Origin of the sequence: Thermococcus sp. GR5, assembly GCF_012027535.1 — an archaeon.
GTDB classification, from domain to species: Archaea; Methanobacteriota_B; Thermococci; order Thermococcales; family Thermococcaceae; genus Thermococcus; species Thermococcus onnurineus.
Map to the genome: position 1 here is coordinate 109,166 of NZ_SNUN01000004.1, position 55,947 is coordinate 165,112.

Consider the following 55,947-nt stretch of genomic DNA (forward strand, 5'->3'; position numbering starts at 1 on the left):
GAGGCAGGACCCACGAGAACCTCAAGTTCAAACGGCGCCTTTATTCCCTTGGCCGACTTCTCGAGGTTCTTCTTGGCAACATCTATGTTGTGTTCGAGCTCTTCGACCTTACCGTAATCAACGGAGTGAAGGAGTATACCCTTATCCACGAGTTCCTCGAACCCCTTGACGATCTTTATTATCCTTATTGAGCACTTGGAGAAGTCCAGCGAAACGAGAGGACGCTTAAAGATTTCGGTACAGTCGACGGACAGCTCGAATTTATCGTCGCTCTTCAGGTACTTAAGGAGGAGAACCGGTCTTTTGGTGGCTCTGGCGAGGTTCGATGCAGTGCTGCCAACGAACATTGTTCTCCAGATATTCTCGCCCATGCTCGGAATAACTACGAGATCAATATCGTTCTCCTCGGCCACCTCCGCGATCTCTATCGAGGGAATACTTATCCTCACAATTGGATTTACCTTCACCCCTTTCGTCTCCAGCTCTCTAGCGAGCCCCTCCAGCTTTTCGCGGTAAATGTCTTCCAGCTCGAAGGCCTCAAACTCGGCAACAGTTATGTCAACGACATGAATTAAGTGGAGCTCCCTGACTCCCAAAGGGAGCAGCCTGGGAATACAGTTCCGCAGAGCGTGGAGCGAAACGTCGGAAAAATCCGTTGGGTACAGAATCTTCTCAAACATTTAGGTCACCTTAGTATCATATTGTTCATCAATGTTTATTACAGTTGCTCATGGATTGGAAAGGATTATAACGCTCAGAGCGAATTTTGAGCGGTGATACTCATGGCCAAGAGAGTCCACATCTTTGACTGGCATAAGAAAAATGCTAAGAAGGTTGAGGAATTCGCCGGATGGGAGATGCCTATCTGGTACTCGAGCATAAAGGATGAACACCTCGCCGTCAGAAATGGCGTTGCCATCTTCGATGTCTCGCACATGGGGGAGTTCATTTTCAAGGGTAAGGACGCGCTGGAGTTCCTCCAGTACGTTACTACCAATGACATAAGCAAGCCCCCCGCGATAAGTGGAACCTACACCCTCGTCCTTAACGAGCGCGGAGCTGTGAAAGACGAGACCCTTGTCTTCAACATGGGGAATGACACCTATATGATGGTCTGTGACAGCGATGCATTCGAGAAGCTCGAAGCCTGGTTCAACGCGATAAAGCGCGGAATAGAGAAGTTCGGGGAGCTCGACCTTGAGATTGAGAACAAGACCTACGACATGGCAATGTTCTCCATTCAGGGACCAAAGGCAAGGGATCTGGCAAAGGATCTCTTCGACATCGACATCAACGACCTCTGGTGGTTCCAGGCCAAGGAAGTCGAACTCGACGGCATAAAGATGCTCCTCTCAAGGAGTGGCTACACCGGCGAAAACGGCTTTGAAGTCTACTTCGAGGACGCCAATCCATACCACCCCGATCCAGAGAAGAGAGGCGAGCCCGAGAAGGCCCTCCACGTCTGGAAGACAATACTCGAAGCCGGCGAGAAGTACGGCATTAAGCCTGCCGGACTCGGCGCCCGTGACACCCTCAGGCTTGAGGCTGGCTACACACTGTACGGCAACGAGACCAAGGAGCTTCAGCTCCTCAGTACCGACATCGACGAAGTTACCCCACTCCAAGCAAACCTTGACTTCGCCATATTCTGGGACAAGGAGTTCATCGGAAAGGAGGCTCTGCTCAAGCAGAGGGAGCGCGGCATTCCGAGGAAGCTCGTCCACTTCAAGATGATCGACAAGGGCATCCCAAGGGAGGGCTACAAGGTCTACGCCAACGGCGAGCTTATCGGCGAGGTCACGAGCGGAACCAGCTCACCTCTCCTCGGCATTGGAATAGGCATTGCCTTCGTTAAGACGGAGTATGCCAAACCTGGCGTCGAAATAGAGGTTGAGATAAGGGGCAAGCCCAAGAAAGCCGTAACCGTTGCTCCCCCGTTCTATGACCCCAAGAAGTACGGCGCCTTCAGGGAGGAGTGAGGTTTTTATTCCCTTTTCCCACATCTTTCCCCATGTCTAAAAAGCACGCGATCGGAGCCGTTCTCCTCTGGTCAACGGTTGCATCTGCCTTCAAGCTCTCGCTCGGGTATCTAACTCCACTTCAGCTGGTCTTCTACGCCTCGCTAACTTCATTGTTCGTCTTTGGCGTTCTCTATGCCAAAAATTTCTCACCGAGGAGGGAGAACCTTCGTTCGGCCTATCTCGGGCTGATTAATCCACTTATTTACTACACGGTACTCTTCTCGGCCTACGACCGCCTGTCGGCCCAGGAGGCACAGGCCCTTAACTACACGTGGCCGCTGATGCTGGTTGTCCTCTCTATCCCCATCCTCGGAAAGAGGCCCAGTGCCAGGACAATAGCTGGCTTGTTCCTCGGCTTCCTCGGGGTCCTCGTCGTTGCAACTAAAGGGAACCTGGCCGAACTGAACTTCACAGACCCGGTAGGTGTTGCATTGGGCCTCGGGAGCGCTGTGATATGGGCATCTTACTGGATACTGAACCTCCGCGACGAGAGGTCCCCAGTTGAGAAGATGTTCTGGAACTTCCTTTTCGGCTTCATCTATGTAGCGACAGCAACTTTCCTCACCGGAAGCCTCGCCCTCCCAGAACCAGAGGCTCTGGCTGGAGCTATTTACGTCGGCCTCTTCGAGATGGGTCTGACCTTCCTGCTCTGGTACAGAGCCGTGGAGAACGATATTGCCTTTGCCTCAAACCTGGCCTATATTGTCCCCTTCCTCTCGTTAGTCTTCATATCGGTGGTCGTGGGCGAGAGCATAGCTCCATCAACGGTTATGGGACTGGCGATGATAGTTGGCGGAATCGTTATTGGAAGAGAATAGCACAAAACTTATAAACCTCCCTTAGCTAAGGTTAAGCCGGATGGGGGCGTGGTGTAGCCTGGTCCATCATCGCGGGCTCCAGAGGTATGAGGACTTGCGGGTTTGCTGATTGGGGATGAGCCTTTGGAGCTCTGACCCGGAGAAACCCGCGGACCGGGGTTCAAATCCCCGCGCCCCCACCATTTCTGGAAAACTTCTTCCGAGAGTCTAACGCACACTGTCTCTTTTGATAAATCCTTGCGTTTGTGAGCCCTTGCCTTTTTTATAGACATAGCACGGAGAAGTGACTGATGAAGATGCTCTGAAGCAGCTAGTAACCCCGACAGCTAGCTAGTACCAACGGAAGTTTTATTAACTTTGACTTACAAAAACATGATTAAGGTGATGCTATGGAGGAATCGATTCTCATCGGAAAGGACAAGTTCAAGATAAGCGAAGACGAGACTGCCAGGAGAGAACTCAGGGTTGTTAAGGTTCACGACGATGCCATCCAGATCCAGGAGGAAGTCCATGGCATCATAGCCCTCGTTGGCGCGAGCTCCAGCGTCAACATCAAGAAGGAAGAGCTCAAAAACCTCATCAAAGTCGCCAAAGAGAAGTTTGGCTGGACCGACATCTGCGAATGAAAGCTCTTCTTTTTTCATTACCCTTTTGCCGAGTTCTTGTGTATCATCGACGGTGATATTAACGTTTTATAAGCATAAAAGTGATTAAAGCCATCGAGGTGATTGCCATGGCCATTGGAGAGAAAATAACGATCAGTGTTATAAAGGCCGACATAGGTGGATGGCCTGGACATTCCAGGGTTCATCCTCAGCTTATTGAAGCGGCTGAAGAAGTTCTGGCGAAGGCAAAAGAAGAAGGCACTATAATCGACTTCTACGTGGCTTACGCTGGTGATGATCTCCAGCTCATCATGACTCACAAGAAGGGTGTCGACAGCCCGGATATACACGGGCTCGCATGGAAGGCTTTCGAGGAGGCCACCGAGATCGCCAAAGAGTTCGGCCTTTACGGTGCCGGCCAAGACCTTCTCAAGGACGCTTTCAGCGGCAACATCAGAGGAATGGGTCCTGGCATTGCCGAGATGGAGATTACGCTTAGGAAGAGCGAGCCGATAGTTACATTCCACATGGACAAAACCGAGCCCGGTGCGTTTAACCTGCCGATATTCAGGATGTTTGCAGATCCGTTCAACACCGCGGGCCTTGTCATAGACCCCAACATGCACATGGGCTTCAGGTTTGAAGTTTGGGACATTAAGGAGCACAAGCGTGTTATCCTTAACACTCCAGAGGAAATTTACGACCTCTTAGCTCTCATCGGCGCCAAGAGCCGCTACGTCATCAAGAGGGTCTACCCGAAAGAGGGCCACAAGATAAGCAAGGACGAACCGGTAGCTGTTATCAGCACGGAGAAGCTCTACGAGATAGCCGGCGAGTACGTCGGCAAGGATGACCCAGTTGCCATTGTCAGGGCCCAGAGCGGACTTCCGGCCCTTGGAGAGGTCCTCGAGCCCTTTGCCTTCCCGCACCTCGTCAGCGGCTGGATGCGCGGAAGCCACAACGGACCGATAATGCCAGTCCCAATGCATCAGGCCAATCCGACTAGGTTTGACGGTCCACCAAGGGTTGTTGCCCTTGGCTGGCAGATAAGCCCAGAAGGAAAGCTCGTCGGCCCGGTTGACCTCTTCGACGACCCGGCCTTTGACTACGCCAGGCAGAAGGCTCTCGAGATAACCGAGTACATACGCAGGCACGGGCCTTTCGAGCCCCACAGGCTGCCGCTCGAAGATATGGAGTATACTACTCTTCCGGGAGTCCTCAAGAAGCTTGAGGAGCGCTTTGAGGACATTGAGTGAGCTTTTCTTCTATTATCTCTTCTAAATTTACTACAAAAACCCCCAGCGAACAGTTTTTATACCCCAAACATTCTACTTTCTTGATAGGGTTGGCGGAAGCCTTAAATATTCCCCATATCAAAACTAACACTCAGAGTGATACAAAGAGGTGAGAGTATGAAGTTCACGGTTCTCAGGCTTAACCTGAGTGAAAATAAAGTGGAGAGCGAGGAGCTGGAAAAAGAAGGAATCTATGGAGTTATCGACTATGGACTCGAGCTCCACGAGAGCCTTAGAACTTATGGGCTCAAGCCATATGACCCAGAAAATGTTGTCGTGATGGGAATGGGACCCTTTGCAGGCTCGACACTTCCCGGGTCTCACAGGCTAATGTTCTTCTTCCGTTCACCGCTCTATGGAACACTCTTTCCTTCGGCCATGGGTGGAGCGGCCTACGCCTTCAAGAACGTTGGGGTCGACTTCGTCACCTTCGAAGGCAAAGCAGAGAAGCCCGTTGTGGTACTCCTCTACAACGACGGCAAAAACGTCAAAGTCGAGCTTCACGAGATCGAGATTGATAAGGTCATCGAAATCTGGCGCGGCTACAATGAAGAAGAGGGTGTCTATGCTCTCACCCAGTATCTCATTGACACCTTCGGAGAGAGGTTTCAGGACATGGAGTACAGAATAGCAGTCGTCGGTCCAGCAGCCCTGAACACCAACTACGGCGCTATATTCTCTCAAGCGTTGAGAAACGGTAAGAGACTCGTTGGAAGCGAGGACTGGGCCGCTCGCGGTGGTTCTGGAAGCGTTCTCCTCAGGGCACACAACGTGGTCGGCATAATCTTCGGAGGAAAGCCAAAGAAGAAGGCCTTCCCAGAAGAAGACATCTCCAACTTCAAGACCGCCAAGACCATCGTTGAGGGCGTCCACAAGAAGCCATACAACGAGATTATCAGCGAGAAAACAACGAAATACCGCTTTAATCCGAAGCTCAACACCGGTGGAACCTTCGGTGGAAACTATCCCGCGGAAGGCGACTTCGTCCCGATACTCAACTGGCAGATGCCGTACATACCGAAAGAGGAGCGCATAAGGATCCATGAAAACATCATGAAGCACTACTGGGAGCCCTTTAACGAGGAAGCCATCAAGCCTAAGAACTGGACGACCTGTGGTGAACCGTGCCCGGTGGTCTGTAAGAAGCACAGAAGGGGCCACCACGTCGAATACGAGCCCTACGAAGCCAACGGCCCGCTCAGCGGAAGCATAAGCCTTAGGGCAAGCGACATAAGCGTCCACGCCGTTGATGCCATGGGCTTCGACGCGATTGAGTTCGGCGGGACAGCAGCGTGGGTACTTGAACTGGTCCACCGCGGTCTGCTAAAGCCGGAGGAGGTTGGCATCAGTGGAAAGCCCGAGTTCACCAAGGAGGCCCTCCTTGAGCGCCCGATCGAGGCGAGTGAGGTCAATGCTAAGCTCGTAGCCGAGTTAGCGCACCGCGTTGCCTTTGCCGAAAATGAGCTAGCGAGGATAATTGGCTTCGGCAAGAGAAAGGCAAGCAAGATACTCGACGAAAAGTTCAAGGACAGGCTCAAGTACGGTGAGAGCTTCAGGGACTACGCGGTCTTCACACCGCTCGGCGAGGACGGCGAGATAACGCCAACGATGTACTGGGCCATAGGCAACTACATCCCGATGCCTATTCAGGGAAGGTACTGGACGTTCTACCAGTTCGGCGTCTTCCTAGAGCCGGACGAGCTGGCGGGCAAGATAATAGCGAGCGCACTCTGGGAGTTCTGGTACGACAACGTTGGCTGGTGCCGCTTCCACAGGGGATGGATGAAGCCTGTCCTTAAGGCGCTCTTCATGGACGCCTACGGAGAGAACGTCGACATGGAGGAGCACGCGAAGAAGCAGATAAAGCGCCTCATTGAGTTCGCAAAGAAGGCAGGATATATTCCAGTATTCTGGGACAGCATGCGCGTCATCGACCTCGTCGCTGCCGGCAGCGAGGAGTTCGGCAACGAACACTGGGCCGAGAAGTTCAAGATAGACAAAGTCGGAACGGCGAAAGAATACCTCGAAAAGGTGCTCAATGCGTACAGCGAGATGCTTGGTGTGGAGTGGAGGCTCTGACCTTTCATTTTCATCTATTTGTGAAGAAAGACGATTGTCAGCCTTCTATCCCTGTAAACAGGTTTAAATCCAAAAATGTTGGAAAAACAAAAACGTGGGTGGCTAACTATAACCGAGAAGCCTAAGGATATCGAGCGCTAAAAACGTTGCTATCGGATCCCCCTGCTTGGGATTCTCGTAGGGAGCGTAGGAGAAAAAACCGTAGGGACACTTTCTCCGCTCAAGGGCCTTTACTATCTCTTCTTTGCCTTCAACTTTGGTCCCCATTAAATTTAGAGCCAGCAGCGCGTATCTAGTTATTGGCAGGGACCACCACAAGGCGCCGTTTCTGTTGGATTCAATAAACTTCACTGTCTTTCCATCCCTGTAACCGTACCCAAGCTCGTTGAGGATTAAAACTGAGTAAAGCGTTGTTTCGAGCCTAACAATTTTTATTTTGGATATTTTGCTGCCAAATCCACCATCATCATCCCTCAAGTCCAAAACGAAGGAGGTTACAGTTTCTTTCCATGATTCGTCGATTTCAATGCCCAGTTCCCTACTCGTTACAAGCAGATAGTATACATCCTTGAGGAGATAGTGGTTGTGATAAACAGCGGACAGATTCAGGTTGGTGATGAAGTTCTGCAAGCGGGGCTTTACAATCTTCTTAAGATTCTCATTGGGGACACCTAATACCCGTAAGGCTCTGTACTCTGCCCATATTGCACTCGGTTTGTCTTCGTCTGAAAGCTCTGAGAGCAGGTAGTCCTTGACTTTCTCCTCTCTTGGCACTGTAGAGTTCAGAAGTCCAAGGGTCATCACCGAGAAAGCTGTGTCCAACGGGTTCGGTATTATACTGTACGGAATCTCTATGAAACCTCCCAAGGGACTCTCCAAAGACCGCAAGTAACGCACCGTGTCTGTCCCGACTTCTCCCCCAAGATATGTTATCGCTTCCACTGCCCAGTGGGTAGTGTCGATGTACCCCCTTTTGGCCCCATTCGTATCGGAGTACGAACCATCTGAGCACTTGTATTTGGAAATATCGGCCAATATTTCTCTCCTGAGTGTCTCGTTTTTGATGTTTTCTTCCTTCATAAAGCGCGCAAGAGTGTGAAGATCATAAAAGCCAAGGTTATTTACCTCACGGGATGCATCATCAAACACTGTTCTCGCCAGCTCATGCATTCTGGTGTAATTTGGTATCTCCGCAGGGGAATAGCCGGACATCACGAGAAGCTCCCTGAGCTGAAGAAAGTTCCACACAAAATTTAAGGAGTGCTCCTGCTTCAGGGAGAGCCAGAGGGACATGGAAACGTTCTTCGCAAGGGGGGAGTTCAGTAAAATAAGGCTTTTTGCATGCAAGAAAGTCTCGTTTGACTTCTTCATATCTTCAAGGATGAAGTTTTCAATGGTTTCCCTGCTTCCCAGACTCAAATTAAACTCCTTGAGGAGCGTTAACAGGTAATAGACATCAACAACGGAAAAATAATCCTGCCTGTTGTAGATCTCCCCCTCGTAGTCCTTCAAAAATTCCCGGGTTTTCTGGGGATGCGCAGGGCTCAGGTTCAGTAGAGCCAACGTCAGAACCCCGTGGTACGTCGCGTACAGGGTGGGGAGTATCGTAAAAGACACGTCACCATCCCAGCCACCCGTAACCGGATCCTGGGCAAGTTCAAGGCGTCTTACCGTCCAGTTCCCCCAGGAAGGGCTTATCACTCCCTGAGCGGTCGGTTTTTCAGTGTGGGGGACTTTTGTTAAGGCCACAATAGCCGCGACGCTCAATAAAATCAAGAGAGAGGAGAGAATTTTTTTTCTCATTGTCTCACCTCAAAACGCAGAGGAGTCTACTGCCACGGATGTACTCGTATCGAGACTTCTAAATACACCCTTTTTGACCTCAAATGTTGCTATAGGCTTAGAGCTTACCCTATAAATCCGCACCTTGAAATAATCATAAACCGTTAGTGTCCCGTCGTATGGATGGGATATTGAGTCGTAATTACTGACACTGTCTTCTCCAAAAGAACCATCTATTGAAACCCATGAACTACCGCCGGACACTTGAATCGATAGTCCCGGTGGAAGCGAGATAGTAACCCCTATGCTCCAACCGTCAGTGTATGTTTCTCCGTAGAACGACAATTTGTTGATCAACTTGATGCTCTTACAGTTGTATTGGTAGGTAATGTAAGGTGGATATTCCATGATTGCTATACTATAGGCATAGTGATACACGCTAAAGTCTACAGTTTCCACTGGATCGTAATAGTCTATTCTAAATCTAGCAGAGAGTGCTGCACCTACCGATAGTTTTATTTTCTTGTTATCGTTTAGTTTAAGAGTTGTAACCCTGTAATTATAGTCAGATTTAGTTATGACATTTCCATAGTTACTCTCTATTGTCACGTCATTCCATTTGTTCAAAACGCGCTTTACCATCAGTTGATTGACTTTTTCTAATATATCACCCCTACCCACTTCCGAAGTTTGCCCTATAATTATCATTCCGTTGCTCATCTTTCTCAGTGGAACATTCACTCCATCAACCGTAATTTTCTCGTTGGTACTAATCTTTTCTGAAGCCTCTGGCGCTGGATACTGCTCTGCGTATACTGCCCTTCCTAAGGTTCCAACCATCAGCAGTCCAATTAGGACTGCCAGTAATGGCTTCCATCGCAAGTTGCTCACCTCCTATAAGTTTCTGCATTACCACTTAAACAACTTGTCTTTATAAGTTTTTCCTTTTACTATAAGTAAATTTTCTTTGTTTTTTTTCGAGTACAAATTTTTTCAGACTCAATTTTTACTCTTAGAATGAACGAAAAGAAAGCAGAGTAAAGGGGTTGCATAGTCATGCAATAGCTAAACCCTTATATTCTCCCTCTTCCTCAGCTTTTCAGGTGAGATAGAATGAGGGCAGTGGTTATAGGCTCCGGAATCGGCGGACTGCTAACCGCATCATTCCTGGCTAAAAACGGTTACGAAGTTACCCTTCTTGAAAAAGCACCCTACATCGGGGGGAGATGTACAAACCTAAACTACAAAGGCTTCGGTCTCTCAACCGGAGCGTTCCACATGATACCCCACGGCGAAGATGGTCCTCTGGCCCATCTCCTTAAGCTCCTCGGTGCAGATGTTCAAATCGTGAACTCCAATCCAAAGGGCATGATCTTCTACGAGGGGAGAACCTTCTCCTACCGTGATGGCTGGAAATATCTCAACCTCACTGAGAAGGCTAAAGCGACAAAGCTCCTGCTTGACATCAAGCGCGGGAAGCTGCCCCATAGAGAAGAAGCCGAGATGAGCGGCCGCGAGTGGATACGCGAGAGGGTTGGTGACAACGAGTTCGTTGACCTCTTCATCAAAAGCTTCCTCGGCTGGGCCGACAGCGTTCTGGACGTTCCAGCGATAGAGCTTGCCAAGGAGATAAAGGCCGCTTTGAGATGGGGCGGGCCTGGCTTAGTCAAGGGCGGCTGTAAGTCAATACCTGAGGCCCTCTCCGCGATAATCCGCATGAACGGCGGAAGGATACTCACAAAGAAGAAGGCGATCGAGGTTGACCACGAGGCCAAGAAGGTAATCACCGCCGACAACGAAGAGCTTACCTACGACGTGCTCATCTCCAACGTCGGGATAAAGGAGACGGTAAGCCTCATCGGAAGGGATGCCTTCGATAAAGACTACCTCAAGCGGGTCGATTCTCTCAAGCCCAGCGAGGGAATAAAGTACAACGTCGCTTTGAAGGGAGAGACCAGGATTGGAAACACTGTCGTCTTCACCCTCGACACGGAGAGGATAAACGGCTACAACGAGCCGAGCTCGATAAATCCAGAGCTCGCTAAAGAGGGATACACCTTGATAATGCTCCACCACGCTTTGCAGAGCAGAAACGTCAAGGCCGAGCAGAAGAAGGGCATCGAGGACATCCACAGAATCTTTCCGAACCTTGACAAGGAGGGCGAGATACTGCTCGTTCAGACCTACCTCGGCGGGAACCCCGTGAACCGCGTAGCGAGTGGCCAGCTCGTCGAAGACTTCCCTATAAGAGATATTTACGTCGTCGGTGACGCCTACAAGATGCCAGGTGGAATAGAGGTTGACGGCATAGCCCTAGGGGTCATGAGGACGCTCGAAAAGCTCGGCCTCGAAAGCTTCTCCGAGTGGTATCTGTGAGCTTTCTTTCATTTTGTAAACATTTCCTAGAAAGTTCCGAAGCTTTTTCTAATGCACAAGGCTGAAGACTAAGGAACGCTTTTATTCCTTGAGACAAAATTATGCATGGAGGTGAGGCCTATGAAGAGGGTAGTCATAGCTCTCGGCGGGAACGCGATTCTTCAGCGAGGTCAAAAGGGCACTTACGAGGAACAGATGACGAACGTCATGAAGACCGCAAAGCAAATCGTCGATATAATCCTCGATGGCGATTATGAGGTTGTAATCACCCATGGAAACGGCCCCCAGATTGGTGCCCTTCTCCTCCATATGGATGCTGGACAGCAGATTCACGGTATCCCAGCCCAGCCCATGGACGTTGCCGGAGCGATGACTCAGGGCCAGATAGGATACATGATCCAGCAGGCGATAAGAAACGAGCTAAAGAGGAGGGGCGTGGAGAGGCCCGTCGCCACCATAGTCACCCAGACGCTCGTTGACAAAAACGACCCGGCTTTCCAGAACCCGAGCAAGCCAGTCGGTCCGTTCTACGACGAAGAAACCGCAAAGAAGCTGGCCAGGGAGAAGGGCTGGACAGTCATCGAAGATTCCGGAAGGGGCTGGAGGCGCGTTGTGCCGAGTCCGGACCCGATAGGTCACGTCGAGACCCCTGTGATTCGGGAGTTAGTTGAGAAGGGATTCATAGTCATAGCCAGCGGCGGCGGTGGCGTTCCCGTTGTCGAGGAGGACGGAATGCTCAAGGGAGTTGAGGCCGTCATAGACAAAGACCTTGCCGGAGAGAAGCTCGCAGAAGAGGTAAACGCCGACATCTTCATGATTCTAACTGACGTGAACGGTGCGGCGATAAACTACGGAAAGCCCGACGAGAAGTGGCTCGGAAGAGTTACCGTCGAAGAGCTCAGGCGCTACTATGAGGAGGGCCACTTCAAGAAGGGCAGCATGGGGCCAAAGGTTCTCGCCGCTATACGCTTCGTCGAGTGGGGCGGCGAGAGAGCGGTTATAGCCGCGCTGGATAAGGCCGTGGAAGCGCTTGAAGGCAAAACCGGGACTCAGGTCATAAAGGGCTGAACCAAAGCCTATAAATATCTCTTCTTCCTTCTCTATTCGGTGGTAACATGGCTGATGCAACAACTGGATTCTTCGGCTCGCTCCTGTGGTGGCTGTTCTTTCTCTACCTGCTCCTCTGGCCCCAGATGCAGTACAGGGGGCTACAGATGGCAAGGGCTAGAATACTGCAGAGGCTCTCCAGAAAACGCGGCTCAACGGTCATAACGATGATACACAGACAGGAGAGCGTTGGGCTCTTCGGAATCCCGTTCTACAAGTTCATAAGCATCGAGGACAGCGAGGAAATTCTCAGGGCCATTAGGATGGCGCCGAAGGACAAGCCAATTGATCTGATAATCCACACCCCTGGAGGCCTCGTGCTAGCGGCAACCCAGATAGCCAGAGCACTGAAGGATCATCCAGCGGAGACAAGGGTCATAGTACCCCACTATGCTATGAGCGGAGGAACACTCATAGCGCTCGCGGCTGACAAAATAATAATGGATCCGCACGCGGTTCTTGGACCTGTTGATCCACAGCTTGGCCAGTATCCAGGGCCGAGCATAGTTAGAGCCGTCGAGAAGAAAGGCCCCGACAAGGTGGATGATCAGACCCTGATTCTGGCGGATGTGGCTGAAAAGGCCATAAAGCAGGTCAGAGACCTCGTCTTCGACCTCTTGAAAGACCGCTATGGAGAGGAAAAGGCTAAAGAACTCGCCCAGATACTGACCGAGGGCAGGTGGACCCATGACTATCCGATAACATACGAACATGCCAAGGAACTCGGTCTCCACGTCGAGACAGGCGTCCCTGAGGAAGTGTATGCTCTTATGGAGCTCTATAAGCAGCCAATGAGGCAGCGGGGTACTGTTGAGTTTATGCCGTACACCCAAAAGGGCGAGAACCCCTAAAGGCTTCATTTTTCCTTTACTTCCATTCCTTTTTTGAACCAGCCCCAAAGTTTTAGCCAAAAAGTTTTTATTTACTCTCGCCGTTCACCTACCAGATGTTTGGAGTAAGTTTATAGACTGTTCTAAAAAGAGGGAAGGGGAAGAGAGATGCAAGTGAAAGTGGACCCAGAAGAAATTAAGAGGATCAAGAGGGAGATTGAGGCCCTGGAAAAGGAGAGAAACGAGATAAGGGCCAAACTTGAGGAGCTCGAAAAAGAGCTTCAAATCTGGATTCAGAAACGAGATGAGAAGAATAACGAGGTAAAAGGGCTCCGCCAGAAAGGCAGGGAGTATAAAGCCAAGAGGGATGAAATCAACCAGCAGATTCAGGAGCTGAAGAAAAACCGCGAGGAGATCAATGCGAAGCTCGACCTCCTCTACCAGGAGATACTCGAGTACAGGACCAAGAGGGACGAGTACAACCAGCTCAGAAGACTCAAGATGCCACCCGAGAAGATACAGGAGCGCATAGAGAAGCTTGAATGGGAGCTCCAGACCAACCCGAACATAACCCCAGAGCGCGAGAAGCAGATCGTCGACCAGATTCAGGTTCTCGCAACCGAGCTCGAGATAATCCAGCAGGCTGGGAGGTTCCACAACAAGCTCGTCGAGACTAGGAAGAAGGTCGACCAGCTCAAGAAGGCAAGGAGAGCCATCAGCATGGAGATCCAGAAGCTAGCCAATCAGAGCCAGCAGTTCCACGAGCAGATGATAAAGGCCTTCAACCAGGCCGACGAGATCAAGAAGGAGGCCGACGAGTACCACCAGAAGGTCGTCGAGCTCCGCGAAAAGATCAAGGAAGTCAGGAAGGAGCTCCGCGAGATCGAGAGGAAGATAAGGGAGTACGACGAGAAGCACAAGGAGCTCATTGCCTACAGACTCGTCGCCAGGATGCGCGCCAAGAAGGACGCCAGCTTCGAGAAGGCGGTTGAGGCACTCGAGAAGTTCAAGCGCGGCGAGAAGCTCACGCTGGACGAGCTGCTGCTCCTCCAGAGGTACAACCTCGTCTGAGGCCTGACCATGGAGGTACTCAGGCACGAAGGGCCTGGAAGGCTGGGCCTCGTAAGGCTGGGAGAGTACTCCTTCAGAACTCCAGCTTTGGCAGGGGTAGATTTTACCCTCTCTCCGTTCAATTCCTTCTTCCACCCCAAAGAGCCGGGTGATTATGACTTCAACCTTGCTCCGGCAATACCTCTCGGCTTCTACACGCCGGACGAGGTTATCCAGAAGGCCATAGGAAGGCTCTGGAGCATAAATTATGAAGGATTCAACGCATTCTATCTGCCCGCACTCCGCCGGATGGAATACCTCCCCGAGTTCTTCAAAATAATCAAGCGCTATGGCTTTGAGGCAGTTTACCTCGGCAACTCGAAGATTCTCATCAGAGAATACCGCTACTTCGTGAGAATTTTAAGGGAAATCCGCGAGAGGTTTCCCAACATCATGATAATCGCCGATTTGGAACCATTCTTCTATCCACTGGCGGTTTATCTCGGTGTTGACGCCTTCGACACCCGTTCGCTCAAGCTCTACGACTTTGCGGGCAAGGCCTTCACCCAGTACAGCCCCTTCATCTGGAAGGAAGGCGGGAACTCCCTTGACTTTGCCCGTGAGACAATCCTTCTCGTCAGAAAGGCCCTCGAAGAAGGCAAGCTCCGCTATCTGGTTGAGAACTTCTTCCCGACGCAGTACAACGCGGGCATTCTCAGAATAGCCGATCTGGAGCACGGCGATTACCTCGAAAAATACACACCGATCCAGAAGGAGACGGTCTACTTCATCAGCGACGCCTCGATAAGGAGGCCTGAGGTAAAGCGCTGGCACTCCCGGGTGGTTGAGCGCTTCGTCCCGCCGAAAAACACCGAGCTACTTCTCCTCTTCCCCTGCTCGGCCAAGAAGCCCTATTCATTCTCGCGCTCCCACACGCTCTACCGCAAAGCTGTGAAAGAGGCGCTCGGCTCTGGCATTGCCAAAGTCCACGAGCTTATCCTTACCTCACCCTTCGGCGTCGTCCCGAGGGAGTGGGAGTGGCTGGCCAAGTACGACATAGTCGTCACCGGCCACTGGAGTGAGGAAGAGATCAAACCAGCGGCAGAGCTCCTCGCGAAGACGCTGGAGAAGTACCCGGAGGACGTTCCGATAATAGCTCACCTCGACGAGGCCTACGTCGAGATAGCCAAGATGGCCGCTGAAATGACAGGCAGGGAGATAATCTTCACCCGTGTTGAGAACGGGACCACGAGCAAGGAAAGTCTCAGGTCACTGACTGAAACCCTTAGAGAGTTAGAGCTTGAGGGAACAAAGGAGGACAGGACATACCGATACTTCGAGGGCATAAGGAAGGTCTTTGACTTCTATTTTGGTATTGGCGCTGGAGAGGCCGTCCTGCCAGATAAAGGCCAGGTTAAGGGCTCCAAGATGCTTCGCCTCTTCGTCGACGGCCAGCAGACGGGAACCTACAAGGACGGCGTGATAAGCGTGACGCCCTTCGGCATGCAGAGGATTTATGATGCAACCAAGTCCTACTGGGTGAAGATAGACTTCGACCTTCGCGGTGATGTCTTCGCAGTGGGTGTTGGCGAGGCCGATGAGAGAATCCGCCCAGATGATATAGTAGGTATCGTCAGGGACGAGAAAGTCGTCGGTGTCGGCAAGGCCGTCCTCAGTGGCGAGGAGATGATCAGAGCTAAGAAGGGAGTTGCCGTGAAGGTAAGGAAGAGGGCGTAAGCCCTAAAAACCCTCTTTTCTATCTTCCCCACATGCCCAGACACTTCAAGCGTGGTGTCAAGAGGGAGCACCACTTTCTCAAAGGCCTTGAAAAGCCCCTCGAAGAGATAGCGGCCATTCCTGGAGTTAAAAAGGTAATTCCCGGGAGGATCTACTCGAGCGACTCAAGGGGCTTCGAGATAAAGGTCTCGCGGGAGACCCCGACGGGGCTGAAGCTTATAGCGAAGAGCGATGGCTCAGTTCAGGATGTCTTTCTTGTCGTTGACAAGGCTGACAGGGAGAGAGTCTGGAGGGAAATCGAGAAGCTGAGTGAGAGATGGAAGAAGATTTAAAGCTCCACCTTCCCCTCGAAAAACGCCTCCAGCTCCTCGTCGCTGATGTCCCCAGCATCATCGATGTATCCAAGATCTCTCTTCTGAATGTCTATGAGACCCGGTGTTAAGAGCAGCTTTCCGTCCAGCTTCGGTATCGCATAGTGCAGCGTTATCTCGCTGAATTCGTCGAGCTTTATCGTTGGATTCTCCTCATACTCAATCTCCTCCAGCTTTTTACCGTCTGCTATGAGCTTGGCAACTATCGAAGCGCCATCTATGGAGTACTGCGGCTTTCCTATGTGGCGAACCTTCACTCCCTCCATACGCGATGTTATGAATTCCTTCGTTCTGCCGCGCGGCACAGCGTCGCCGAGAATTCCACCGACTACTATCATGGTGTCCCCGTCGATGTCCTCGGGCTTGAGCTCCTCCTCGGCCTGGAGATCTAGGACGATGATTTTCGAGCGGTCAAAGGGAAACTTTGTGACGCTCTCAGTGATGACACCCCCGAGCTTTGCCAATCTCTCGCGCTCGTCCTCGCGAACGTTGGTGAATATCAGCCTGTCTCCCCACCACTCCGCAACGTGGCTGTACTCCAGCCAGAGCCAGTCACTTATCTCCTCGAGATGCTCAATGATCAGGTACGGCATTTTTCTCACCGATGGGGCTAAGGCCGAGTCTCTTAAAAGCCTTGCTTGTAGGCAAGAATGTCCAGCAACGGTTTTAAGCACAAAAACTCCAGCAAATCCCATGAGCTTTCGGGAGAAGTACGCCAAGCTTGGTGAACGCTATAACTTCCTCGAAAAACCTCTCGAGAGGTTCTTCTGTCCGCTGAGACAAAAGGCTATAAGCTTTGTTAAGGGAAGAACTCTTGAGATAGGCGTCGGTGTTGGCAAGACCCTTCCCTACTACCCTCCAGACGTTGAGCTCCATGCAGTCGATGCTGTGCCTGAGATGGTCAAGATAGCAGAGAAGAAGGCCAGAGAACTCGGTCTGAACGCCCGATTTTATATTATGGACGCTGAAAAACTGGAGTTTCCAAGCGAAAGTTTCGATACCGTGATTTCATCCTTCGTCTTCTGCACTGTGCCAAATCCAGAGAAGGCTATGAAAGAGATTTACCGAGTCTTAAAGCCCGGCGGCAGGGCAATATTCCTGGAACACACGAAGAGCGAGTGTGAGCTCCTGAACTGGCTGTTTTTAAAGCCTCTGGACCTCTTCCTTGGTTGGTTCATAGAAGACAACACTCTAAGGGAGACGCACGATCTCGTTAGAAAATACTTCAAAATTGAGCACGAGGAGAGCCACTATCAGGGGGTTGTAAGACTAATCACTGCAAGGAAGCCAGAAAACCAAAGTAAAGCTTTTAAGCCAAGGGGAACTTAGTATTAAACGCGCGGTGGTAGTCTAGCCTGGTCTAGGACACCGGCCTCCCAAGCCGGTGACCCGGGTTCAAATCCCGGCCACCGCACCATTCTCACAAACTTCGCCTGCGCGACGTTGATGCCTTCCTCGCCGCACGAGACAACATCTCCGTTGAGCTTGATCGGGGTTTGCATGTCGTTTTTAACTGTTTTAAGGGATTTGTCTTTATACAGGCAGTTTTTAGTGTTTCACGATAAATTTAGCGCCCAAAGGAAGTTAGGAGAAAGTGAGACTCGTTTTATTGGCTTGTTTTGAGTCAAGTCCATACTGGACTTACAATCTTTAAAGGACATGCAAACTCTTCTCTGACAATTGGGAAGTTGCTTCTTTGATTAAACTTTGCAAAGCAAAGTTTGCTTCGTTTCAAATGTTGAAACTTCGTCTCAACACATCGGGAAGCTTCGCCTCTCACGAAGCGTTGACGGAAAACTTGAGTGCGATTCTAAAATGCTTGTTTTCAAGAGGGTTTACTCTTCAATTTTTCAAAATTAACCCCTACTTCCAGGAAGTTCTAAGAGTGCACGCTCTAAAATCTACGACACCAAAAATGAGAAAGAAAATTTTCGCGAGCCTTTCTCAAAGGCTCTACTTCAGCTTCTCGAGGATTATGGCAGGGCAAACCTTGGTGACGCCGTTAAGTTTACCTATCTTGTTGGAGATTATGTCTGAAAGATCCTCTCCGTCCTTGGCCCAGATCTCGGCCATTATCATGTGGTCACCGCTCGTGAGGTAGACGTTCCTCACGAACTCGAACTCCTTGAGCTTGTTTGCGACCTCGAATATCTTCTCAGGGAGTGTGTCAACCCCAGTAAGGCTGACAAGGTTGTAACCGAGCTTTGACGGATCAACCACGATGGTGTACTGCCGTATAACCCCAGCCTCCTCGAGAGCCTTGACCCTTTTCCTGACGGCCGTCTCGCTGATGCCCAATACCTTCGCTATCTCCGTGAACGGAGTGCGGGCATCTCTGGTGAGCATATCGATTATAATCCTGTCCCTTTCATCAAGCATTTTTCATCACCTCTATCTTATGTTATGCAGACCAAGTATATTAAGTTTTTGAACTTGTCGGTTCTAAAGCCAAACCTTGTGTTTAAGTTTGACAACCACTTCGATGTGGGGAGTGTGAGGGAACATGTCGAGACCAACTGCCTCTTCCACAGAGTACTTTCCAGATAGCTCGTTCAAGTTCAGTTTAAGGGTCTTTGGGTTGCAGGAGACGTAAACGATGGTCTGCGGTTCATCTTTTAAGATTTTCTTGACCAACTTTGGATGCAAGCCCGCTCTCGGCGGATCGAGGATTATCGTGTCGTATTTCGCCAAGTTCTTGACGTCTTTGTCCTCTCCAACCGAAAAGACTGCATCAATCCCGTTTAGTTCGGCATTTCTGTTGGCCATCTCAACCGCGAAGGGGTTAATCTCGATGCCCTCAACGGTAAAGCCCCTCTTCGCAAGGTAAACGCCGAAGGTTCCGACGCCAGAATACAGATCGAGAACTTTTTCACCCTCCACGAGTCTGGAAACTTCCCTGACTAAGTTAACCGCTTGGTAGCTGTTAGTCTGGAAAAAGCTGTTGGGGTGGATAAGGTAAGCAACGTCATCGAGCCTCTCGCGTATGAACTCTTTCTTCCAAACCCTTTCCACATCACCATAGGAGACATCGCTTGGTGTCCTGTTCACGCTCCAGTAGATAGAGTCAGCGTAGTCGAAGTAGTCCGGGAACTCCTCGGGAAGTTCCCCCTCGGCAGTTACAAGGTTCACCATCAGTTCATCCGTGAACTTGCCCTCACGAATGACTACATACCTCAAAAAGCCCCTGTTTTTGCCTATCTCATAGAGGCTCGGCTTGTGATCCTCTATAAACTCCCTGAGCGAACGGAGAACCTTTCCACTGGCTTTTCCGAAGACGGGACACTCCTCGATGTCCACGACGTCCCACCAAGTGCCCCTCCTTCTGAAGCCAATCCCATTTGTCGAAATGACAACATCAATACGATTTCTATGGCCATATATCTTCGGTGAAGGAATAACCTCGACATCAAAACCAAGAATCTCCGAAAGCTTGTCAGATTTGAACTTCAGCTGCTCATCGTAGGGAAGGTGCTGTAAGAGACAGCCGCCGCAGGTTCCAAAATATGGACACTTTGGTTCGGTTCGAATCTCAGAAGGCCCAACTACTTCATATTCAGTTGCTATGAGCGTTCTCTTCTTTCTCCGCCATCTTTTAATCTCGACGATATCGCCAGGGACTGTAAATGGGACGTGAATTTCCCGTTTATCCAGCCTGACTATGCCCAGTCCTTCCAAATCCAGTCTCTCAACGACTCCCCTCATGATTCTTCCTTCAGAGGGTGCCTTATAAATCTGCCCTTGAACGAGTGTCAAAGGTAGTTTCGGAAGGTTTATTTAGGTGGAGAGAGTAGTAAATAACGGTGCCGTTGATGTTCGGCAGGCGTAAGGATGTTGTTTACAAAGTCCTCGCCACCAAAAAGAGGGCCGTGGCCCTTCAGAGCCTGAGCGCCGAGCTCGAGACTCCCATGCCCGCGGTTCTTAAAACTGTAAAACAATTAGAATCAGACGGTCTCGTAGAGGTTTTCTACGGCCGGGATAAAGCCTCAATCATGGTGAAAGCAAAGACCATTGAGGATTACATCTGAGGCTTTTTCAATCATTTTTTAGAATAAAACACTAAGGGGGCCTAGCCAGTGGTATCAGTAGTCATAACCGGTAGGGGTGGGGCAGGAAAGACCACCATGACAACTAATCTGAGCACTTACTTCTCCAAGAACAACTACAGAACTCTGGTCATAGATGGCGACCTCTATCTTCCAAAGCTCGCATTCCACTTCGGCATATACAATCCGGTTTACAACCTCCATACCCTGCTAAAGGATCCCGAGATGAGGGTCCCGGATGCAGTCTACCATGACATCAAAACGGGTGTCGATGTGCTCCCAGGAAGTTCAAAGCTCTACGACATCCTTGACCTAGATCAGAGAAGGCTTAAGGACATTGTGAGAGAGATTCAAACGAGATACCAGATTACATTCATAGATTCACCGGTCGGAATACCCTTTGATACTATTTCAACCTTCAGGCTTGTCCAGTACCAGCTAATCATAGTAGAAATAGAGCGCTGTCCGATACACTCGGTTCACAGAATGATAGAAAACGAAGTTGTTAAACTGAAGGCCCTCGGGGAGGCCTACGGCCTGAAAGTTGGGGTCATACTTAACAAGGTCCGGGAGTCCTCGCAGAACGTCGATGACATTGTAGACCTCATCGAGTACAGTGTTAGAGTTCCGGTTGTGGGAATAGTTCCCTATGACTATCAGGTTCCAGAAGCAACCAACGAGGGGAGACCAGTTGTTGACTACTCACCTCACTCAAAAGCCATCGTCGAGGCGGGCGACATCATGGGTGAATGGATATTCGGGGAAAAGAAAAAGGAAGGGTCTCTCCACAGGCTCTACAAATCATTATTCTCTCATTTGCGAGGGGGCAGAATCCCTGCGGGCAAAAAGCTCTGAGACCGTAACGAGCGGAAGAAAAGTGTACTTCTCCGTCATTTTTTCTTTGGCCCCCTCTTCCCTGTCCACAACAACGCTTATAGCAACAACCACCGCGCCCTCTTTCTCAAGAATCTCAGCTGCCCTGAGGACGCTACCTCCTGTGGTTGTGACGTCCTCGACCAGGAGTATTCTGTCGCCAGGCGTCACTTCACCTTCTATCTGCTTTCCTGTTCCGTACTCCTTCTTTTTTTTCCTGACTATGATGAGGGATTTATCCGTTTCGAGAGCCAATGCAGTGGCTATTGGAACCGCCCCAAGCTCAGGGCCGGCCACTTTATCAAACTCGACGCCAAGTTCCTCGACCTTTGATTTCATCAGCTTTGCAATAAGCTTCAGCGCCCGGGGATTCGTGATGAGCTTTTTGACGTTGATGTAGTAGTCGCTCTCCTTTCCGGAGGTGAGAACAAAGCGCCCGAAGAGTATAGCCCCTTCCCGAAAGATCATCTCGATGAGCTCGTCCTTCATTTTGGACACCTTAATGTTAATAGTCGCGTAAATTCTGGGAGGAATAGACACGAAACTTAAAAATCTTAGCGTCAGGTTAATAAGAGATAAAGGCTGAGGAAAATATTATGCTGACCGTCGAAAGGGTTATTGAGTACTACTTTGCCGTCGTGATCATCGTTGGGGGTCTCAGCCTCCCCTTGGGGATAAAACATACACTGAGAGCCTGGCGGACACTTCCAGAAGTCGGTGGAGGGGCAGAAGCTTTGGAATGGGACTTCTGGCATTGGTACTTGCATCATTCCTCGAGCTCCCCATTCTTCTCCTTGAGAGCTGGCTGGCTCTGGCTTTTACAGCAGGCCTCGTCGAGGAGACTATCAAACTCCTCCCGCTGGGATTCTTCAGAGACTCCCCTGGATGGGAGAAGTGGAAACTCGTGATTGGAACTGGCCTCTTCCTCGGTCTTATGGAGGGCATTCTCTACACCGCTGGGATAATCGTACTTGAGGAGGATGTATACCTGATCGGTGTTAGGGCGGTTCTCATCGGACTCCACACCGTCTGGGCAGCGATCTCGATAGGCTTCCTGCTGGGTGGAAGTGGCTGGGAAAGGTTCTACGGACTGGCCTTTTCAATGGCGGCACACACGCTCTACGACCTGCCTCCGCTGGCCGTCGTCCAAGGGCTGTCTGCCGGGGCGGTGGCAGTTCTGGGAGCGGTCTCGACAGCCTTCATGCTCGCAACTCCCATAATGGCGAAGAGAGCGGCCGAGCTGGCGCTGAAACTCACCCCTGAAGAAGAAAGGGAGGAGCTAGCTTCAGAATTCACTTTTTAGCCTTGAACCTCTCCTGGAACTCGTAGAGCTGGGCGATGCGCTCTATCGTGTCGGCCTCTTCAGGACTTTTATCCTCTCTCAGAGCCACGTAGCGCGGGAACCTCAGCGCAAACCCGCTCCTGTACTTCGGACTCTTCTGTATCTCCTGGTAGGTGACCTGGATGACCACCTTCGGCTCAATCTCCACGAATTTGCCCTCACCACCGATGATGAGGGGCTTGAGCATCTTGGTGAACTCAACGAGGTCTTCATCGGTGAAGCCGCTGCCAACCTTCCCGACCGGCACAAACTCACCGCTGTGCGGGTCATAGGCCGCAACCAGGAAGGAGCCGAGCAGGTGTGCCCTCCTTCCCTCGCCCCACTCCGCCCCAATTATGACAAGGTCGAGATCTTCCATGGTGGGCTTTATCTTGAGCCACTTCTTGCCCCTGTTTCCGGGCTCGTAGACGGAATCGAGTCTCTTCGCCATGAGACCCTCGTGGCCAAGTTCAAGGGCCTTCTTGTAGAACTCCTCGGCCTCCTCGACCTTCTTCGTGACCAGTTGCTGGGCAAGCTTGAGCTTTTCGCCCTCCTCGACGATTTCTTCAAGCTTAACTCTCCTCTCGCAGAAGGGGGTGTCGATCAGGGGCTCTCCATCGACGTAGAGGACGTCGAAAAGGTTGAGCTCCAGCGGGATCTTCTCTATCATCTCCTCGATGTTGTATTTCCTCCTGAAGCGCCTGAGGACATACTGGAAGGGTCTTGGCCTTCCACCTTCACCCACAGCGACAAGCTCACCCTCAACTATCGCTTTTTCGGACTTTATGCTCGCCTTTATGGCATCAACGACCTCGGGGATAGAGCGCGTGACGTTCTCCAGCCGCCTGGAGTAGATTACAACCCTGTCGCCGTCCTTGTGAACCTGAACTCTCGCTCCATCGTACTTTATCTCGAATGCCGCCTCGGCGCCCATCTCGAGGAGGGCCTCCTTGACGCTCGCCGCGTTCTGGGCGAGCATCGGCCTTATCGGCTTCCCAATCTGAATGTGAACCTTCCCTAGGCCATCGTTGCCTTCGAGCTTCGCCACCTTTGCAACGTAGCCGAAGTCGCTCGTGAGCATGTAGGCACGCTCAACGAGCTCGGCTTTGACTTTGAAGGCCTCGGCTATGGCATCGCGAAGTATGCCCTCGGCAACGCCCGTTCTCATCATGCCGAGAACGGTTCTTGCTATGTATTTACCCTCTTCCGGCTGGGCGTCCATGAAGATGTTTGCGAGGTACTTCAGCTTCCTGTCCTGGCTTCCCTCGCCACTCGCTTCGGCTATCTTAATGAAAGTCTGATAAACGCGCTTTATCGTGAGCGGCTGGCTGAAGAAGCTCTTCTGCTTCTTTTTCTTTAATGCCAAGGCAACGCTCTCGCCCAGATCTCCCGTGTCCTTGACTGAGTTCTCTATTTCCCTCTCCTGAACACCGGTTGCCATAGATACGGCCTTTATGAGGAGCTTCTCACCAACACCAAGCTCCCTCTCATCCCAATCGGGGAAGACCTTACCAAGAATCAGATAGGGAACCACCTCAAGCAGCTCATCTGGAGTTTTCTTCAGAAAGTCGGCCACGAACTTAGTCTTGAGCGTTTTGAGGGTAGTCTTCTCGAGCCTGCGGTAAAGGTCAGAGAGTTCAGCGTATTTCATGTCTCCCATGCTCACCACCAAGAAGAATAGGAAGTAAGGGGATAAAAGACTATCCTACCCACCTGCCAACCTCGGGCTTGCCCGTGAAAACATCGACGACGTCGAACGGAACTTCCAGGTCAGCGAGGATATCCCGAGCTTTTTCAACTTCTTCCGGTTTAAGGAGGGCAAAGAGGCCCCTACCGAGCATTATCATCGAGCTTGGGTTTGAGATCACTTTGTCCAGCTCTCTGGCTAGTTCAAGGAGCTCGCCGTCCAGCAAACCGGTCCTTTCGGCGAACTCCCTTGCGAGGATCATCATGCGCTCGGGTTTAGGCTCTGCCAGAAGCTTCTCCAGGGCCTTAGAACCCTCGGCTTCTATGGCTTTGATGACGTCCCCGTCGAGAACCTCCTTGGTAGAGAGCCTCCCGAGTGGAACAACGAGAACCTTATAGTCCTCGAAGAACAGGTTATCGACCAGACCTATTCCCGGACCTCCTGCCTTAACCCGAATCTCTATCCCACCGGCGAGCTGTGCAATGACATCACCCAGGCCACCCTTGTTGATCACCTCGTGTCTGTGCGCCGTCTGCGCAGCCCTGAGCCACGTCCCACCGAAGGAGTAGCTCAGAGCCAGAGCCGTGCCCAGGGCCCCGCCGGCACTGTTGCCAAAGCCGTAGCCGTTGGGAAAGTCGAAGTACTGCCATATCTCAACCTCACCTGTGAAATCCATTGGAACGAGCTCTTCAGCGACGGAGTGGCTTATCACGGCCTCGTCCTTCTTCACAGGCTCGCCGTTGAAGGCCACGTGAATGTGCCTCTCCAGCGTTCCGGTTTCAACACTGAGAAAGACGTTCGTACCCTTAGAGAGGTTCACACCGGCCCCCAGAGAGCCTGCTTTGAGCGGATCATCGTGAAAGCGCGGGACGAAAAAGGCTGTGATGTGGGCGGGAACGAAAGCTCTAATCAGCATCACCATCACCTCCAAGAAGAGTGCTCTCTCATGTTTTTAAAATTGGTGAAGGAAAGGGATGGAAAAAGAGGAAATCACTCTTCAGCCACGTAGATGGGCACTTTGCCGTGCGGTATGCCGTACTTCTTGCCGTACCACTCGCTGAGGACGTACCACGCACCGACGAGGAGGGCTATACCCAGCGGCAGGAGTATCACCCAGCTCGTGACTCCCAGGGCGAACAGGAGGTACAGCACGCTGCCAATTGTCGCAACCGTGAAGGCATAGGGTATTTGGGTTGTGACGTGGTCTATGTGGTCAGAACCACTGAACATGGAGCTCATGATGGTGGTATCACTGATGGGTGAGCAGTGGTCGCCGAAGATGCTTCCGGTAAACGTGGCTCCGATGGTGGCGAAGACTATCTCATTAACCTGACCGTTGGTGAAGGCCAGGCTGAGCTGGACTCCAAGCGGAACCATTATGGCGAAAGTTCCCCAGCTGGTTCCCGTGGTGAAGGCAACGAACATCGCCGAGAGGAACATTATCAGCGGCATCCATGGTCCGAGGTTCGCTCCAGAGCTGGTCGCAAGGCTGATGACGTAGTCGCCGGTTCCGACGCTTTCAGCAGCGGTTCCGAGGCTCCAAGCAAGGACAAGGATGGTGTTGGCGAAGAGCATCTGCTTCATTCCCCTGACTACTGTGTCTTCCCACTCCTCCACCGTCATTTTCCTCCTGCCCAAAAGCATTATGCTGGCAACGACGACCATTGCGAAGGAGCCCCAGAGAAGCGCGGTGGCAGCGTCGGCCTCACGGAAGGACTCAATGAAGCTGTAGTTGAGGAAGTTGACACCGAACGGGTTCTCCAACTCGGTCCACCAGCCGAGATCCTGACTATATGCCTCAAGGTTGGCCGCTCCGGTGTACCAGAGGCCAAGCATGGAGACGCCAACGAGGACAAGGAGCGGAATAACGAAGTCCCAGAGACTTCCGCCCTCATTGGGCGTGCCTAGGTCAACCTCGGTGGTCATGAGGGGCTTCGCACCGTCGCGGAGGACTTTGCCCTCAGTCCTAGCGCGATATTCCGCCTTCAGCATGGGGCCGTAGTGCCTGTGGGTGTATGCAACGATGAAAACGAGTATTATTGCCAGTATCGAATAGAACCTATAGGGCACGCTAGACAGCCAGGCGTCATAAGTTCCGTAAACGATGTTGGCGTTATCAAAGCCCTTGCCTATCATGAGAAGTTCATAGCCTATCCACGTTGAGACGAGCGCAAGACCAGCCACGGGTGCCGCGGTAGAGTCGTCTATGTAAGCGAGCATCTCCCTGGAAACCCTCATCCTGTCGGTGATGGGCCTCATGGTGTTTCCGACGACTATGGTGTTGGTGTAGTCATCGAAGAACACCAGTATACCGAGGATCCATCCGAGGATCGAGGCTCCTCTGCTGCTTTTGACCCTCCTTACCAGGGAAGCCGCCAGCGCGTGGACTGCTCCGGACTTGTAGATAAGTCCGACACCCGCACCTATCAGGAAGTTAAATATGAGTATCCTGGCGTTCCAGTCGCTTGTAACGCTACTGACAATCCACTCCAGCGTCTGGGTGGTCCCGACTACCGGATTACCGCCGGCGACCATCACTCCACCAATCCAGACGCCCGCAAACAGCGCCAGGATGACCCTCTTTGTCCAGATGGCTAAGATAATGGCAACCAATGGGGGCAGCAATGCCAACACACCAAAGTCCGACACATTTTCACCTCCTGAGGTGTTTCATGCAAAGGAACACGGAGAGAATATAAAGCTTTCTGTATATCCTTTGTCGTATTGCCTTATTCTCGAAAAATTTTCTGGAACGATTCCATCCATTAAAGGCCTAGTTACTGCATTCAGGGCAAATTTTATGAATTTCTGCATTAATGAAGACTTTCAAGTACATTAATGCTCATTAATACCATAAAAACCTTTCCCAGAAAAAGCTTCAGAAAAGCACAACTAAACCTTAAAAGAAGGCAGAAAGGAGAAGTCACTCGGAAGAGTAATTGAGAAGTTAAGAAATTTTCACAAAGATTCTCCAGTCAGCTCCCTCAGCTTTTGGAAATCCTTTCTAAGCTCTTCCTTCAGCGCTGGGCGGTAAAGAGCCACGGCCGGATGGTACATTGGCATTATGACGATTTTTCCAAACAGCGTGTGGGCTTCGAAGGCCTTTCCGTGGATTTTACTTATGGGTTCGACCTCGAAGCCGAACTTCTCGAGTATGTAACGCATCGAGTGCCTCCCAAGTGGAACGATGACCTTCGGCCTTATGATGTCTATCTGCCTGTCGAGGTATGGTGAGCAGGCCTTTATTTCATCCTCCGTAGGGTCGCGGTTGTCAGGCGGACGGCATTTGACTATGTTCGTGATGTAAACCTCATCCCTGTCCAGGCCTATTTCAGCCAGGAGTTCGTCGAGAACCTTTCCTGCCCTCCCAACAAAAGGAAGCCCCTTCTGATCCTCCCAGTAGCCAGGTGCCTCACCGACGAACATGACCTTGGCGTTATAGCTTCCCGAACCGGGTACGGCGTTAGTTCTGAGCTCGCCAAGGGGACACTTCCGACAGGATTTTATTTTCTCCTCGAGCTTATTCATCAGCTCTTCCTTACCCATGAAAACACCTCAACGCTTCAGTGCGAGCGTCTTCTGGGCTAGATAAGCCTTGAGGAACTCGACCCAGGCAGTGTAGTAGCCCTTCTCATACTCGTCGCGGAACTCGTGCTCAAGGATTCCCTCAAAGTGCTCGAGCAGTTTCTCGGCCTTCTCCCGGTCATGGTCTCTTATAAGTTGGACTATCAGTGCATCAGGGTCGTTGTCTTTTATGGCGCTCATGAAACCGTTTATGGCCTTGCCATAACCCCTTCCCCACTCGTCGCTCCCGGCCATCTTCTGGAGCTTCTCAAGGTGAGCCCTGGCCTTGGTGAAGTCCCTCTTGAGGAGCGCGCGGAGGAACATCTCCATCCTCATCTCTCTCGCCGGCATTCTACCACCGCATTAAGTTTGAGCCTTGGCTTTTAACGCCTTCGCCTGCTGCCCAGACACATGCCATACCTATGAAGGAAAATCTGCATATTTACGCAAAAGTTTTTATACCTGCGGATTGGAGAAATGACTAGAAGTTGGAGTTGAAGAGGTGAACACATATGGCCGAGAGCATTGATGAAGTACCCAGCGGCGAAAAAGAGTTCGAGCAACTCACGAAGAGGGTCAGGGACGTACTGGAGTTTCCAGAGATAACCCCTGAGGAGTTTGAGGATATGTTGAAGAATGCGAGCAGGGCCTACGGTGGGCCGCTGCCGCACAAGACGTACTCCCTCTGTCCCGAGACGAGGAAGGTTGTTCCCGCTTTGATCTGGGAGAAGGATGGAAAGGTTTGGATAACAAAGCGCTGTCCCGAGGGCCTGATCACCGATGTTTATTATGAGAGCGTTGAGCAGTACTATCGCTTCCAGAAGTGGAGGTACGATTTCAATCTCATGAGTTTCAACGTTGAGAATTCAGGTGTCAACTGTCCCTTCGATTGTGGACTCTGCGCTAGGCACCGCTCCCACACTAGCCTGTTGAACATAGTCCTGACAAACAGATGTAATTTATCGTGCTGGTACTGCTTCTTCTATGCCAAGGAAGGCCAGCCCATCTACGAACCGACACTTGAGCAGATCCGCATGATGCTCCGCAATGCGAAGAAGGAGCATCCCATCGGGGCCAACGCCGTTCAGCTCACGGGCGGAGAGCCAACGTTAAGGAACGACCTCATCGAGATCATCAGGATAGCCAAGGAAGAGGGCTACGACCACGTCCAGCTCAACACCGATGGAATCAAGCTCGCATTTGAGCCAGAACTCGTCAAGAAGATCAGAGAAGCTGGAGTCAACACACTCTACCTGAGCTACGATGGAATGACGCCCCAGACCAACTGGAAGAATCACTGGGAGATCCCGCTCATCTTTGAAAACGTTAGGAAGGCCGGCGGACCGGGAATAGTCCTCGTCCCGACCACCATAAGGAACGTCAACGACCACGAACTCGGTACCATAATCAACTTCGGCCTCAACCATCTCGATATCGTCCGCGGCGTCAACTTCCAGCCAATTTCCCTCGTTGGAAGGGTTCCCAAGAAGGAGCGCCAGCGCTTCAGGATAACCATCCCAGGGGCAATAAAGCGCATAGAGGAGCAGACCAACGGCACAATAGCCATGGAGGACTGGTACCCAATACCAATTGCCGGTCACATAGCAAGGTTCTTTGAAGCCTTCACGGGAAGCAAGTACTACATGACGAGCCACTACTGCTGCGGAGCGGCAACCTACATCTTCCTCGATAGGAAAAAGAAGAGGGTGGTGCCGATAAGCAGGTTCCTCGACGTTGAGGGCTTCGTTGAGTACCTCGAGACCAAGACTGAGGAGATAGAGAACTGGAAGCATCTTGGAAAGCTCCAGAAGCTCAAGCTCGGAGCTGAGATATTCATCAAGTTCAAGAGCTTCTACGATGAGAAGTACGCGCCAGAGGGACTCGACGTCCTCGACCTCATAAAGAACGCCTTCATGCACGGCAACTACGACGCCCTGGGCAAGTTCCACAAAAACGCGCTCTTCCTCGGAATGATGCATTTCATGGACGAGTACAACTACGACGTTGAGAGGGTTGAGCGCTGTGTCATCCACTACGCCATGCCCGACGGAAGGATAGTGCCGTTCTGTACATTCAACGTGATTCCGGAACTCTACAGGGACAAGGTGCAGGCACAGTTCAGCTACACCTGGGAGGAGTGGAAGACTCTGCACCCGGACTGGGACTACAGGAAGGACAAGTACGTTAGAACCAAAGAGTTCGTCGAAAAGATGAAGAACAGCGAGCTCTACAGGAAGACCTACCTCGAGATAGAGGACTACTTCGGGGTGAACACCAAGGCCTGAGGTGATAGGAATGACCGTGAACGGGGAAAAGAGGCTCACCAAGCTCAGCTTCAAATTCGGCAACATAGACTGGGAGATGGCAGTGGTCAAGCAGTATGAACTCCTGAAAAACGCGGGTGTGTGGAGAGCGTTCATTAACGGCTACGCCAAGAACGGCTTTGTAGTCTTCGACGAGGAGAAGCTGAGCAGGGAGAAACTCCTTGAAAAGCTCAAGGAGCTCGAGCCAGAAGTCGTCAGGGAGGAACACCTAACGGTTGCGGAGCTCCTGGAGTCCAGCCACTCCTGGGGCAATATACTCGGCAGGATGGAGTCCTGAGAGGATAAAAGAAATCAGCGGAGCTCTATTCTCACTTTTCCCTTCATGTCCTCTTTTTCAAGCTCAAAGGACACTATCCCGCTGAAGGAGCTTAAGTCCAAGACGTTCTTTCCGCGTCTCAGCTCGAAGGTCTCTGCGTAAGCCCCAGATGGGGGGAGCGAGAGGTCGTACTCGTAAACGGTGAGCTTGTTGTCAGAGCTGGCGTAGAAGACTGCCCTCGGCTCAGTGTAGCCATCAAGCGGAATTCCTCCAAAAGTTCCTGCGCCGAAGTTCCTTGCCATGCTCGGAAGGGCGAGGGGTATGGAGAAGCTCACCGCCGGGGGCCTGTCCTGGAGAATCTTCTCGTCGAGCACGACTATGTCCCTGTTCCCCGTGTCAAATGGGGTGGCCTCGGTTGCCCCGGTATTGGGCGCGGTGTTGGTACCAAGGAGTATTTTTCCATCCATCTTCTCGATGCTCGTTATCCGTGCCCCGAAGGCCCCAACGATTTTTACCATCGGCGGGGCTATGTAAACCAGGACGCTGGGGCCGGCCACCGTGTTGGTGGTGACCCAGTTGAACTCGTCAGATGGCAGATAAGCCGCGTCGTGATAGGCGTTGAAAGCAGTCAGTATTCCACCGCCCACGTTTATCGCGTTCACCCTGAAGGGCGCGTAGAAGGTGCAGAAGTCAAAGAGCCTGAAGAAGGTGAAGTCCTCTCCCATGAGCGGGTTGCCGGCAAAGAGACCCCCACGAACAAAGGCGAAGGCCCTGTTGTAAGCGGAAGCCATGGCTCCAAGCTCTGCCTTTATATAGGGCCTCCCGTCGACGCTGCTTCCAGGCCTGAAGGTATTCCATTTCCCGGTTATCAAATCAAGAGCCCTTAACTCCCTCAGCCCCTCCGTGAAGTTGTTGCCGATTCCAAAGAACGCCACATCATGGACGAGGGTTCCCTTCGGCGAAGGATCACCTATCAGTTCTTCCGCCCTGCCGGTTCTCCTATCCAGGGAGTAAACGCCGAGGTTGGCGTGACCGTCCTCCCTCGCGAGCAGAAGTCTATCGCCGTATGAGTCGTAGATGATATCGCTTATCTCCCCGGCCCAGTCGGTCTCATGGTGGATTGAATCCTTCCAGAGGAGTCGTATAGAGTCGTTTTCCGTATCGTAAACGTGGACGTGGGAGTATTTGTTGACGAAGCTTATGGTACGGTTCTTGTAAACGGCCGGAGCGTGAACCCAGCCGCCGAAGTAGATGAACTCATCGACTCCCGTTACGGCGTTGTAGGTATCCCCTCCGCTCGTGGGGCCTTCCCCGACTAGGGTAAAGTCGTAGGTTTTTTCCTCGCCGTCCCTCACGAAGTGAGCCTCGGCCTCGAAGGCCAAGGTGTAGTAGAGCACGCCGTTGTAATATTTAAGGCCAAATATTCCACCACTGCCCCATTCGGGGCCGTAACGCGGGGGAAAGCGGTAGTTCTTCAGCTCCATAATATCACCGGGATTGAATATAGCTTCCCTCTTATTGAACTTTCGGGAGACTTTTATACCCCCGCGCCGTAGGGGAAACCATGTATCGCGGGCTGGCGATAATCTTCGGCTTCTTCCTCATGGGCGAGTGGCTGAGCGAAACCCTCAGTCTTTCAATCCCTGGAAGCGTTCTCGGGATGCTCCTGCTGCTCGGCGCACTTCTCAGCGGGGTGATAAAGTTAGAATGGGTCGAGAACGAAGCGGAGATCTTCGTCAGGAACATGAGCGTTCTCTTCATTCCGCCGGGAGTCGGCATAGTGACATACCTTGGCCTGATAAAGAGCCAAGTGGTGCCAATATTCGGGGCGCTCCTCATCAGCTTCATTGTAACGCTCCTGGCAACGGCGAAAACGGTTGAGTTGATAAGGGGAAGAAAAGGGGGTGATGCCGGATGAACCCCTTCGGGATAACGCTCACCCTGGTTGTATTCTGCATCTTCTCGGAGCTTCACAACAGAAAGAGGGCATTCTATACGAACCCTGTTCTTCTGTCGATACTCACGATAGCGCTCATCCTCAAAGCTGGAAGGATTTCTTACGACTACTACATGGACAGCGCCAGGATACTCAGCTTCCTCCTTGGACCGGCTGTTGTCAGCCTTGCAATCCCTGTCTACAAAGGCCGGAGCACGATAAAGGCATACTCAAAGGAGACGACCATAGGAATCGTCGCTGGAGGGACGATAGCCATACTCAGTGCCTTCTACATGGCGAAGCTCCTCGGGGGAAGCGAGGAGGTTCTGCTCAGCATAGCGCCGAAGAGCGTCACGACTGCAATAGCCATCGGAATAAGCGAGAAGATAGGTGGCCTCCCAGCTTTAACGGCCGTTCTGGTGATCCTGACGGGGATCCTCGGCAATGCCCTTGGGGTCGAGCTGCTGAACCTCGTCCGCGTGAAGGACAGAATAGCGAGAGGATTAGCCATGGGCGTTACTTCCCATGGCCTCGGGACGGCTAGGATAATCCTCGACGACGAGCTGGCCGGGGCGGTGAGCGGATTGGCTATGGCCCTTAACGGCGTCTTCACGTCTCTATTGCTTCCCTATCTCATCGAACTCCTCAAGTAGGCACTCGCTTATCCTCAACCTGTCCCTGGCGTCCAGGAACAGCGTGAAGTCACGCTTGGCTATTCTGTCGCTTATTGGCGCGTGCTCGACGAGGAAGGCTATTATCTCCGCCGTGCTGTAAGGAACCTTGATCTGAAGCTCGTCCGCCTTCTTGAAGAGTTTGTCAGGGACTGTGAAGATGTCCTCCCCCTTCCTGACCTCAACACTTATCTTGGAGTTTATCTGCTCCCAGATGGTGATGGTGTTCCTAGCTTTCTCAATCTTTTCAAGGGCCCTTCTCTCAAGAATGCTTATGTTGGCCCTGCTCGTGCCTAAAAGCTCGGCTATCTCGCTCTGTTTCAAACCCCTAGCGCGCAGACGGAGGATCTTAATCTGCTGCTCCGTTAGGAAGCTTTTACTTCCCATTTTAAACACCAGAGTTTAACATGTATCAATGGGTTAAAACTTTTTCCGTACCAAAGGCAAGACTTCAACGTAATCTAGGAAGAGAGGGCAAGAATTCCAGCCAAGTTCTCCCCCAAGAAAAGCCGCGAGAATTTTGGTGGTCCCGCGGCCCGGATTTGAACCGGGGACCTGCGGATCTACAGTCCGCCGCCGCTCCCAGGCTAGGCTACCGCGGGACCCTACAGCCAGCCCGTTCCATAATGCCCTGGGTAGGTTTATAAATTTTTCTCCCAACTTAACTTCGGTGAGAGTATGAAGCTTTATGAACCCATAACGCTCGCAATGCCACTCGCGAAATGGATAGGGAACTTCATAATGGAGAGGGGCCACCTGCCAAGTGGCGAAGACGTTAGAGAAACAATGAAGAGTTTCGGCCTCGAGGAGATCTGTCTGGACAAAGGTCTAGCCGTTTTTAGGGGCCGCTTTTTAATTGCGCTGGTCTTCCCGAGGAACGAGAATCTCGTCATCGACGTAATATCGTCCAGCGGGGAGCTGAGCGACGCGCTTGAAGTGGTAGCCTACCACGACAAAAAGATAGAGGCATTCGTGGTGGAGATACTGCCGACCAACGATCTTGAATACGAGGGCAACATCGGTATCGAGCCGATAATCATAGACGAGGAGAGCCTAGAGCTCGAGAGCAGCCCGGTTCTGGGCTACTTTGAGGAGGACGAGGAAGGGATGTTCCTGGTGATAGACGATGAGACCTATGAGCGCTGGAATGAGGCGGACGATATTCACACCTGCCCGATATGCGGCGGCGAGCTGGCCTGGCGCAAGGAGAAGGCCTACTGTGCAGACTGCGGTTATGGGGTTAAGGTGGTGAGAAAATGAGCCGTATTGTTAAAGCCCAGCTTGTTAAGTACTCTCATCTCGCCCACGAGAGGGGACTTACGGCGGCCTTCGGCGGGAATCTGAGCATCAGACAGGGAAATCTGATCTTCATCAAAGCGACCGGGGCCATCATGGACGACATGGCGAGGGAACAGGTGGCAGTAATCGACATGAACGGAAAACAGCTGTCAGCTATTAGGCCCTCCTCCGAGTACAGGCTCCACCTGGCGATCTACCGCGAGAGACCGGACGTCAAGGCTATAGCCCACCTCCACCCACCGTATTCAATAATTGCAGCGACCATGCTCGAGATGGAACTCCCGATAATAACTCCAGAGGCGGAGCTGTACCTAAGAAGGATACCGATTGTACCCTTTAGGCCCGCCGGAACGAAGGAGCTGGCAGAGGCTGTCGCAGGGGTTATATGTCAGTCAGACGCCGTCCTGATGGAAAAGCATGGCATCGTCACCGTCGGGAAGAGCCTGAGGGAAGCATTCTACAAGGCCGAACTGGTTGAGGAGAGCGCAAAGCTGTGGTATCTGCTCAGAAAATGATTATCAAACACACGGAAGAAGAGAACCATCAAACGCAGGAAATGAGCGGGAAAAGTAAAAGCGCTCACTTAACCTGCTCAAGGGCTCCGAGGACCTCCCAGATGATGGTCCTCGTGTGCATAGGCATGTTCGGATCCTCGCTAATCTCCTCGAGGATGGCTATCGCGTCGGCGGCCCTGACGGCCGGCTCCTTGCTCTCGTCGAGGAGGACCTCTATGGCCTGCTCGGCGGCTCTCCTAATGTTCCTCGGAACGACAGTGTCCTGGACGACCTGCTCCTTGAGAACCTGCACAATCTGGTGAATCAGCTCGCTCATTCTATCACCCCCTTTTCTAAAGAATTGTTACTAAAATCTCCTCGGGTTATCTTAAGCTTTCCTAACTAAAAAACTTTTCGGTTAACGTCGAAACTAAAGAAGGAAAATCAGTACTCGACCCCCCTCCTCGCAAGGATGCCCCTCTGATAAGGGTGCTTTATCTCCCTCATCTCGGTGACGTAGTCGGCCAACTCGAAGAGCTCCTCCGGGCAGTAGCGGCCGGTGATGACGAGCTCGGTGTGGGGTGCTTTGCTCTTGATGAGCTCCTTGACTTCCTCGACGTCGAGCATGCCGAAGCCCAGAGCGACGCAGAGCTCATCGAGGATGACCAAGTCCCACTCTCCGCTCGAGACAACTTCCTTCGCGCGCTGAAGGGCTTTCTTGGCGGCCTCTATGTCGTCGGGCTCGGGTTTGCCGTGGACGAACTTCGGTAACCCAAAGGACTCTATGACCGCTCCGCACTCCGCTATCTTCTTCTGCTCTCCGTAAACGTTCCCGGCCTTCATGAACTGGAGTATTATCACCTTCCCACCGGAGCCGAGCATTCTCACCGCGAGGCCAAAGGCAGCCGTCGTCTTCCCCTTCCCGTTGCCGGTGTATATGTGAACTAAGCCAAGCTTGTCTTTCCAGGGCATGTGGATTCACCGGGTGGATATAATCGCCAAGGGTTTTTAGGAGTTTTCTTAATAGCATACCCGTAACTTCAATAAAACCTCCCCCAATGACCAAAAGTAAACGTTATATATCCCATGAGGTCACAGATTATGGGTCTCGAACCATGCAGGGGTATTCAGATTACACTGAAGCCGACACGAGAAGTAAGCTGATCGACCCGAAGCTCCACGAGAGCGGATGGGATGAAGATAAAATCAGAAGAGATTATATACTCTCTAAGGATAACAAAAATGAAAGTGGGAGTGTCAGTCTCTTTTCAGACCTCTTGTGATTATCATGTCTTCTTCAATTGCTTTGTATGCATCTATCAGGTCTTTTTCTGTAACTTTTGCCCCAATAGCCCTAGCGACTTCAAGATCAAACGCAAGCCTCAATGGGTGAGGTTCATATTTTACTACTGCAAATTCAAGGATACTCTGGTTTTTCCTCTCAGGAGCCCAGAATTGATGATATCTTTCCTCAAATTTTTTGCTGATCTGAGTTGTGAGTGCTGGAAAGCTGACGTTCTTGTATTTTTCATAAACTTCAACGAGTTTCTTGACTTGTTTTTCGTCTCTTGGATATAACCTCATGCTATATAGATCATAGAACCTTATGTCAATGAACCTACCAGTTGTTTCTTCCTTTGATACAAAGAAGTTTGCAAGGAAGAATATTGAATTTAGGATCACTGTAAGAGCCTTGGCAACTTCAGGGTTTTTCTCACGTATAACATTAAGTTGGTTAGACGGACTGATAGGGTAGTCCGAATAAAAAGCTATTAGCTTTTGATTTGGAGAGAATGGATTTATCCTGCGCGTAATGACTATGTTTGTCTGTATATTTTGTAGCTCATTTTTCACATTTGTCCAATAATTCCTTGGCAATTCTGTTTCAAAGCTAGCAAGACGGATTATCTCATCTATGTGTTCATAAGGCTCTTTCGCGACATAATCATGCTTCCCTGTTATGTCCATTGTATCTATACCCACAGCGGTACGTAAACTTGGCAGGAAATGTTCCTTCAATGCCCGATATTTCTTTATTTGCGCTCCTGCTACCGTCGAAAAAATTACCTCCTTGTCCGTCTCCCCATGTAAGATAAGGAATGCCTGTTGTATCCTTCCTTCATTAAATGGGCGTGTTATAAACATAAACTTTGAAACTCCCCTTGGAACTGGGCGGTAAGCTTCTCTAAAATACCTCCTGTTTGGGAATTCTTTCAGAACCCTATTACCCTCTGCGATGATGTTTTCGAGTGCATCTTTGCTTCCAAAAGAGGGTCCACTTATGAACGGCATAAGATTGTCAAAGTTTTCCTTTATGGTGGATAGTGATACTGAATTTATATCAACTAACGCGCTCCGCAGGTACTCGGTATTCTTTATGAATTCCGCTATTTTTTCCACATCTTCCTCTGTCAAGTCATTGAGGTCTTTTTTTATTACACAGAACTTTACCTTGTGGTTCTTTGGTTTCTTATCAACTTTTTTTGCAATTACGAGTACGTCCCTATATTCAGACCACTCAGAAAATCCATAGTTACGACTTGCTTTCACGATATATAACGGTAGCCATTTCTCAAAGACAATTTTTCTTGTTTTCTCGCTTTCACGACCACGTAATAGGTTTATTGGAATAACGCCCCCAAAAATTCCTCCATCATCAAGAAAAACATCAGCAAGAGCTATAAAGTGACCCCACAGCCCTACTTCTCCACCAACTACCTCTTTGAAGCGATCCATGTCAACATACTCTTTTATCCCTCTTTCAACTTTTGTGAATGGTGGATTCATGAGAACAGTATCCACTTTTGTAAGGGTTATGTTGTATGCCTCCCCATTGACAGCAAATGCCTTTGGATTCTCTTCAGACTTGAGATTCTTTACTTTGACATATTCCATGATACTACGATACCCTGGTTTGACCGTTGTGTCAGGAGAAAGTTTCAAGCTGTCTCCTAGTACTATTTGAACCCTACGAATTGTTGTCCCAGGATCCATGGCAGCGAGATTTGCACCAGTCAGGTGTACAGCAAAAGGCATTATATCCGCACCAAAAATTTGGTACTCACAGAACTTCCTGTGTGGGTTATCTCGCAAACCCCTTTCCTGCCATAGTTTGAGTTTCCGTTTATATGCTGCAGTAAGGATAGTACCAGAGCCACACGCCGGATCAAAAACGGTTGCATTTTCTTTTTCTATTGTCAAATGAGAAAGTAAGTCTGCGGCAATTGGTCTAGTATAAAATGCTGCAAGTAGCTTTCTTATTTTTTCTGGCATAAGCTCATGGAATAGGCGTCCAGGTAACTCATAGCGTATTCTTTCGACTTTCAATCCCCAGATAAGACGAAACGTATCTGCAACATATTCATCGGGGATAACATCAAGAACATTTATCTCAAAAATGGGCTTATAGTTTATCTCAAGTATCCTATCAAAGAGTATCTTGGCTTTTTCTTTTGTTATTTCACGTAAATCAATGCCCTCAATGATTGTTGGGTGCTCTGAGGAGTACAATCTCAAAAATAACACTTGACTCAAAAAGATATATGTTGCAAGAAATCTGAAAACCTCATCTGATTTCGTTTCTTTGTGAGATATCCCAAAGAATAACTCTTGTCTTGTAATAATCTTTGTCAACTCTGCCTCAGACATAGTAATATTATCCATGAGATCAACGACATGCTCTTTGAGCAATCGTATGACAGTCTTGAGAGAGAAAGTCGTTGGTATTTTTTGTTTGATGGCTCTTTCTATTTCGAACAAAGCACCATACAGTGTATCTCTGATTTCCATTTGTGGATTCACGACAAGAATATATGCTGGCACCTGCTCAATAAAATTGAGAAGCGCACTCTCATTAGGTGGAACTTTTCTTATTTCTTCGGGGAAGAAGATAATCATCCCATGTTTTATGCCGGTGTCTAAAGTATGTCTCTGGTATTGTTTAAAAGCATTCAATGCAAGACGGCCATTTTTTATAGGATCACCTATTTTCACGCTCACAATCCATTGCGTTCCAAGCCACTCAATTACGAAGTCTGGTTGAGATTTGTATAACACCTCTGAAACCACAAAGGCATTTCTTCTTTTAAAAATCTCAGCTATTGGTGGGTATAGAGATCTCTCCGTTATCTTTCCCCTTTTCTTCACCATCTGGTTCCACCAGAATATGAAACTATTTAGAGTATAAAACGCTTATGCTCGTTAGTATTTCAAAGTACAGATAAAATAAATAGTGAGCCAAACAAAGAGCGACACTATAGTTTAAGAGTGATCCCACGTGAAGAATGAAATTCAAAGAACGTACGAACCCGAATCAAACTCTGCGAGACTTTCATCCTTTGCGTCGAGCAAAGTTCGCCATTGCGAAGGCGAAGTTTTGGGGTGTGGGAGTGTTAGCCCCCCGGAGTTTTAGAATGGGGTTATGGGGCGAAGCCCCACTACCGGGGATTTGAGAGTACAGGAAGCTTTTTCCGAAAGCTTCACCAAAAGTTCGTGGCTCTCCTTAAATTTGGGTATGTTTGAGTGTGATTATTCTAGTTGGGGCGTTTTCGACTTGGAATCCCTCTCGCTTTGCAATTTAAAAAGAGTTCCTCCTTGTTGACGCCCTTCGGGCGTCGGTTTAAAAGTGAACTCCTCACGAAAGGGCGTGCTATAGCGGATTCCAACACTCTGGAGGTTAAATTTAACGGCAATCACACTTTAGAAGCGAGCTTCAAGAAAGAGCCACAAACTTTGATGAAACTTTGCGCAGGCAAAGTTCTGGGGGTGTGGGGGCGTTAGCCCCCCGGAGGATTAAGGAATAAGGAAGGTGGGGAAACGTAGTTTCCCAGGTTTTTAGAGAAAAAGCGGGGTTGTGGGGCGAGGCCCCACTACCGGGGGTTTGAGAGTACAGAGAGATAAGGGGGCGGAGCCCCCTTGTCTTTCGTTTCTGGGGCCGGGGCCGGGATTTGAACCCGGGCTAGGGGATCCACAGTCCCCTGTGCTAACCAGGCTACACCACCCCGGCCATGTCCAGCTAAACCTTTTGAGTTAGCTTTATAAAGTTTTCGTCAGAACGGGCTGAAAGAGGGAGCTGAGACCTTTTACATTCAATAACCGAACTCAGAGGAGAGATTGAAAACCGTCAAACCACACGGGGAGGTTTCGAGATGAAAGCCAAGAGAGAAGCGCTCGCGAGCCTCTTCACGGCCATAAATGAGGGTAAAGTCGACGAAGACATAATAGGCCTTCTCCTTCTCATCAACTCGATAAAGGGCATCTACACCACATCCTCCTGCTCGGGGAGGATTGGAATCATCGAGGAGCCGGCCCTGGGGGCAAAGCCCCTCTCCCGCTGGCTGATAAAGGTCCACAGACTCATAGAATTTGAAGAAGCAAAAGAAGCCCTGAAAAATGCCAAAGAGGGAATCATCTTCCTCAAGAGCCAGCCACCCATCTTCCACGTCGTTGCCGAAGACCTTGAGAAGGCAAAGAAGCTCCACGAGCTAGGCTTAGCTTCAGGCTTCAAGTACACCACCTTCAAGGTAATCTCCAAGCGCTATCTCGTTGAGATAAACGCCACCGAATACCTTACCGCTCCCCTTGGAAAGGATGGAAAGGTCCTGGTGGACGACGAATACCTCCGCTTCGCCATCGAGATCGGCAACGAGATGCTGAAGCGCTCGAAGGGCAGGCTCACCCGCCTTGAGGAGAACTTCAGAAAGCTGAAGAAGGAGCTTGGCGAAGACGAGCTGTTCTACGAGATAGCCTCCAAGTACATGATAGACTACTCTAACATCATTACACTCGGGATGCTGGATCGGAGGGTGGAAAGGCTGAGAAAGGGGATAGAATCTCTGGGAGGATAGCTTTTTATCTCATCTCGTTCCACTCCGGGTTTCCGTACCTCTCCCCTATCAGTTTCTCTGCAAGTTCGAGCTCGTAGTCCGTCAGCTGGCCTTCTTCCAGCTCAAATGCGGCAAAGAACTTGTCTTTCAGCAGCTCGTAGGTCTCCCAGCGGTTCAGCTTTATTCCTTCGCGCTCCAGCGTCGTAACCCTCTCCCAGATGCTCGAAACTCCTTTATCGGAAAGCTTTGCCTTCGAAATCCTCAGAACCTTCGCGAGTATATCCACCCTCGTCGCGTACATGAACGTGCCGTGCTGGAGGATTACCCCCTTTCTCCTCGTCTGGGCAGAGCCGCTTATCTTCTTGCCGTTGGCGACGATGTCGTTCAGGCCGGAGAAGCCGGCGTCAAGGCCTAGCTCCCTCAGGGCATCCACGAGCGGGCCTGCCAGGTAGCGGTAGCTCTCCTCGACGTTCCTCAGGGCGGGATGGTAGTCCTCACCGACGACCACAGAATAGGTTATCTCACCGAACTCGTCGTGGAAGACGCTTCCACCACCGGTTATGCGCCTTACAACAGGGATTCCGAGCTTCCCGGCAACATCGAGGTCAACGTCGTGCCTGACGCTCTGGAAGCGGCCTATAGTTACCGAGCTGGGACTGAAAGCGTAGAGCCTCACCGTGTCGGGGATCTTGCCCTCGATTCTAGCGCGCATTATTGCCTCGTCTATCGCCATCTGAACCTCGGGCCGAGCAACTATGAGCGGAATGAACCTCATGCTATCACCAAGGTTAAAAAATCAAGAGCGTTTTTAAGCCCAGCGATGATGACGCCCAAGCCCTCCTGACGGGTGATGAAAGCGGTCACCACTGAGCGGATAAGAAACTTTGCCTGCGAAAAGTTTCATCAAAGTTCGTGATTCCTTCGTTGGGAGCCTTTTTGGAATGGGTTTTCTTTTTTATGAACTTGCGTGATTTGTGGAACCTCTGCAAACGCTCATTTTTGATGGGGTTTGCTTTTTGGATAGGCGCCCTTCGGGCGCTGAGGAGAGAAAACCTTCTAACGGGCCCTTATGAGGTAGTTCCTCACAAAAGCCCCCAAGTCAAGTAAAAACCAACTTAGTTGGGTAAACTCACCAAGAATCACAAACCTTGGTCAAGGGTGAGGGGGAGGAGCCTCCAGTGGATTAAGAGAAAAAGGAAGGTGAGAAACCGTAGTTTCCCAGATTTTAGAGAAGAATGGGGTTGTGGGACGAAGCCCCACTAAAACAAACTTTGCTAGCGCAAAGTTTGATCAAAAAGTATGATCCGATTAACTGCCGGAATGCGTTTGTATGTCTTCGGTAGGAGTGTGGATTTATGCTGGTTTCATTATCAAGGAAACCACTGATATTAGTTTCCATTTCCTTTCGGTGTTCTTTGAGCACCGTATTCTCAGTGAAACATTCTACAAGCAGCAATTTGAGTTTGAAACCATCTAAGAAAAGGATAGTCAAAAAAAGACATACGAACTTTGATCAAACTTTGCACCAGCAAAGTTTGATGGTCAGGGGCCGATTAGCTCCTCATCGGTCTCTCGGCCACCTACCCTCACATCATCCCAAGCCGAGACGCTCCCTTATCTCGAGCGGGATGAGGCCTATCTTCGGGAAAACTAGCAGGGCCTTGTCCTCGACGGCATAAGCTGGAACGCAAGGGACCGGCCCGTAAGGCGTTGGATAATCGGGGTCGGGAGCCCAGTTGTTGTCGCCCCATGTGACGAAGCACTTCTCAGTTTTCCCTCCAAGGCTTACCTCCTTTATCTCCCTGACGCGGTGAATTATCGGGTATTCATAACCTGGGCGCTTATAGACGATCACGTCGCCAACGTGAACTTCATCTATGTTGTTCTCACTTATCCCCTTCAGGAGGACGACATCCCCCCTGTAAAAGACGGGTTCCATGGAGCCGCTCACCACTATGACCAGCGGCGAGTCCGTGTGAAGGGCCATCTTAAGCCCGAATTGGAGTGCAAAAACTGCTATGAACGCGATTAGGATCCACGCTATGTCCTTTTTCCACGACTCATCCATCTCAGCGCCTCCATCAGAGTGCTTATTCTAGCGGGTATGGCACCTATCGCGGTGCATGTTTCAAGGCTGACCCTTTTCCCTGTTATATCCATATGATAGCGCGCCATCTTAAATATTTCCTTTGGAAGGCCATGCCTTCCAAGGCCTATCAGGAGCAGAAAACTCTCGCCTTTCAAAGCCCTCTCTGAGAGCTCAAGTGGGGTTATCTCCTTTTCCTCGCTCGGCTTTCTAGTGGTCGCAACCGGCGTGCCGAACTGAGGGGGAAAGCCCTTCTTCGGGAACTCAAGGAGGTGGAAGCGGTTTCTCTGGGCGAGCTCGAGGAGATACTTCCCTCCCTCGCCTATGGTCGTGTGACTGGCTATTTCCTCGGCAACATCAACCGGTCTGCCCTCGAAGGGGAATCCTACCAGAGCCAGGTGAAAGCCGTAGGCATAAGCTATTGGCCCGGCTCTGGCTATGGCTCTCAGGTGGGCCTCGTGCAGCTTCCTTGGGTCGTAGGTGTTGTAGAGCGCAACCGTCAGCATGGTTCCTCGGAAAAAAGTGTCCAACAAAGGTTTATAAGGATTTATAGCAGACTAAACATTTAGTATGACCACGCTAGAGGAAATAAACCTGCTTGTTGAAAGGGGCTACTACGAGGAGGCCCTTGCAAAGGTTTACGAGATTGAAGATCCCATAGAGCAGGTGCAGGTTCTCACCAAGATAGTAGTGACCATATACCAGCACGATGGCCCGATGGAGTGGATTCCGAGCATCATGGAGGATGCCATGTACATCGCGAAGAAACTCAGAGACCCTGCTAACAAGGCCGTGGCGTATTCCATAATAGCATCCACCCTCGCGATAATGGAGTACGAAGAGGACGCGATGGACTTCTTCAACCGGGCGATAGATGAGGCGAACGAAATAGAGAGTCCCATAGAGAAGGGCATGGTTCTCTCGACCCTCGCCTATCACCTCGCCATTGCAGGCTATCCCGACAACGCCCTCGAGATCTTCAACATCGCCTTCGATACGATAATCGGGGCCGAAACCAGCTACACCCACAAGGTGGACGGCATACTGAGGATAGGGGATCTTCTTGAGAAGGCTGGAGATACCCTGCCCTCAAACGAGGCCATGGACTTTTATAAAATGGCATTTGACATATTTGACAAACTTCACGTCAATCAGCGTGCGGCGATTGTCGAGAAGAAGATAGAGCTTGCGAAAACGGTTTACGATGTTGGACTTCCACAGATACGTGCAGCCCTGCTCAAAGGGAAAAACCACTACGCACTGGCCATTATAAAGAAGAAGTACAGCGGCGTTATGAGGCTCATTGGAGAGCTCGAAGTTGCCCTGTGGATGAAAAGAGTGAACAACATGGAATACCTTGACGTTGTGGACAAGGCTTTCGAGTGCTGCGAGAGCCCGAGATTCACCGACGTCAACGTCCAGCACATAGCGAGGCTCCTAACCGAGCTTGGAAACCTGAGAAGGGCACTGAAATTCGCAAAAGAAATCCAGAATATCCACAAGAGAAGCGAGGCACTAAAGGCGATAGCCCTTGAGTTGGTCAGAAGGAAAAAGTTCGAAGAGGTAAAAAAGATCATTGAAAGCATCCCAGATCCAAAGATAAGGGAGGAGGCACTCAACGAGATTGGGACCATAGAAGAAAGCCAGTGAGGGGTCCGCATGATATTTGATGCCCATTCAGACCTGCCTGCTTTTGTCTATGACGAGAGGAAGAAGGGAAAAACTCTTGTCCTCGAGGAAAGTTTTAACCAATTCTTTGCCCCGGGCGTAGCCGCTCGAGTGATGGCCATCTGGACAAAACCGGACAGGAGAAGCTCGGCCCTAAGATACGGGCTGGAGGTTCTCAACGCCCTTCAGAAAGACGTCGCGGAGAGCGAGCGCTTCGAGCTTGTGAAAAGCGTCAAAGATATGAGAAAGGCCATCGAGGAAGGAAGGGTTGCCCTCTGGTTGGGCCTTGAGGGAGGAGAGCCGATAGAGGACAGTCTGGATTTGCTGGAGGTTTTCCACCACCTCGGCCTGAGGGTTCTAACGCTCACATGGAGCCTTCGCAATGCCATAGGCGATGGTGTCTTCGAGAGGACAAACGGTGGCCTGACCAACTTCGGCGTTGAAGTCGTCGGAAAGGCTGAGGAACTGGGAATCATCATAGATCTCAGCCACATAAACGAAGCCGGCTTCTGGGACGCCCTAGACGTTACCGCATTCCCCGTTATGGCCTCGCACTCCAATGCAAGAGCGCTATGCGATCACCCGAGGAACCTCACGGACGAGCAGATAAAGGCCATAGCAGAGCGGGATGGAGTTATCGGGGCGGTTGCCATTCCGAGCTTTGTAGACAGGGAAAAGCCAACGCTGGAGAAGTACGTTGATCACATCGCTTATATGGCCGAGCTGGCAGGATACAAGCACGTAGGACTCGGCTTCGACTTCGTGTATTACCTGTCCGGCTGGAGCGGGAGGAGCGTTGAGGGCTTTGAGGACGAGTCGAAGATTCCGGCGCTGCTCGAGAGGCTGAACGAGAACTTCAGCGCGAAAGAAGTTAGAGCGATAACTTTCAGGAACCTCGAGCGCCTTTTTGAAAGGGTTATCGGATGACGGAATCTTTTTATCCTCTTTTTCTCAGCAGTCCGCGGTGAGTCCATGGAGGAGGTCTACTTCTTAACCGCAGGAGACGCGAGAAGGCTGCTCTTCGCTAGAGGCGGAGCGAGGCTTAACCTGGATTTGAGAAAAACCGGGCGCTCATGGCTCATCACCATTGAGGGAGACGAGTTCATATTTCCAGACGGCACGCGCGTTGAGAGGAGCGTAATCGAAAGGATCGCGAGGGACGAGGGGAGCGTTTACTTCGTCAAAAACGGGGGCGTTTACAAGGCGGCAATAGCCGGAGAGCACTACTACAAGCTCGTGCCAACGGTTCCGCCCACGATAGAGATAAACGGCATCAGGATGCACCGGACGAAGGACGTAAACCCCCTCCAAGACACCCTCAACAAAGTGAATACCGTCAAACCCAAGGAGGGTGAAACTGTTCTAGATACCTGCATGGGGCTCGGATACACAGCGATAGAGGCCGCGAAACGCGGTGCTTACGTGATAACGGTAGAAAAGGATAAGAGCGTCATAGAACTGGCAAGAATAAACCCCTGGAGCAGGGAGCTCTTCCAGGGCGGGAAGATTCAGATCATCCACGGGGATGCCTTCGAGGTCGTAAAGAGGTTCAACGACGGGAGCTTCGATGTGATAATCCACGACCCTCCGCGCTTTTCTCTGGCGGGTCATCTCTACAGCGGAGAGTTTTATGAGGAGCTCTTTAGAATTCTCAAGCCCGGTGGGAGGCTTTTCCACTACGTTGGGAACCCTGGGAAGAAGTACCGGAGAAGAGACCTCCAGAAGGGCGTGATGGAGCGCTTAAGGAAGGTCGGCTTCGTCGGGGTAAAAAGGGTTGAGGAAGCGCTCGGTGTAGTGGCGAGGAAGCCAGAGAAAAGATAAAAATCTCAGATGCCTCCAACCTCTTCCATCTCCTCGAAGGCCTCCAAGTTGGTGTAGTAGTCCATTAGCTGGGATATCTCCTTCCTCAGCCTGAAGCTCTTGACTATCGCTATGGCAAATCCTATTATCGATGGCCATGCTAAGAGTAGCAGCAGCTTCCAGTCGGCTATTGGAATCGGCCTCGGGTCTGTGAAGCGGTTGAAGTTCCATATCATGAAGGCTATCATGAGCCAGGCTGTGGAGAAGTTGGTCAGACCACTTCCGCTCTCACCGAGCTTGAAGCCAGGGATGACGTCCTTGGTTATCGGCGGGAGCAGGTTGCTGCCCATGAAGCCAAGCTGATCCTCGAAGACGTGGAGCCACTGGCCTATCATCGCCGCGAGGGCAAGCTCGGTCGCGTGGGCGTAGCCGATGAGCTTGAAGAAGGCAAAGACGACGATACCGATTATTATGCCCATCGTGAGGGAGTGGCTGAAGCCGTGGTGCCATGGCAGGAAGCGATCCTTGACTACGGTCTTGCCCTTAAACTCCGCCTTTCTGAAGGCTATCTCCGGGCCCGAGAAGGAATCCACACGGGTAGGCTTGGGATATGTCTTGATGAAGGGGACACTGACCTTCGCTATCCCTACGCGCCTGTAATCTGGAACTTCACCGCCGATGGCAACACCGCCGGGAGTTACAATCGGGCCCATCTCAACGCGGACTTCCCTCTTCGGCGGGTCGAGGTGTATGAAGAACCGCCTGTAGACATCTCCAGGCAGGCGAATGTTGTGTATCTTGACTATAGTTTCACCTTTCTCGTAGGCTTCCTCTATGGCCTTGGCTATGGTCTCGGCTATGCCCTGTGGATGGGGAGCGTCGGAGACAACAAGCTTTATTCCGTCATCATCAACGTCGACATAGCCAAAGACCAGCATCTCCTTCCCAAAGGCTATCTCACCGAACTCCTCTTCAAAGAACTCGTAGTCTTCCCCGAAGGCCTCTACCGTTATGGTGCCGGTCTCATCTGTAAGCTTGAAGATTATGCTCTTGTATGGCTTCTCGACTGTTTTGACGTTTCCGTTCTCATCAACCATCTTAAAGACCAGCGTATCCTCGCCCCTCTCGACTATTTCGCTGACCTTGCCCTGAACTGCAAAGAACTGGTAGCGGTTTTTCTCATTCAGTTCAGCAACCTTAACGAGTTTTGGTGCGTAGTGCTTCTTGTCGTCCCATGGAGCCGGATCTATTTCGTAGTCCCTCCTGCTGAAGAACTTGCCGAATTTAAAGTCGACGAAGTCGGGGAAATATGCCGCAGCTGCAGCTATGACTGGAATGAGGATGCCCATCCGCAAGTCCGCGACCAGAGCAGGGAAGAAGGTCGCCGCCGCCAGACCGGATATGTAGTGAGTGAAGCCCCTCATTTTACATCACCCCAGGCCAAGCAGGTGCATAACTTCGCCCGTGTGTCCCGTCATACTTATGAGCACCGGAAGAATAAGGCCTCCGAGGCAGTAACTCCTTCTGGTGTTGAAGGCCGCCGCCATCATGCCTATTGCCGTTGAGACGAGGAGCACCACTATCCCCATCGGTCCGGTGAGGACGTATGAGATGATAACCAGCGTTATTGCTACGAAGTAAGAGAGTTTCCTAATATGGACGATGTTGAAGCTCCTCGCAAGGAACTTGGAGATGTAGTAGGTGAAAACGAAGCTTATTCCCGCGCTGAGTAGTATGACGCCTACGGCCGCCAAGTATTCGGAGTAGCTCTTCGGAGTGTATATCGAGCTAACGAGCCATGCCGCCGCTCCCCTCGTGAGCCTGAGGTTGGGCAGGAAGAGCAGCGTGAAGGCCCCGACGTAGTAGATGACCCTGTTAACTCCTTGACTGATTATGAAGGCATCGTCACCGCGCTGGCTCGTCATGTGACCCGCTATGAGCGCTCCCATACCTCCAGTGATTATCGGGTAAACGGCAGCTATTGTTCCTCCAAGAGCACCGCCAAAACTGGCCTTAGCGATGTTGTAGGGACTGCTCTCAATTCTATCGTCCGGCACCTGTTCCAGCATGGGTGGATTGGAGAGTATGTTCAGCAGCACCCAGGACATCCCAAAGAAGCCTATGAACATGGGCGTAAGCCTCGTGTAGGCGCTCGTTGTCGGTAGGAGGTTGGTGTTCATGACGATGAAGCCAAGGATTCCGGAGAGTAAGAAGACGAGTAATCCACCCAGTATCTGCCTCCAAGCCATCCAGAGCCTCTGGAACGGCGTCTTGCCCCTGTCACCTTCCTTGGGCCACTCGCTCATGAACATGAAAAGAACTATGGCGGTGAGGAAGTAGGTGATGTACGGACTGGTCGCCTGGTATATCGGCGGAAGTACCTTCGGGAAGATGAAGAGGGCGCCTATGACCAGTATAAGCGTTCCAGCAACCGCGCCAATGAGGTACAGCAGTACCGCCTCATGTCCTCTGCCAAGGAGGAGGTACCTCTGCGTGGGGAAGAGCAGGAAGACGGCGCTTTCGTCAGCAACGCTGAAGTAGACGCTCGATATTGCACTGACGTAGGCGTAAGCTACTATGGCCCCTATAGCAAAGAATGGAAAGGCCTGGACGGGCATGAGCTCGCCGACCCCGAAGACTGCCACGAGCAGGGCCATGATGTTGAAGATATGGAATCCCGGAATCCATGATATAAGCGAGCCGAAGAGCACTCCGGCCAGCGACCAAATTAAAATATCCGAGAGGGGGAGCATGGTCATCACCTCACTCGACGATTATTGCGTCACTCATGTAGGGGACGACCTCTATGGTACCCTTGTACTCGGTAACGTAGCCTGCTATCCTGACAACCTGGCCCTTACTGAACGTCTTATCGCCCGCGGCGCTCTTCGGTATGAAGATAACGAGCTCGCCGCTACCGTCATCAATGGTGAGCTTGAAGAAGGTACTTCCTTCATAGAGGTCAACGATAGTTCCACTGACGATCACCGTCCTGCCCATGATGTCTGCGCTCACGTCTCCGGTTTTAACCTCGGGGGAAGGCTCTGCCCTGATAACTTTGAGTGAAACCACCATTCCGCTGTCCGTGTCGTAGGTAAGCTCAAGGACGCTCCCAGTTCCGGCATCAAAGGGGTTGGGGAGCAGGTCCTTGCTTACAAGGATGGAGGCACTTCCCGTATCGTCGCTGACGTTCATGATGTACTCGGGCCCCTTGTAGGCAAGGGCATCCCACGTGACCGTCAGGTTGACAAGGCCGCTGGTCCCCTCGAGCTCAGATAAGGTAACGGTTTGAATTTCTCCTTGGGATGATTCAGCCACGCGGATCGCATCGGCGGTGTATACCACTATCTCGGGCTCTCCGTTGTACTCCTCAACGTAGCCCGCAATTAGGACTTTGTTCCCCTTCCTAACTTCGACGCTTCCGGCAGTAGAGGGTATGAACACCGCCACCTCTCCGCTTCCGTCATCGACCATCAGCTTAAGGCTCGTGCCGAGCTGGACTACCGATATTACTGTACCGTTGACGGCAACGGTCTTTCCAGAGAGGCTCAGGCTCACTGAACCGGTACTGATAAGCTCCGCGGGAACGGCCTTCACGACTTCTAGGGCGGTTATCTCCATTGTCGTGGGATCAACGGTGACCTTCAGTTCACTACCTGTTCCTGCCTCTAGAGGATTGGGAAGTAATGTTCTATCAACCACGAGGGAGGCCTTTCCGGTTTCGTCTCTGATGCTCATGATGTAGTTCGGCTTCTCGTAGGCCAAAGTGTCCCACTTCACCACGAGCCAGACTAGCCCCTGTGCAGTCTTAAGGTCCGAGACCGTGACGAACTGGGCCTCTCCGCCGAGTTCGGCTTTCACAACGGCATTCGGAGTGAAGACAACCACCTCTGGCTCTCCTCTGTACTCCTCGACGTAGCCACCGACCTTAACTACGTCGCCGACCTCTGGGACGTAGGAAAGCTCGTTCGCAGTGGAGCGCGGCACGAAGACCGGCAAGTCGCCGACGACTATCTTGAGGTTGCCGCTGAGGTTGGCGACATCGGTCACCTTGCCGATCACGAGCACGAGCTGGCCTCTCATCTCAAGGGTTATCTCCGATGGAGACATCGGTGTTGGCTCCACTGGCTTCACGATTGTCAAGTCCTTGCCCCTCACCTCGGTAGCGCTAACAACGAGTCCCATGACCTTAACCTCGCTGCCTGTTCCCACCTCCAACGGGTTGAGGTTCATGAGTGCTTCTTTCGGAATTGAGACAGTTACACCATCAATCTTGAGGTAGTAGGTGTAGTTCTCGTAGGTGATGCCCTCGAGCGAGCCTGTGAAGTCTACGAGAGAGCCAACATAGCTGTCCAGCTCATCCGCGGTGACCTGCGGGAGTTCGATCTCCGATTCCTCCAGAGGCCTTCCAAGGGCATGTACCCCGTTTCCGGTGTAAACAACAACTTCGAGCTCATTGCGGTACTGGTCGAGGTAGCCGGCGACCTCAACGCCAAGGCCGGTCTGGAGGTTGTCCTTCGTCATGTTGGAAAACTCGGCAACGCTCGCTGAAGGTATGAAGACTACCAGCTTTCCGGTTCCATCGTCTATGTAGAGCTTGAGGTTCGAGCCGATGGTGGCTATCTCCTCGATGTTACCCCTGACGATCACTATCTGGCCCCTCATATCCTCAGTCAGAGCCCCTATTGGGATAACTTTCGGAGCATTGGGCTCGATGACCTCGACGTAGGCACCGACCAGCCTGCCATCATCCCCTATCCTTCCAGCAACCTTAACGACGCTTTCAGTGCCAACCTCAAACGGATCAAGCTTCGCCAACACATCCCTCGGAAGGAGTGCATCGAAGTAATTGGTTCCATCCGTGAGGGTCAGGACGTATCTGCCGCTCTCATAGGAGATTCCGGCAAGCTCACCCTTAACGCTGAGAACCATTCCGATGTAGTTTGACGCTTCAGCAAGCGGAACCTCGGGAGCCTCCTCTATGGGCGTAATGTGGAACTTGTCAATGTCCCTTACGACTATTTCCGGAGAAGAACCCTTGTAGAGGTAGACGATTCCTGGAGCATAGACGGTGTCACCCGTTTTGAGTGTGACGTTGTTCTCCACAAGGAGAACTCGCGGCACGAGGACTGCAACCTCGGACTCGCCAGTATCAACGGTAAGCAGAAGTCCAGAGCTGACGTTTGAAACCTGTGTGACGATTCCCTCGACGGCGACGTAGAGATTGGCCATCTCCGGGGTAAGGGAACTGACTTTTTCAGGGCTATCTGAGTAAACCTTCGAGACGAACTCCAGGCCGTCAAGGTACTGGAGAATCGCGTAGGTGTAGGTCTCCCTTACCCTGAGCTGAACCTCGGCAGTTACGTTGTCCCCGGGGAACGGCACGAGGTTTTTGGCTATCATCTCCTCCGCCAAAGGAGAATAAACCCTGACGTCTATCTGCCCAGTCCCATCATCTACGGTGAACGTTATGGATATTCTCCCCCCAGTATCAGAGACGTAGGGAACACTGACGACGGTTCCGTTTATCCTCACGACGGCGTAGTTCATCAAGTAGCTTCCGTAGACATCATTCACCTTTATTAGCGGTGCCTGAGCTGTTTGAGCAGCCACTAAAAGAACCGCAACGCCAATAATCGAAATCAACAGCGACAGGTATTTAAGTCGAGAGACGTCCAGCTTCTTTTGCTCCTTCAGACCATGATAGTAAAGCCTCTTCTCACTTTCCATTCCAGCCATACCCAGACCTCCGGTTTATTTAACGTAGCAACGTACTACAACGCGTGAATTTTTAACAGTTTCGTGTCAAAGAAATACAGAAATGGGCAGGTGTGGATAAAGAGGAACATAAAATGTAAGGGACTTCTCAAAAAATCCGAACGCCAACAAGTTCCGAGTTGAATTCAGGACAAATGAGACAAAGATAAAAATACCAAGACTTCACTCTAAGCCCTTCAGAATCTTCTCCACATCGAAACCTTCCTCGTACTTCTTGAGCTTCCTCTCGAAGAACTCCACGAAGAGCTTGTAGCGCTTGGCCCTGTGCTTTGGAGAACCCCTTATGCTGTGGCCGTGAGCACCGCGCTTGAATATCGCTATGTAGGCCTCCTTGCCGAGGTCCTTGAGGGCGTGGTAGAACATGACGCTCTGGTCGAGCGGACAGCGGTAGTCCTCCAGCGAATGGATGAGCAGTATCGGTGCCTTAACGTTCTCGACGTAGAAGAGCGGGCTGAGCTTTCTGTAGTTCTCGTTGTTCAGCGGGTCGTCCCCGATTACCTCCTTGTCGAACCAGAGACCTATATCGGAGAAGGCGTAGCTCGTCAGCCAGTAGCTTATGCCGTTCTCACTTATTCCAGCCTTGAAGAGCTCGTTCTGCGTCAGCGCCCAGTTGGTCATGAATCCACCGTAGCTGATGCCCGTTATTCCAACTCTCTCGCGGTCGGCCTGCGGTTCAAGCCTGAAGAACGCCTCGATTCCGTTGAGTATATCCTGAAAGTCTTCTAAGCCAGTCCTTTCAAGGACGCGCAGTGCAAAGTCCTCGTCATAGCCGTTACTTCCCCTCGGATTGACAAAGACAATGTAGTAGCCCTTACTCGCCATCAGCTGCATCTCGTACTTGAAGTAGTGGCCGTACATTCCCTTCGGCCCGCCGTGGACGAAGACTATGACCGGAGCCTTCTCGTCCTCCTTCAGCTCTGGCCTGATGTACCAGCCGTCTATCTCGAGGTCGAGGGACTTAAACCTGAAGTGCCTCGGCTCAAAGGTCCTGAGCCTCTCAAAGAGCGGCCCGTTGTAGTCGGTGAGCTGCTTAAGTTCGCCGTCGTAGAGGTAGAGCTCCCTCAAGCGCGTTGCAGTCTCGATGAGCATCGCAACCTTTCCACCGTCGACGTCGAAGCCCATGACCCAGTGCTCGCCAACGGTTATAGGCTCAACCTCACCATCCCACAGGTAGAGGTTGATACTGCCAGCCTCATAGAGGGTGAAGTAGACCCTACCATCGTCAAGCCTAGCCTGGCCTGTATTCCTGCCGAGGTGTTCATTTATAGCCTTCAGCTCGCCGTCGTAGAGGTAGAGGAAGTCGTGCTCGCTGAGCTTTTTCTTCTCGGGCTTGCCGCGAAGGAGGATGGTTTTGCCGTCGGAATCAACCGCCTGGAAGGAAACCCTCTCGAAGAGTTTCTCCCCATTTCCATCGCGCCAGAGGTAGATATCGGTGAACTTGAAGAAGGCGGGCTTGCCCACCTCACGGTGAGGAACGTTGACGACTATGGCGTTGCCGTGCCAGATACCCGAACTGAAGCGAGGCTTCTCAAACTCCTCGAGTATCTCCTCGCTCTCGGTGTCGAGAATCCAAAAGGTGGTCTTCTCACCGTCGAAGAAGCCCATGTTGTCGAACCACACAGGGACATCGTCCTCGAAGATGAAGTCCTCATCGTCCCTGCGCTTGAAGCCCACAATAAGGAGACGCCGGGAATCGTCGTTCCACTGGATGAAGCGGACGTTTTTAGCCTCCAGAACCTTCTTGGCGCTAAGCGTTTCAACGTCGGCAACCCATATCTCGGAAGTCCTCTTCTCCCCGTTGGGCCTCATGAAGGCGAGCTTCCTGCCATCCGGAGAAAAGCGAGGCATGGAAGCGTTCTCGATGAAGCGCCTTGTTCCAGTTTCGATGTCCTCAACCACCACAGTATTCTCGTACCTATTGTCCTTCATGTTGGCCTTGGTCAGAACGTAGGCGACCCTATCTCCCTTGATCTGGGGGTCGCCCAGGTAAGCAAACTTAGAAAAGGTCTTTTCATTCCATTCGATGCTGCTCATAACGGTATCACCAATTTAGTAGAGAGCCTTAAAAGTATATAAGCCTAACCCAGTGGACAGGTGGAAACATGAAAGATGAGTACGCAGTTGGAATAATTCTCATAGCGGGACTCGCCGTATCACTGGCCTTCAGGACGTACCTTGGAGTAGTCCTCGCTGCAATAGGGATACCGCTCTACCTGGCCTACGTAGCCAGAGAACAGAATATACTGGCGAAGTCGAGGCTCTTCGACAGGGATCTCTTCCTCATGATAGCCATAGCGATAGTAGTGATACTCGTCTTCGACTACCTATGGGATCCGAGGATGGGCCTCATAGCGATGGCAGTGGTGATCCCAGTCCTGGCTCTCTACGCGGACAGACTAAAGGCGAGAAAGAAGTCTCAGAAGGCCTGAGAGGTTTCCGGTTCTCTTATAATTCCTTAGTTCTTTCCTCATCTCGTCTAGAAAAGATCCCTCAACGCTGAATTTTTCCCTTATCCTGCGCGAGATGTAGTTGTCGTTGATGAAGAGCATGGCCATCGCCGATGTGAGGTTCTTGGGCTTCCTGAAGCCGGCCTTCTCGAAGTCTATAAGCCAGACGCGCTCACCAACTATTATGTGCTTTCCGCCCTGTATCTGGCCGTGGTCGAGGCCGAGCCTGTCAAGGAGGGCCGTTTTATGGACTATCTCGAAGAGATGGCGCTTTTCAACCTCAGCGTAGAAGATTATCTCACCCTCCGCGAACTCGCGGATGAGATATTCGATGCCCCCAAAGGTTCCGTAGTCTACAAGCCGAGGGGTTATCTCGTATGGCTCGAGTATCTTGATGATCTCTGCCTCTCTCTTGAAGTTCATCCTCGGGGAATCCGGACGCTGGAGCTTAACTATGACGCTTTTTTCCCCTAACCTGGCTCTGAAAATAAGGCTCGTCGTCCCTTTGGCATAAGGCTTTATTTCGGCCAATCCTAACCCTTCTAGGTGAGAGTAAAAGCGCTCCAGCTGAGCTCTGCTTATCAGGTGGTCGAACATAGGCCTCGATAAGCTTAAATACTCCGCCGATAAAATACTTTTGGTGATAGCCATGGTGACGGCTTTTATTTTGATGGTTACAGCCGCTGGAAAGGAAAGGGAAGTTATGGAGAAGCTTCTCGCCATGCCGGAGGTTAAAGAAGCATACGTCGTCTACGGCGAGTACGACCTCGTAGTTAAGGTTGAGACCGACACGCTCAAGGATCTGGACCAGTTCATCACTGAGAAGATAAGGAAGATGTCCGAGATACAGATGACCTCGACGATGATAGCCATCTGAACCTCTCGATTTTCCTACTTTCGTTTCTGAGAAAAGAAAAAAGGCTCACTTGTTCATCATGAGCCTTATTCTTTCCGCCGAATCCTTGGCCTTGTCGGATATGTTGCTGAGGGTTCTTGCTATGTTGAGGATGTAGAAACCGTCGCCCCAGCTCAGCTCGTTCTCCTTCTCGAAGACGAGCTGCATGAGCCTCGTATCGAGTCCGTCTATCTTACTCTCGACGCTCTCTATCTCCCTGATTATCTCGTACTCCCTCTCAATTTCCTTCTCGGTGAAGCCGCTCTCTATGACGCGGTCCATCTGGACTATAGCCTCGTGGACAAGCTTAGCAGCTTTGATGCTCTCCGTCCCCATCTGGAGGATTATATCCTTAATATCGGCCGGGATTTCATTCGGTCTCTTGATGAGGAGCCACTTGGCGGTGTCTTCAGCAGCGTCGGCAACCTTGTCCTGCATGTGGAGGTATACGAGAACATCCTCCCTCGCGACGGCCATGAGAAGCTTGGAGCTGAGGGAGTCCCTTATTTCCTCCTTTATCCTGTCGGCGACGTCCTCGAGGCGGTCGACCTCGATGGCCACCCTCTCCATTTCCTCGAAGTTCCCCTCGTACCAAAGGCGAAGGGCCTTCTCGAGGGTCTCAACCGTCTGGAGGACCACATCAGCGTGCTTAATTAGAGGCTTGAACGGGCTCTTCGCGAAGAGTTTGGTCCACACCTGCATGATATCACCCCACCACCATAAGCACCTTGAATATAATGGCGCTCACAACGGCCGCTATCGGAACCGTCACGAACCAGGAGATTATTATATCCCTCACGATGTTTTTGTTTATTGCCTTTACTCCCCTAGCCAAGCCTATACCTATGACGGCACCGACCACCGTGTGGGTCGTTGAGATCGGCATTCCGAGCCAGGAAGCCACGAGAA

At 51.3% G+C, this 55,947-nt stretch carries 55 protein-coding genes and 4 tRNA genes (2 of these 59 only partly in view); 30 read left to right on the forward strand and 29 right to left on the reverse strand.

Annotation, left to right across the window (positions count from 1 at the left end; genetic code table 11):
* A protein-coding gene (locus E3E33_RS10965; RefSeq protein ID WP_167710905.1) for a universal stress protein crosses the window boundary here: on the reverse strand, positions 1-680 show its 5' portion. 157 nt of this gene lie to the left of the window's left edge; the window shows 680 of its 837 coding nt (coding positions 1-680); it begins with the start codon at positions 678-680; its stop codon lies beyond the left edge, outside the window.
* Here E3E33_RS10965 and E3E33_RS11125 point away from each other — a divergent pair.
* From E3E33_RS11125 to gor, 7 genes are all read left to right on the forward strand, one after another.
* Positions 630-770, forward strand: a complete 141-nt coding sequence (locus tag E3E33_RS11125; RefSeq protein WP_167710906.1) for a hypothetical protein — start codon at positions 630-632, stop codon at positions 768-770. The genes E3E33_RS10965 and E3E33_RS11125 overlap by 51 nt on opposite strands.
* A gap of 12 nt (positions 771-782) precedes the next feature.
* The gene (gene gcvT, locus E3E33_RS05380) at positions 783-1,979 is read left to right on the forward strand and encodes a glycine cleavage system aminomethyltransferase GcvT (RefSeq protein WP_167710963.1); all 1,197 of its coding nucleotides are present in this window, start codon (positions 783-785) and stop codon (positions 1,977-1,979) included.
* A gap of 32 nt (positions 1,980-2,011) precedes the next feature.
* Entirely contained in the window at positions 2,012-2,839 is an 828-nt protein-coding gene (locus E3E33_RS05385; RefSeq protein WP_167710907.1) for a DMT family transporter, read from the forward strand.
* Between the two features lie 42 nt (positions 2,840-2,881).
* Positions 2,882-3,021 (forward strand) — tRNA-Trp (locus tag E3E33_RS05390).
* Positions 3,022-3,228: 207 nt separating this feature from the next.
* Positions 3,229-3,465: a hypothetical protein gene (locus E3E33_RS05395; protein ID WP_012572458.1), complete on the forward strand. Its 237-nt coding sequence runs from the start codon at positions 3,229-3,231 to the stop codon at positions 3,463-3,465.
* A gap of 107 nt (positions 3,466-3,572) precedes the next feature.
* The gene (gene fbp, locus E3E33_RS05400) at positions 3,573-4,700 is read left to right on the forward strand and encodes a fructose-1,6-bisphosphate aldolase/phosphatase (protein ID WP_012572459.1); all 1,128 of its coding nucleotides are present in this window, start codon (positions 3,573-3,575) and stop codon (positions 4,698-4,700) included.
* Positions 4,701-4,856: 156 nt separating this feature from the next.
* The gene (gor, locus tag E3E33_RS05405) at positions 4,857-6,818 is read left to right on the forward strand and encodes a glyceraldehyde-3-phosphate:ferredoxin oxidoreductase (RefSeq protein ID WP_167710908.1); all 1,962 of its coding nucleotides are present in this window, start codon (positions 4,857-4,859) and stop codon (positions 6,816-6,818) included.
* 102 nt (positions 6,819-6,920) lie between these two features.
* Here the strand turns inward: gor and E3E33_RS05410 are convergent, their stop codons facing one another.
* On the reverse strand, positions 6,921-8,621 hold the full coding sequence (locus E3E33_RS05410; protein ID WP_167710909.1) for a hypothetical protein: 1,701 nt from the start codon (positions 8,619-8,621) through the stop codon (positions 6,921-6,923).
* A 9-nt stretch (positions 8,622-8,630) separates the two neighbouring features.
* The gene (locus E3E33_RS05415) at positions 8,631-9,482 is read right to left on the reverse strand and encodes a hypothetical protein (RefSeq protein WP_167710910.1); all 852 of its coding nucleotides are present in this window, start codon (positions 9,480-9,482) and stop codon (positions 8,631-8,633) included.
* Positions 9,483-9,713: 231 nt separating this feature from the next.
* Between E3E33_RS05415 and E3E33_RS05420 the strand changes: the two genes are divergently transcribed.
* The 6 genes from E3E33_RS05420 (at position 9,714) to E3E33_RS05445 (ending at position 16,032) form a co-directional block, all read left to right on the forward strand.
* Positions 9,714-10,976: an NAD(P)/FAD-dependent oxidoreductase gene (locus E3E33_RS05420; protein WP_167710911.1), complete on the forward strand. Its 1,263-nt coding sequence runs from the start codon at positions 9,714-9,716 to the stop codon at positions 10,974-10,976.
* 120 nt (positions 10,977-11,096) lie between these two features.
* Positions 11,097-12,044 (forward strand): carbamate kinase, encoded by a 948-nt coding sequence (gene arcC, locus E3E33_RS05425; RefSeq protein ID WP_167710912.1) that lies wholly within the window; start codon positions 11,097-11,099, stop codon positions 12,042-12,044.
* Between the two features lie 47 nt (positions 12,045-12,091).
* Complete coding sequence (locus E3E33_RS05430) at positions 12,092-12,934, forward strand: ATP-dependent Clp protease proteolytic subunit (RefSeq protein ID WP_167710913.1); 843 nt, start codon at positions 12,092-12,094, stop codon at positions 12,932-12,934.
* Between the two features lie 147 nt (positions 12,935-13,081).
* Positions 13,082-13,984: a coiled-coil protein gene (locus tag E3E33_RS05435; protein WP_167710914.1), complete on the forward strand. Its 903-nt coding sequence runs from the start codon at positions 13,082-13,084 to the stop codon at positions 13,982-13,984.
* A 9-nt stretch (positions 13,985-13,993) separates the two neighbouring features.
* On the forward strand, positions 13,994-15,700 hold the full coding sequence (gene arcS, locus E3E33_RS05440) for an archaeosine synthase subunit alpha (protein WP_167710915.1): 1,707 nt from the start codon (positions 13,994-13,996) through the stop codon (positions 15,698-15,700).
* Positions 15,701-15,732: 32 nt separating this feature from the next.
* Positions 15,733-16,032 (forward strand): DUF2103 domain-containing protein, encoded by a 300-nt coding sequence (locus E3E33_RS05445; protein ID WP_167710916.1) that lies wholly within the window; start codon positions 15,733-15,735, stop codon positions 16,030-16,032.
* Here E3E33_RS05445 and E3E33_RS05450 read toward each other — a convergent pair.
* Positions 16,029-16,664, reverse strand: coding sequence for a hypothetical protein (locus E3E33_RS05450; RefSeq protein WP_167710964.1), 636 nt, complete (start codon positions 16,662-16,664; stop codon positions 16,029-16,031). The two genes, E3E33_RS05445 and E3E33_RS05450, sit on opposite strands and share 4 nt — an antisense overlap.
* Before the next feature lie 100 nt (positions 16,665-16,764).
* On the opposite strand from E3E33_RS05450, the gene E3E33_RS05455 reads away from it, so the two are divergent.
* Entirely contained in the window at positions 16,765-17,400 is a 636-nt protein-coding gene (locus tag E3E33_RS05455) for a class I SAM-dependent methyltransferase (RefSeq protein WP_167710917.1), read from the forward strand.
* A gap of 10 nt (positions 17,401-17,410) precedes the next feature.
* Positions 17,411-17,488 (forward strand) — tRNA-Gly (locus E3E33_RS05460).
* A gap of 536 nt (positions 17,489-18,024) precedes the next feature.
* Here the strand turns inward: E3E33_RS05460 and lrpA are convergent.
* Positions 18,025-18,450, reverse strand: coding sequence for an HTH-type transcriptional regulator LrpA (gene lrpA / locus E3E33_RS05465; protein WP_012572472.1), 426 nt, complete (start codon positions 18,448-18,450; stop codon positions 18,025-18,027).
* Between the two features lie 63 nt (positions 18,451-18,513).
* The gene (gene rlmD, locus E3E33_RS05470) at positions 18,514-19,773 is read right to left on the reverse strand and encodes a 23S rRNA (uracil(1939)-C(5))-methyltransferase RlmD (RefSeq protein ID WP_167710918.1); all 1,260 of its coding nucleotides are present in this window, start codon (positions 19,771-19,773) and stop codon (positions 18,514-18,516) included.
* Between the two features lie 107 nt (positions 19,774-19,880).
* Here rlmD and E3E33_RS05475 point away from each other — a divergent pair, with 107 nt between their 5' ends.
* Positions 19,881-20,096 (forward strand): helix-turn-helix transcriptional regulator, encoded by a 216-nt coding sequence (locus tag E3E33_RS05475; RefSeq protein ID WP_167710965.1) that lies wholly within the window; start codon positions 19,881-19,883, stop codon positions 20,094-20,096.
* Between the two features lie 48 nt (positions 20,097-20,144).
* The gene (locus tag E3E33_RS05480; RefSeq protein ID WP_167710919.1) at positions 20,145-20,969 is read left to right on the forward strand and encodes a MinD/ParA family protein; all 825 of its coding nucleotides are present in this window, start codon (positions 20,145-20,147) and stop codon (positions 20,967-20,969) included.
* On the opposite strand, the gene pyrE is transcribed toward E3E33_RS05480, so the two are convergent.
* Positions 20,919-21,476: an orotate phosphoribosyltransferase gene (gene pyrE, locus E3E33_RS05485; RefSeq protein ID WP_167710920.1), complete on the reverse strand. Its 558-nt coding sequence runs from the start codon at positions 21,474-21,476 to the stop codon at positions 20,919-20,921. The genes E3E33_RS05480 and pyrE overlap by 51 nt on opposite strands.
* Positions 21,477-21,726: 250 nt before the next feature.
* Here pyrE and E3E33_RS05490 point away from each other — a divergent pair, with 250 nt between their 5' ends.
* Positions 21,727-22,290, forward strand: a complete 564-nt coding sequence (locus E3E33_RS05490; RefSeq protein ID WP_240912028.1) for a hypothetical protein — start codon at positions 21,727-21,729, stop codon at positions 22,288-22,290.
* On the opposite strand, the gene E3E33_RS05495 is transcribed toward E3E33_RS05490, so the two are convergent.
* From E3E33_RS05495 to E3E33_RS05515, 5 genes are all read right to left on the reverse strand, one after another.
* Positions 22,280-23,959: an ATP-dependent DNA ligase gene (locus E3E33_RS05495; protein WP_167710966.1), complete on the reverse strand. Its 1,680-nt coding sequence runs from the start codon at positions 23,957-23,959 to the stop codon at positions 22,280-22,282. The genes E3E33_RS05490 and E3E33_RS05495 overlap by 11 nt on opposite strands.
* Positions 23,960-24,008: 49 nt before the next feature.
* Positions 24,009-24,911, reverse strand: a complete 903-nt coding sequence (locus tag E3E33_RS05500; protein WP_167710967.1) for a pantoate kinase — start codon at positions 24,909-24,911, stop codon at positions 24,009-24,011.
* A gap of 74 nt (positions 24,912-24,985) precedes the next feature.
* Positions 24,986-26,644 (reverse strand): Na+/H+ antiporter NhaC family protein, encoded by a 1,659-nt coding sequence (locus E3E33_RS05505; protein ID WP_012572479.1) that lies wholly within the window; start codon positions 26,642-26,644, stop codon positions 24,986-24,988.
* 309 nt (positions 26,645-26,953) lie between these two features.
* Positions 26,954-27,541: a type-4 uracil-DNA glycosylase gene (gene udg, locus E3E33_RS05510; RefSeq protein WP_012572480.1), complete on the reverse strand. Its 588-nt coding sequence runs from the start codon at positions 27,539-27,541 to the stop codon at positions 26,954-26,956.
* 9 nt (positions 27,542-27,550) lie between these two features.
* Positions 27,551-27,910 (reverse strand): hypothetical protein, encoded by a 360-nt coding sequence (locus tag E3E33_RS05515; protein WP_012572481.1) that lies wholly within the window; start codon positions 27,908-27,910, stop codon positions 27,551-27,553.
* Positions 27,911-28,071: 161 nt separating this feature from the next.
* Between E3E33_RS05515 and tes the strand changes: the two genes are divergently transcribed.
* Both tes and E3E33_RS05525 read left to right on the forward strand, forming a co-directional pair.
* Positions 28,072-29,844 (forward strand): tetraether lipid synthase Tes, encoded by a 1,773-nt coding sequence (gene tes, locus E3E33_RS05520; protein ID WP_167710921.1) that lies wholly within the window; start codon positions 28,072-28,074, stop codon positions 29,842-29,844.
* Positions 29,845-29,854: 10 nt separating this feature from the next.
* A complete protein-coding gene (locus E3E33_RS05525) occupies positions 29,855-30,160 on the forward strand; it encodes a DUF3213 domain-containing protein (RefSeq protein WP_012572483.1) in 306 nt (101 codons plus the stop codon).
* 14 nt (positions 30,161-30,174) lie between these two features.
* On the opposite strand, the gene E3E33_RS05530 is transcribed toward E3E33_RS05525, so the two are convergent.
* A complete protein-coding gene (locus E3E33_RS05530; RefSeq protein ID WP_167710922.1) occupies positions 30,175-31,623 on the reverse strand; it encodes a DUF2139 domain-containing protein in 1,449 nt (482 codons plus the stop codon).
* An 80-nt stretch (positions 31,624-31,703) separates the two neighbouring features.
* Between E3E33_RS05530 and E3E33_RS05535 the strand changes: the two genes are divergently transcribed.
* Complete coding sequence (locus E3E33_RS05535; RefSeq protein WP_012572485.1) at positions 31,704-32,057, forward strand: CidA/LrgA family protein; 354 nt, start codon at positions 31,704-31,706, stop codon at positions 32,055-32,057.
* Positions 32,054-32,728, forward strand: coding sequence for a CidB/LrgB family autolysis modulator (locus E3E33_RS05540; protein WP_167710923.1), 675 nt, complete (start codon positions 32,054-32,056; stop codon positions 32,726-32,728). Before E3E33_RS05535 ends, E3E33_RS05540 begins: the two co-directional genes overlap by 4 nt.
* On the opposite strand, the gene E3E33_RS05545 is transcribed toward E3E33_RS05540, so the two are convergent.
* Both E3E33_RS05545 and E3E33_RS05550 read right to left on the reverse strand, forming a co-directional pair.
* On the reverse strand, positions 32,693-33,133 hold the full coding sequence (locus E3E33_RS05545) for a Tfx family DNA-binding protein (protein WP_012572487.1): 441 nt from the start codon (positions 33,131-33,133) through the stop codon (positions 32,693-32,695). The genes E3E33_RS05540 and E3E33_RS05545 overlap by 36 nt on opposite strands.
* Before the next feature lie 137 nt (positions 33,134-33,270).
* A tRNA-Tyr gene (locus E3E33_RS05550) sits at positions 33,271-33,348 on the reverse strand.
* 76 nt (positions 33,349-33,424) lie between these two features.
* Here E3E33_RS05550 and E3E33_RS05555 point away from each other — a divergent pair.
* Positions 33,425-34,006, forward strand: coding sequence for a hypothetical protein (locus E3E33_RS05555; protein ID WP_167710924.1), 582 nt, complete (start codon positions 33,425-33,427; stop codon positions 34,004-34,006).
* Complete coding sequence (locus E3E33_RS05560; protein ID WP_012572489.1) at positions 34,003-34,560, forward strand: aldolase; 558 nt, start codon at positions 34,003-34,005, stop codon at positions 34,558-34,560. Before E3E33_RS05555 ends, E3E33_RS05560 begins: the two co-directional genes overlap by 4 nt.
* 64 nt (positions 34,561-34,624) lie before the next feature.
* On the opposite strand, the gene E3E33_RS05565 is transcribed toward E3E33_RS05560, so the two are convergent.
* The 4 genes from E3E33_RS05565 to E3E33_RS05580 all read right to left on the reverse strand — a co-directional run bounded on the left by E3E33_RS05565 (position 34,625) and on the right by E3E33_RS05580 (position 39,544).
* On the reverse strand, positions 34,625-34,876 hold the full coding sequence (locus tag E3E33_RS05565) for a UPF0147 family protein (RefSeq protein WP_012572490.1): 252 nt from the start codon (positions 34,874-34,876) through the stop codon (positions 34,625-34,627).
* A gap of 107 nt (positions 34,877-34,983) precedes the next feature.
* Positions 34,984-35,511: a cob(I)yrinic acid a,c-diamide adenosyltransferase gene (cobO, locus tag E3E33_RS05570; protein ID WP_012572491.1), complete on the reverse strand. Its 528-nt coding sequence runs from the start codon at positions 35,509-35,511 to the stop codon at positions 34,984-34,986.
* A gap of 285 nt (positions 35,512-35,796) precedes the next feature.
* On the reverse strand, positions 35,797-38,688 hold the full coding sequence (locus tag E3E33_RS05575) for an N-6 DNA methylase (protein WP_167710925.1): 2,892 nt from the start codon (positions 38,686-38,688) through the stop codon (positions 35,797-35,799).
* 779 nt (positions 38,689-39,467) lie between these two features.
* A tRNA-His gene (locus tag E3E33_RS05580) sits at positions 39,468-39,544 on the reverse strand.
* Between the two features lie 142 nt (positions 39,545-39,686).
* On the opposite strand from E3E33_RS05580, the gene E3E33_RS05585 reads away from it, so the two are divergent.
* Positions 39,687-40,385 (forward strand): hypothetical protein, encoded by a 699-nt coding sequence (locus E3E33_RS05585; protein ID WP_240910606.1) that lies wholly within the window; start codon positions 39,687-39,689, stop codon positions 40,383-40,385.
* Positions 40,386-40,389: 4 nt separating this feature from the next.
* Here the strand turns inward: E3E33_RS05585 and E3E33_RS05590 are convergent, their stop codons facing one another.
* The 3 genes from E3E33_RS05590 to E3E33_RS05600 form a co-directional block, all read right to left on the reverse strand.
* Positions 40,390-41,139, reverse strand: coding sequence for a biotin/lipoate A/B protein ligase family protein (locus tag E3E33_RS05590; protein ID WP_167710926.1), 750 nt, complete (start codon positions 41,137-41,139; stop codon positions 40,390-40,392).
* Between the two features lie 816 nt (positions 41,140-41,955).
* Positions 41,956-42,432, reverse strand: a complete 477-nt coding sequence (locus E3E33_RS05595; protein ID WP_167710927.1) for a signal peptidase I — start codon at positions 42,430-42,432, stop codon at positions 41,956-41,958.
* Positions 42,405-42,956: a DUF531 domain-containing protein gene (locus tag E3E33_RS05600; RefSeq protein WP_012572496.1), complete on the reverse strand. Its 552-nt coding sequence runs from the start codon at positions 42,954-42,956 to the stop codon at positions 42,405-42,407. The genes E3E33_RS05595 and E3E33_RS05600 overlap by 28 nt, the downstream gene beginning before the upstream one ends.
* A 64-nt stretch (positions 42,957-43,020) precedes the next feature.
* On the opposite strand from E3E33_RS05600, the gene E3E33_RS05605 reads away from it, so the two are divergent.
* The 3 genes from E3E33_RS05605 to E3E33_RS05615 are packed head-to-tail and all read left to right on the forward strand — an operon-like array spanning position 43,021 to position 45,939.
* Entirely contained in the window at positions 43,021-44,100 is a 1,080-nt protein-coding gene (locus E3E33_RS05605; RefSeq protein ID WP_012572497.1) for a hypothetical protein, read from the forward strand.
* Positions 44,101-44,109: 9 nt separating this feature from the next.
* Entirely contained in the window at positions 44,110-45,045 is a 936-nt protein-coding gene (locus E3E33_RS05610) for a dipeptidase (protein ID WP_167710928.1), read from the forward strand.
* 45 nt (positions 45,046-45,090) lie between these two features.
* Positions 45,091-45,939, forward strand: a complete 849-nt coding sequence (locus E3E33_RS05615) for a methyltransferase domain-containing protein (RefSeq protein WP_167710929.1) — start codon at positions 45,091-45,093, stop codon at positions 45,937-45,939.
* A 5-nt stretch (positions 45,940-45,944) separates the two neighbouring features.
* Here E3E33_RS05615 and E3E33_RS05620 read toward each other — a convergent pair whose 3' ends face one another.
* The 4 genes from E3E33_RS05620 to E3E33_RS05635 all read right to left on the reverse strand — a co-directional run bounded on the left by E3E33_RS05620 (position 45,945) and on the right by E3E33_RS05635 (position 53,730).
* Positions 45,945-47,342 (reverse strand): metal-dependent hydrolase, encoded by a 1,398-nt coding sequence (locus tag E3E33_RS05620; RefSeq protein ID WP_012572502.1) that lies wholly within the window; start codon positions 47,340-47,342, stop codon positions 45,945-45,947.
* 6 nt (positions 47,343-47,348) lie between these two features.
* Positions 47,349-48,671 (reverse strand): tripartite tricarboxylate transporter permease, encoded by a 1,323-nt coding sequence (locus E3E33_RS05625; RefSeq protein ID WP_167710968.1) that lies wholly within the window; start codon positions 48,669-48,671, stop codon positions 47,349-47,351.
* 10 nt (positions 48,672-48,681) lie between these two features.
* Positions 48,682-51,657: an OB-fold nucleic acid binding domain-containing protein gene (locus E3E33_RS05630; protein WP_167710930.1), complete on the reverse strand. Its 2,976-nt coding sequence runs from the start codon at positions 51,655-51,657 to the stop codon at positions 48,682-48,684.
* Between the two features lie 201 nt (positions 51,658-51,858).
* Positions 51,859-53,730 carry a S9 family peptidase gene (locus E3E33_RS05635; RefSeq protein ID WP_167710931.1) on the reverse strand — a complete coding sequence of 624 codons (1,872 nt, stop codon included), beginning with the start codon at positions 53,728-53,730 and terminating at the stop codon, positions 51,859-51,861.
* Between the two features lie 68 nt (positions 53,731-53,798).
* Between E3E33_RS05635 and E3E33_RS05640 the strand changes: the two genes are divergently transcribed.
* Positions 53,799-54,125, forward strand: a complete 327-nt coding sequence (locus E3E33_RS05640; RefSeq protein ID WP_167710932.1) for a hypothetical protein — start codon at positions 53,799-53,801, stop codon at positions 54,123-54,125.
* On the opposite strand, the gene E3E33_RS05645 is transcribed toward E3E33_RS05640, so the two are convergent.
* Entirely contained in the window at positions 54,093-54,740 is a 648-nt protein-coding gene (locus tag E3E33_RS05645) for a serine/threonine protein kinase (RefSeq protein ID WP_167710933.1), read from the reverse strand. The genes E3E33_RS05640 and E3E33_RS05645 overlap by 33 nt on opposite strands.
* A gap of 52 nt (positions 54,741-54,792) precedes the next feature.
* On the opposite strand from E3E33_RS05645, the gene E3E33_RS05650 reads away from it, so the two are divergent.
* On the forward strand, positions 54,793-55,020 hold the full coding sequence (locus E3E33_RS05650; RefSeq protein WP_012572508.1) for an Lrp/AsnC family transcriptional regulator: 228 nt from the start codon (positions 54,793-54,795) through the stop codon (positions 55,018-55,020).
* A gap of 45 nt (positions 55,021-55,065) precedes the next feature.
* Here E3E33_RS05650 and E3E33_RS05655 read toward each other — a convergent pair whose 3' ends face one another.
* Positions 55,066-55,740, reverse strand: coding sequence for a TIGR00153 family protein (locus E3E33_RS05655; protein WP_012572513.1), 675 nt, complete (start codon positions 55,738-55,740; stop codon positions 55,066-55,068).
* Between the two features lie 4 nt (positions 55,741-55,744).
* Positions 55,745-55,947: the 3' end of an inorganic phosphate transporter gene (locus E3E33_RS05660; protein ID WP_012572514.1), read on the reverse strand. Its footprint extends 1,018 nt past the window's final position; only the last 203 of its 1,221 coding nucleotides appear in the window; the start codon falls outside the window, past its right edge — the gene reads right to left on this strand; the stop codon is at positions 55,745-55,747.

What these genes read in the sequence shown, in the direction of transcription:
- gcvT (WP_167710963.1), top strand. Translation starts at nt 783, where the DNA reads ATGGCCAAGAGAGTCCACATCTTTGACTGGCATAAGAAAAATGCTAAG.
- E3E33_RS05385 (WP_167710907.1), top strand. Translation starts at nt 2,012, where the DNA reads ATGTCTAAAAAGCACGCGATCGGAGCCGTTCTCCTCTGGTCAACGGTT.
- E3E33_RS05395 (WP_012572458.1), top strand. Translation starts at nt 3,229, where the DNA reads ATGGAGGAATCGATTCTCATCGGAAAGGACAAGTTCAAGATAAGCGAA.
- fbp (WP_012572459.1), top strand. Translation starts at nt 3,573, where the DNA reads ATGGCCATTGGAGAGAAAATAACGATCAGTGTTATAAAGGCCGACATA.
- gor (WP_167710908.1), top strand. Translation starts at nt 4,857, where the DNA reads ATGAAGTTCACGGTTCTCAGGCTTAACCTGAGTGAAAATAAAGTGGAG.
- E3E33_RS05410 (WP_167710909.1), bottom strand. Translation starts at nt 8,621, where the DNA reads ATGAGAAAAAAAATTCTCTCCTCTCTCTTGATTTTATTGAGCGTCGCG.
- E3E33_RS05420 (WP_167710911.1), top strand. Translation starts at nt 9,714, where the DNA reads ATGAGGGCAGTGGTTATAGGCTCCGGAATCGGCGGACTGCTAACCGCA.
- arcC (WP_167710912.1), top strand. Translation starts at nt 11,097, where the DNA reads ATGAAGAGGGTAGTCATAGCTCTCGGCGGGAACGCGATTCTTCAGCGA.
- E3E33_RS05430 (WP_167710913.1), top strand. Translation starts at nt 12,092, where the DNA reads ATGGCTGATGCAACAACTGGATTCTTCGGCTCGCTCCTGTGGTGGCTG.
- E3E33_RS05435 (WP_167710914.1), top strand. Translation starts at nt 13,082, where the DNA reads ATGCAAGTGAAAGTGGACCCAGAAGAAATTAAGAGGATCAAGAGGGAG.
- arcS (WP_167710915.1), top strand. Translation starts at nt 13,994, where the DNA reads ATGGAGGTACTCAGGCACGAAGGGCCTGGAAGGCTGGGCCTCGTAAGG.
- E3E33_RS05445 (WP_167710916.1), top strand. Translation starts at nt 15,733, where the DNA reads ATGCCCAGACACTTCAAGCGTGGTGTCAAGAGGGAGCACCACTTTCTC.
- E3E33_RS05450 (WP_167710964.1), bottom strand. Translation starts at nt 16,664, where the DNA reads ATGCCGTACCTGATCATTGAGCATCTCGAGGAGATAAGTGACTGGCTC.
- E3E33_RS05455 (WP_167710917.1), top strand. Translation starts at nt 16,765, where the DNA reads ATGAGCTTTCGGGAGAAGTACGCCAAGCTTGGTGAACGCTATAACTTC.
- lrpA (WP_012572472.1), bottom strand. Translation starts at nt 18,450, where the DNA reads ATGCTTGATGAAAGGGACAGGATTATAATCGATATGCTCACCAGAGAT.
- rlmD (WP_167710918.1), bottom strand. Translation starts at nt 19,773, where the DNA reads ATGAGGGGAGTCGTTGAGAGACTGGATTTGGAAGGACTGGGCATAGTC.
- E3E33_RS05475 (WP_167710965.1), top strand. Translation starts at nt 19,881, where the DNA reads ATGTTCGGCAGGCGTAAGGATGTTGTTTACAAAGTCCTCGCCACCAAA.
- pyrE (WP_167710920.1), bottom strand. Translation starts at nt 21,476, where the DNA reads ATGAAGGACGAGCTCATCGAGATGATCTTTCGGGAAGGGGCTATACTC.
- E3E33_RS05490 (WP_240912028.1), top strand. Translation starts at nt 21,727, where the DNA reads ATGGGACTTCTGGCATTGGTACTTGCATCATTCCTCGAGCTCCCCATT.
- E3E33_RS05495 (WP_167710966.1), bottom strand. Translation starts at nt 23,959, where the DNA reads ATGAAATACGCTGAACTCTCTGACCTTTACCGCAGGCTCGAGAAGACT.
- E3E33_RS05500 (WP_167710967.1), bottom strand. Translation starts at nt 24,911, where the DNA reads ATGCTGATTAGAGCTTTCGTTCCCGCCCACATCACAGCCTTTTTCGTC.
- udg (WP_012572480.1), bottom strand. Translation starts at nt 27,541, where the DNA reads ATGGGTAAGGAAGAGCTGATGAATAAGCTCGAGGAGAAAATAAAATCC.
- E3E33_RS05515 (WP_012572481.1), bottom strand. Translation starts at nt 27,910, where the DNA reads ATGCCGGCGAGAGAGATGAGGATGGAGATGTTCCTCCGCGCGCTCCTC.
- tes (WP_167710921.1), top strand. Translation starts at nt 28,072, where the DNA reads ATGGCCGAGAGCATTGATGAAGTACCCAGCGGCGAAAAAGAGTTCGAG.
- E3E33_RS05525 (WP_012572483.1), top strand. Translation starts at nt 29,855, where the DNA reads ATGACCGTGAACGGGGAAAAGAGGCTCACCAAGCTCAGCTTCAAATTC.
- E3E33_RS05530 (WP_167710922.1), bottom strand. Translation starts at nt 31,623, where the DNA reads ATGGAGCTGAAGAACTACCGCTTTCCCCCGCGTTACGGCCCCGAATGG.
- E3E33_RS05535 (WP_012572485.1), top strand. Translation starts at nt 31,704, where the DNA reads ATGTATCGCGGGCTGGCGATAATCTTCGGCTTCTTCCTCATGGGCGAG.
- E3E33_RS05540 (WP_167710923.1), top strand. Translation starts at nt 32,054, where the DNA reads ATGAACCCCTTCGGGATAACGCTCACCCTGGTTGTATTCTGCATCTTC.
- E3E33_RS05545 (WP_012572487.1), bottom strand. Translation starts at nt 33,133, where the DNA reads ATGGGAAGTAAAAGCTTCCTAACGGAGCAGCAGATTAAGATCCTCCGT.
- E3E33_RS05555 (WP_167710924.1), top strand. Translation starts at nt 33,425, where the DNA reads ATGAAGCTTTATGAACCCATAACGCTCGCAATGCCACTCGCGAAATGG.
- E3E33_RS05560 (WP_012572489.1), top strand. Translation starts at nt 34,003, where the DNA reads ATGAGCCGTATTGTTAAAGCCCAGCTTGTTAAGTACTCTCATCTCGCC.
- E3E33_RS05565 (WP_012572490.1), bottom strand. Translation starts at nt 34,876, where the DNA reads ATGAGCGAGCTGATTCACCAGATTGTGCAGGTTCTCAAGGAGCAGGTC.
- cobO (WP_012572491.1), bottom strand. Translation starts at nt 35,511, where the DNA reads ATGCCCTGGAAAGACAAGCTTGGCTTAGTTCACATATACACCGGCAAC.
- E3E33_RS05575 (WP_167710925.1), bottom strand. Translation starts at nt 38,688, where the DNA reads ATGGTGAAGAAAAGGGGAAAGATAACGGAGAGATCTCTATACCCACCA.
- E3E33_RS05585 (WP_240910606.1), top strand. Translation starts at nt 39,687, where the DNA reads ATGAAAGCCAAGAGAGAAGCGCTCGCGAGCCTCTTCACGGCCATAAAT.
- E3E33_RS05590 (WP_167710926.1), bottom strand. Translation starts at nt 41,139, where the DNA reads ATGAGGTTCATTCCGCTCATAGTTGCTCGGCCCGAGGTTCAGATGGCG.
- E3E33_RS05595 (WP_167710927.1), bottom strand. Translation starts at nt 42,432, where the DNA reads ATGGATGAGTCGTGGAAAAAGGACATAGCGTGGATCCTAATCGCGTTC.
- E3E33_RS05600 (WP_012572496.1), bottom strand. Translation starts at nt 42,956, where the DNA reads ATGCTGACGGTTGCGCTCTACAACACCTACGACCCAAGGAAGCTGCAC.
- E3E33_RS05605 (WP_012572497.1), top strand. Translation starts at nt 43,021, where the DNA reads ATGACCACGCTAGAGGAAATAAACCTGCTTGTTGAAAGGGGCTACTAC.
- E3E33_RS05610 (WP_167710928.1), top strand. Translation starts at nt 44,110, where the DNA reads ATGATATTTGATGCCCATTCAGACCTGCCTGCTTTTGTCTATGACGAG.
- E3E33_RS05615 (WP_167710929.1), top strand. Translation starts at nt 45,091, where the DNA reads ATGGAGGAGGTCTACTTCTTAACCGCAGGAGACGCGAGAAGGCTGCTC.
- E3E33_RS05620 (WP_012572502.1), bottom strand. Translation starts at nt 47,342, where the DNA reads ATGAGGGGCTTCACTCACTACATATCCGGTCTGGCGGCGGCGACCTTC.
- E3E33_RS05625 (WP_167710968.1), bottom strand. Translation starts at nt 48,671, where the DNA reads ATGCTCCCCCTCTCGGATATTTTAATTTGGTCGCTGGCCGGAGTGCTC.
- E3E33_RS05630 (WP_167710930.1), bottom strand. Translation starts at nt 51,657, where the DNA reads ATGGCTGGAATGGAAAGTGAGAAGAGGCTTTACTATCATGGTCTGAAG.
- E3E33_RS05635 (WP_167710931.1), bottom strand. Translation starts at nt 53,730, where the DNA reads ATGAGCAGCATCGAATGGAATGAAAAGACCTTTTCTAAGTTTGCTTAC.
- E3E33_RS05640 (WP_167710932.1), top strand. Translation starts at nt 53,799, where the DNA reads ATGAAAGATGAGTACGCAGTTGGAATAATTCTCATAGCGGGACTCGCC.
- E3E33_RS05645 (WP_167710933.1), bottom strand. Translation starts at nt 54,740, where the DNA reads ATGTTCGACCACCTGATAAGCAGAGCTCAGCTGGAGCGCTTTTACTCT.
- E3E33_RS05650 (WP_012572508.1), top strand. Translation starts at nt 54,793, where the DNA reads ATGGTGACGGCTTTTATTTTGATGGTTACAGCCGCTGGAAAGGAAAGG.
- E3E33_RS05655 (WP_012572513.1), bottom strand. Translation starts at nt 55,740, where the DNA reads ATGCAGGTGTGGACCAAACTCTTCGCGAAGAGCCCGTTCAAGCCTCTA.